At 67.4% G+C, this 48,424-nt stretch carries 54 protein-coding genes and 2 pseudogenes (1 of these 56 only partly in view); 34 read left to right on the plus strand and 22 right to left on the minus strand.

The genetic code is table 11. The annotated features are described in order from the left end of the window. From AAIL68_RS02860 to AAIL68_RS02915, 12 genes are all read left to right on the plus strand, one after another. A protein-coding gene (locus tag AAIL68_RS02860) for a 2-dehydro-3-deoxygalactonokinase (protein ID WP_347137982.1) crosses the window boundary here: on the plus strand, positions 1-850 show its 3' portion. The gene continues 29 nt to the left of window position 1, outside the view; 850 of the gene's 879 nt are visible here — the last part of the coding sequence; its start codon lies beyond the left edge, outside the window; its stop codon occupies positions 848-850. Further along, entirely contained in the window at positions 847-1,473 is a 627-nt protein-coding gene (locus tag AAIL68_RS02865) for a 2-dehydro-3-deoxy-6-phosphogalactonate aldolase (protein ID WP_347137983.1), read from the plus strand. Before AAIL68_RS02860 ends, AAIL68_RS02865 begins: the two co-directional genes overlap by 4 nt. A gap of 325 nt (positions 1,474-1,798) precedes the next feature. After that, positions 1,799-2,041, plus strand: coding sequence for a hypothetical protein (locus AAIL68_RS02870; protein ID WP_347137984.1), 243 nt, complete (start codon positions 1,799-1,801; stop codon positions 2,039-2,041). An 85-nt stretch (positions 2,042-2,126) separates the two neighbouring features. Then, positions 2,127-2,708 carry a hypothetical protein gene (locus AAIL68_RS02875; protein ID WP_347137985.1) on the plus strand — a complete coding sequence of 194 codons (582 nt, stop codon included), beginning with the start codon at positions 2,127-2,129 and terminating at the stop codon, positions 2,706-2,708. Between the two features lie 1,176 nt (positions 2,709-3,884). Then, positions 3,885-4,499 (plus strand): ribonuclease H-like domain-containing protein, encoded by a 615-nt coding sequence (locus AAIL68_RS02880; RefSeq protein WP_347137986.1) that lies wholly within the window; start codon positions 3,885-3,887, stop codon positions 4,497-4,499. A 120-nt stretch (positions 4,500-4,619) separates the two neighbouring features. After that, complete coding sequence (locus tag AAIL68_RS02885) at positions 4,620-5,519, plus strand: KpsF/GutQ family sugar-phosphate isomerase (protein ID WP_347138040.1); 900 nt, start codon at positions 4,620-4,622, stop codon at positions 5,517-5,519. 3 nt (positions 5,520-5,522) lie between these two features. Further along, positions 5,523-6,101, plus strand: coding sequence for a hypothetical protein (locus AAIL68_RS02890; protein ID WP_347137987.1), 579 nt, complete (start codon positions 5,523-5,525; stop codon positions 6,099-6,101). 19 nt (positions 6,102-6,120) lie between these two features. After that, a complete protein-coding gene (gene lptA, locus AAIL68_RS02895; protein WP_347137988.1) occupies positions 6,121-6,597 on the plus strand; it encodes a lipopolysaccharide transport periplasmic protein LptA in 477 nt (158 codons plus the stop codon). Beyond that, positions 6,597-7,346 (plus strand): LPS export ABC transporter ATP-binding protein, encoded by a 750-nt coding sequence (lptB, locus tag AAIL68_RS02900; RefSeq protein ID WP_347137989.1) that lies wholly within the window; start codon positions 6,597-6,599, stop codon positions 7,344-7,346. The genes lptA and lptB overlap by 1 nt, the downstream gene beginning before the upstream one ends. A 169-nt stretch (positions 7,347-7,515) precedes the next feature. Continuing rightward, positions 7,516-8,091 carry a ribosome-associated translation inhibitor RaiA gene (gene raiA / locus AAIL68_RS02905; RefSeq protein ID WP_347137990.1) on the plus strand — a complete coding sequence of 192 codons (576 nt, stop codon included), beginning with the start codon at positions 7,516-7,518 and terminating at the stop codon, positions 8,089-8,091. Positions 8,092-8,179: 88 nt separating this feature from the next. Then, positions 8,180-8,644: a PTS sugar transporter subunit IIA gene (locus tag AAIL68_RS02910; protein ID WP_347137991.1), complete on the plus strand. Its 465-nt coding sequence runs from the start codon at positions 8,180-8,182 to the stop codon at positions 8,642-8,644. Between the two features lie 62 nt (positions 8,645-8,706). Further along, positions 8,707-8,895 (plus strand): hypothetical protein, encoded by a 189-nt coding sequence (locus AAIL68_RS02915; protein ID WP_347137992.1) that lies wholly within the window; start codon positions 8,707-8,709, stop codon positions 8,893-8,895. 96 nt (positions 8,896-8,991) lie between these two features. Here AAIL68_RS02915 and AAIL68_RS02920 read toward each other — a convergent pair whose 3' ends face one another. Next, positions 8,992-9,912, minus strand: coding sequence for an FUSC family protein (locus tag AAIL68_RS02920; RefSeq protein ID WP_347137993.1), 921 nt, complete (start codon positions 9,910-9,912; stop codon positions 8,992-8,994). Positions 9,913-9,961: 49 nt separating this feature from the next. Continuing rightward, a complete protein-coding gene (locus AAIL68_RS02925) occupies positions 9,962-10,831 on the minus strand; it encodes a branched-chain amino acid aminotransferase (protein WP_347137994.1) in 870 nt (289 codons plus the stop codon). Positions 10,832-10,987: 156 nt separating this feature from the next. Between AAIL68_RS02925 and AAIL68_RS02930 the strand changes: the two genes are divergently transcribed. The 3 genes from AAIL68_RS02930 to AAIL68_RS02940 are packed head-to-tail and all read left to right on the plus strand — an operon-like array spanning position 10,988 to position 13,030. Beyond that, positions 10,988-11,500, plus strand: coding sequence for a MarR family transcriptional regulator (locus AAIL68_RS02930; RefSeq protein WP_347137995.1), 513 nt, complete (start codon positions 10,988-10,990; stop codon positions 11,498-11,500). Positions 11,501-11,509: 9 nt separating this feature from the next. Next, on the plus strand, positions 11,510-12,217 hold the full coding sequence (locus AAIL68_RS02935) for a response regulator (RefSeq protein WP_347137996.1): 708 nt from the start codon (positions 11,510-11,512) through the stop codon (positions 12,215-12,217). Positions 12,218-12,244: 27 nt separating this feature from the next. Beyond that, on the plus strand, positions 12,245-13,030 hold the full coding sequence (locus tag AAIL68_RS02940) for a uracil-DNA glycosylase (RefSeq protein WP_347138041.1): 786 nt from the start codon (positions 12,245-12,247) through the stop codon (positions 13,028-13,030). 38 nt (positions 13,031-13,068) lie between these two features. On the opposite strand, the gene AAIL68_RS02945 is transcribed toward AAIL68_RS02940, so the two are convergent. Further along, on the minus strand, positions 13,069-13,851 hold the full coding sequence (locus tag AAIL68_RS02945; RefSeq protein ID WP_347137997.1) for a protein-disulfide reductase DsbD domain-containing protein: 783 nt from the start codon (positions 13,849-13,851) through the stop codon (positions 13,069-13,071). 198 nt (positions 13,852-14,049) lie between these two features. Here AAIL68_RS02945 and AAIL68_RS02950 point away from each other — a divergent pair, with 198 nt between their 5' ends. Next, positions 14,050-14,580, plus strand: coding sequence for a YqgE/AlgH family protein (locus AAIL68_RS02950; RefSeq protein WP_347138042.1), 531 nt, complete (start codon positions 14,050-14,052; stop codon positions 14,578-14,580). A gap of 7 nt (positions 14,581-14,587) precedes the next feature. Here AAIL68_RS02950 and msrA read toward each other — a convergent pair whose 3' ends face one another. From msrA to AAIL68_RS02965, 3 genes are read right to left on the minus strand one after another with little or no spacing between them, the layout of a single operon-like run. Then, positions 14,588-15,094, minus strand: a complete 507-nt coding sequence (msrA, locus tag AAIL68_RS02955) for a peptide-methionine (S)-S-oxide reductase MsrA (RefSeq protein ID WP_347137998.1) — start codon at positions 15,092-15,094, stop codon at positions 14,588-14,590. Further along, the gene (gene msrB, locus AAIL68_RS02960; RefSeq protein ID WP_347137999.1) at positions 15,091-15,561 is read right to left on the minus strand and encodes a peptide-methionine (R)-S-oxide reductase MsrB; all 471 of its coding nucleotides are present in this window, start codon (positions 15,559-15,561) and stop codon (positions 15,091-15,093) included. Before msrB ends, msrA begins: the two co-directional genes overlap by 4 nt. Positions 15,562-15,598: 37 nt before the next feature. Beyond that, the gene (locus AAIL68_RS02965) at positions 15,599-16,564 is read right to left on the minus strand and encodes a nitronate monooxygenase family protein (RefSeq protein ID WP_347138000.1); all 966 of its coding nucleotides are present in this window, start codon (positions 16,562-16,564) and stop codon (positions 15,599-15,601) included. Between the two features lie 145 nt (positions 16,565-16,709). On the opposite strand from AAIL68_RS02965, the gene otsB reads away from it, so the two are divergent. Together otsB and AAIL68_RS02975 are read left to right on the plus strand one after the other, a co-directional pair. Further along, entirely contained in the window at positions 16,710-17,456 is a 747-nt protein-coding gene (gene otsB, locus AAIL68_RS02970) for a trehalose-phosphatase (protein WP_347138001.1), read from the plus strand. Then, positions 17,456-18,811 carry a trehalose-6-phosphate synthase gene (locus tag AAIL68_RS02975; RefSeq protein WP_347138002.1) on the plus strand — a complete coding sequence of 452 codons (1,356 nt, stop codon included), beginning with the start codon at positions 17,456-17,458 and terminating at the stop codon, positions 18,809-18,811. The genes otsB and AAIL68_RS02975 overlap by 1 nt, the downstream gene beginning before the upstream one ends. 39 nt (positions 18,812-18,850) lie before the next feature. Here AAIL68_RS02975 and AAIL68_RS02980 read toward each other — a convergent pair whose 3' ends face one another. The 5 genes from AAIL68_RS02980 to folK form a co-directional block, all read right to left on the minus strand. Next, positions 18,851-20,191, minus strand: coding sequence for an esterase-like activity of phytase family protein (locus AAIL68_RS02980; protein WP_347138003.1), 1,341 nt, complete (start codon positions 20,189-20,191; stop codon positions 18,851-18,853). A gap of 92 nt (positions 20,192-20,283) precedes the next feature. Continuing rightward, a complete protein-coding gene (locus AAIL68_RS02985) occupies positions 20,284-20,919 on the minus strand; it encodes a DUF2062 domain-containing protein (protein ID WP_347138004.1) in 636 nt (211 codons plus the stop codon). Positions 20,920-20,959: 40 nt separating this feature from the next. Further along, positions 20,960-23,074, minus strand: a complete 2,115-nt coding sequence (locus AAIL68_RS02990) for a bifunctional (p)ppGpp synthetase/guanosine-3',5'-bis(diphosphate) 3'-pyrophosphohydrolase (protein ID WP_347138005.1) — start codon at positions 23,072-23,074, stop codon at positions 20,960-20,962. A 31-nt stretch (positions 23,075-23,105) separates the two neighbouring features. Beyond that, entirely contained in the window at positions 23,106-23,459 is a 354-nt protein-coding gene (rpoZ, locus tag AAIL68_RS02995; RefSeq protein ID WP_347138006.1) for a DNA-directed RNA polymerase subunit omega, read from the minus strand. A gap of 70 nt (positions 23,460-23,529) precedes the next feature. After that, positions 23,530-24,129 carry a 2-amino-4-hydroxy-6-hydroxymethyldihydropteridine diphosphokinase gene (gene folK / locus AAIL68_RS03000; RefSeq protein WP_347138007.1) on the minus strand — a complete coding sequence of 200 codons (600 nt, stop codon included), beginning with the start codon at positions 24,127-24,129 and terminating at the stop codon, positions 23,530-23,532. Between the two features lie 105 nt (positions 24,130-24,234). Between folK and AAIL68_RS03005 the strand changes: the two genes are divergently transcribed. After that, positions 24,235-24,786 (plus strand): NYN domain-containing protein, encoded by a 552-nt coding sequence (locus AAIL68_RS03005; protein WP_347138008.1) that lies wholly within the window; start codon positions 24,235-24,237, stop codon positions 24,784-24,786. A 54-nt stretch (positions 24,787-24,840) separates the two neighbouring features. Here the strand turns inward: AAIL68_RS03005 and AAIL68_RS03010 are convergent, their stop codons facing one another. Both AAIL68_RS03010 and secG read right to left on the minus strand, forming a co-directional pair. Then, positions 24,841-26,484, minus strand: coding sequence for a CTP synthase (locus AAIL68_RS03010; protein ID WP_347138009.1), 1,644 nt, complete (start codon positions 26,482-26,484; stop codon positions 24,841-24,843). 167 nt (positions 26,485-26,651) lie between these two features. Then, on the minus strand, positions 26,652-27,128 hold the full coding sequence (secG, locus tag AAIL68_RS03015; protein ID WP_347138010.1) for a preprotein translocase subunit SecG: 477 nt from the start codon (positions 27,126-27,128) through the stop codon (positions 26,652-26,654). A gap of 72 nt (positions 27,129-27,200) precedes the next feature. Between secG and AAIL68_RS03020 the strand changes: the two genes are divergently transcribed. Further along, complete coding sequence (locus AAIL68_RS03020) at positions 27,201-28,640, plus strand: cobyric acid synthase (RefSeq protein ID WP_347138011.1); 1,440 nt, start codon at positions 27,201-27,203, stop codon at positions 28,638-28,640. On the opposite strand, the gene AAIL68_RS03025 is transcribed toward AAIL68_RS03020, so the two are convergent. Further along, positions 28,629-29,240 carry a glutathione S-transferase N-terminal domain-containing protein gene (locus AAIL68_RS03025; protein ID WP_347138012.1) on the minus strand — a complete coding sequence of 204 codons (612 nt, stop codon included), beginning with the start codon at positions 29,238-29,240 and terminating at the stop codon, positions 28,629-28,631. The genes AAIL68_RS03020 and AAIL68_RS03025 overlap by 12 nt on opposite strands. A 120-nt stretch (positions 29,241-29,360) precedes the next feature. On the opposite strand from AAIL68_RS03025, the gene ispH reads away from it, so the two are divergent. The 4 genes from ispH (at position 29,361) to AAIL68_RS03045 (ending at position 32,069) form a co-directional block, all read left to right on the plus strand. Continuing rightward, positions 29,361-30,317: a 4-hydroxy-3-methylbut-2-enyl diphosphate reductase gene (gene ispH / locus AAIL68_RS03030; RefSeq protein WP_347138013.1), complete on the plus strand. Its 957-nt coding sequence runs from the start codon at positions 29,361-29,363 to the stop codon at positions 30,315-30,317. Between the two features lie 63 nt (positions 30,318-30,380). Continuing rightward, on the plus strand, positions 30,381-30,980 hold the full coding sequence (locus AAIL68_RS03035; protein WP_347138014.1) for a glutathione S-transferase family protein: 600 nt from the start codon (positions 30,381-30,383) through the stop codon (positions 30,978-30,980). Beyond that, positions 30,973-31,440 carry a ribonuclease HI gene (gene rnhA, locus AAIL68_RS03040; protein WP_347138015.1) on the plus strand — a complete coding sequence of 156 codons (468 nt, stop codon included), beginning with the start codon at positions 30,973-30,975 and terminating at the stop codon, positions 31,438-31,440. Before AAIL68_RS03035 ends, rnhA begins: the two co-directional genes overlap by 8 nt. After that, a complete protein-coding gene (locus tag AAIL68_RS03045; protein ID WP_347138016.1) occupies positions 31,437-32,069 on the plus strand; it encodes a trimeric intracellular cation channel family protein in 633 nt (210 codons plus the stop codon). The genes rnhA and AAIL68_RS03045 overlap by 4 nt, the downstream gene beginning before the upstream one ends. Here the strand turns inward: AAIL68_RS03045 and AAIL68_RS03050 are convergent. The 3 genes and pseudogenes from AAIL68_RS03050 to AAIL68_RS03060 form a co-directional block, all read right to left on the minus strand. Further along, positions 32,066-32,341 (minus strand): hypothetical protein, encoded by a 276-nt coding sequence (locus AAIL68_RS03050; protein ID WP_347138017.1) that lies wholly within the window; start codon positions 32,339-32,341, stop codon positions 32,066-32,068. The two genes, AAIL68_RS03045 and AAIL68_RS03050, sit on opposite strands and share 4 nt — an antisense overlap. Positions 32,342-32,417: 76 nt before the next feature. Next, positions 32,418-32,759, minus strand: a pseudogene (locus tag AAIL68_RS03055) (class I SAM-dependent methyltransferase); the annotation flags it as partial. After that, complete coding sequence (locus tag AAIL68_RS03060; protein WP_347138043.1) at positions 32,734-33,144, minus strand: group III truncated hemoglobin; 411 nt, start codon at positions 33,142-33,144, stop codon at positions 32,734-32,736. The pseudogene AAIL68_RS03055 and the gene AAIL68_RS03060, both read right to left, overlap by 26 nt. A 108-nt stretch (positions 33,145-33,252) precedes the next feature. Between AAIL68_RS03060 and queF the strand changes: the two are divergent. Beyond that, positions 33,253-33,601, plus strand: a pseudogene (gene queF, locus AAIL68_RS03065) (preQ(1) synthase); the annotation flags it as partial. A 152-nt stretch (positions 33,602-33,753) separates the two neighbouring features. Here queF and AAIL68_RS03070 read toward each other — a convergent pair. Further along, positions 33,754-34,578, minus strand: a complete 825-nt coding sequence (locus AAIL68_RS03070) for a DUF6635 family protein (protein WP_347138018.1) — start codon at positions 34,576-34,578, stop codon at positions 33,754-33,756. A 144-nt stretch (positions 34,579-34,722) separates the two neighbouring features. Here AAIL68_RS03070 and ileS point away from each other — a divergent pair, with 144 nt between their 5' ends. The 3 genes from ileS (at position 34,723) to AAIL68_RS03085 (ending at position 39,237) form a co-directional block, all read left to right on the plus strand. Then, positions 34,723-37,629 (plus strand): isoleucine--tRNA ligase, encoded by a 2,907-nt coding sequence (ileS, locus tag AAIL68_RS03075; RefSeq protein ID WP_347138019.1) that lies wholly within the window; start codon positions 34,723-34,725, stop codon positions 37,627-37,629. Positions 37,630-37,731: 102 nt separating this feature from the next. Continuing rightward, positions 37,732-38,769, plus strand: coding sequence for an L-glyceraldehyde 3-phosphate reductase (gene mgrA, locus AAIL68_RS03080; protein ID WP_347138020.1), 1,038 nt, complete (start codon positions 37,732-37,734; stop codon positions 38,767-38,769). A 54-nt stretch (positions 38,770-38,823) separates the two neighbouring features. After that, entirely contained in the window at positions 38,824-39,237 is a 414-nt protein-coding gene (locus AAIL68_RS03085) for an OsmC family protein (RefSeq protein ID WP_347138021.1), read from the plus strand. On the opposite strand, the gene AAIL68_RS03090 is transcribed toward AAIL68_RS03085, so the two are convergent. Genes AAIL68_RS03090 through AAIL68_RS03100 form a run of 3 tightly spaced genes read right to left on the minus strand, consistent with a single transcriptional unit; the run spans position 39,234 to position 41,124 of the window. Further along, on the minus strand, positions 39,234-40,229 hold the full coding sequence (locus tag AAIL68_RS03090) for a hypothetical protein (RefSeq protein ID WP_347138022.1): 996 nt from the start codon (positions 40,227-40,229) through the stop codon (positions 39,234-39,236). The two genes, AAIL68_RS03085 and AAIL68_RS03090, sit on opposite strands and share 4 nt — an antisense overlap. Beyond that, a complete protein-coding gene (gene arsC / locus AAIL68_RS03095; RefSeq protein ID WP_347138023.1) occupies positions 40,229-40,585 on the minus strand; it encodes an arsenate reductase (glutaredoxin) in 357 nt (118 codons plus the stop codon). The genes AAIL68_RS03090 and arsC overlap by 1 nt, the downstream gene beginning before the upstream one ends. A 23-nt stretch (positions 40,586-40,608) precedes the next feature. Further along, entirely contained in the window at positions 40,609-41,124 is a 516-nt protein-coding gene (locus AAIL68_RS03100) for an Lrp/AsnC family transcriptional regulator (protein ID WP_347138024.1), read from the minus strand. 101 nt (positions 41,125-41,225) lie between these two features. Here AAIL68_RS03100 and AAIL68_RS03105 point away from each other — a divergent pair, with 101 nt between their 5' ends. The 6 genes from AAIL68_RS03105 to AAIL68_RS03130 all read left to right on the plus strand — a co-directional run bounded on the left by AAIL68_RS03105 (position 41,226) and on the right by AAIL68_RS03130 (position 47,562). Further along, on the plus strand, positions 41,226-41,570 hold the full coding sequence (locus AAIL68_RS03105; RefSeq protein ID WP_347138025.1) for a DUF2849 domain-containing protein: 345 nt from the start codon (positions 41,226-41,228) through the stop codon (positions 41,568-41,570). Then, positions 41,563-43,221, plus strand: a complete 1,659-nt coding sequence (locus tag AAIL68_RS03110; protein ID WP_347138026.1) for a nitrite/sulfite reductase — start codon at positions 41,563-41,565, stop codon at positions 43,219-43,221. The genes AAIL68_RS03105 and AAIL68_RS03110 overlap by 8 nt, the downstream gene beginning before the upstream one ends. After that, positions 43,214-43,945, plus strand: a complete 732-nt coding sequence (locus AAIL68_RS03115) for a phosphoadenylyl-sulfate reductase (RefSeq protein ID WP_347138027.1) — start codon at positions 43,214-43,216, stop codon at positions 43,943-43,945. Before AAIL68_RS03110 ends, AAIL68_RS03115 begins: the two co-directional genes overlap by 8 nt. Further along, positions 43,942-44,328, plus strand: a complete 387-nt coding sequence (locus AAIL68_RS03120; protein ID WP_347138028.1) for a DUF934 domain-containing protein — start codon at positions 43,942-43,944, stop codon at positions 44,326-44,328. Before AAIL68_RS03115 ends, AAIL68_RS03120 begins: the two co-directional genes overlap by 4 nt. A 46-nt stretch (positions 44,329-44,374) precedes the next feature. After that, the gene (locus tag AAIL68_RS03125; protein ID WP_347138029.1) at positions 44,375-45,214 is read left to right on the plus strand and encodes a ferredoxin--NADP reductase; all 840 of its coding nucleotides are present in this window, start codon (positions 44,375-44,377) and stop codon (positions 45,212-45,214) included. A 164-nt stretch (positions 45,215-45,378) separates the two neighbouring features. Further along, complete coding sequence (locus AAIL68_RS03130; protein ID WP_347138030.1) at positions 45,379-47,562, plus strand: OmpA family protein; 2,184 nt, start codon at positions 45,379-45,381, stop codon at positions 47,560-47,562. A 53-nt stretch (positions 47,563-47,615) separates the two neighbouring features. Here AAIL68_RS03130 and AAIL68_RS03135 read toward each other — a convergent pair whose 3' ends face one another. Next, positions 47,616-48,047, minus strand: coding sequence for a CoA-binding protein (locus AAIL68_RS03135; protein ID WP_347138031.1), 432 nt, complete (start codon positions 48,045-48,047; stop codon positions 47,616-47,618). Positions 48,048-48,424: the final 377 nt, after the last annotated feature.

Genomic DNA, 48,424 nt, shown 5'->3' on the forward strand with positions numbered 1-48,424 from the left:
TACGACATCGTTCCGGGCCTGGCGCATGGGGCAGGGCGGCAAGGTGCTGGAGACTATCAGCGACGGTCCCGGCATCCTGGCCGCAAGCGCCCTGCCGGGCGGGTTCCGGCAGGCCCTGCAAGACAGCATCGGCCCCTGGCTGGACGGCACGCCAATCATTGCCTCCGGCATGATTACCAGCCGCAACGGCTGGGTGGAGACGCCCTATCTGCCCCTGCCGCTGGACGCGGCCGCCCTGGCCGGCAGCCTGACCCTCCACGACGGCATCCATTTCGTCACCGGCGCGGTCAGCGACCCGGACGGCCCCGCCCCCGACGTGATGCGGGGCGAGGAAACCGAGATCATCGGCCATCTGGCAGGCGGAGGCACAGGCGGTCTGTTCGTCCTGCCCGGCACCCACAGCAAATGGGCGCGGGCCGAGGGCGGCAGTCTGGTGGGCTTCCGCACCGTGATGACGGGCGAGGTTTTCGCCGCCTTGCGCGACCACACCATCCTGGGCCGCCTGATCCAACCGGGGCCGGGCAGCGAGGAGGCCTTCCGGCAGGGTGTCGAAGCCGGGCGGCAGGATGGTGCGCTGTTGGGACGCATCTTCAGCGCCCGGACGCTGGCCTTGATGGACCGGCTGGCTGGGGAGCAGATCGCGGACTATCTGTCCGGCCTTCTGATCGGGGACGAGGTCGCGCAAGGGGCGCGCGACGCAGACGGCCCGGTCACGATCATCGGGCGCGGCGATCTGGCTGCGCGCTATCAGACAGCCTTCGAGGTGCTGGGTGTGAGCGCGCAGATCGCGCCGCCGGGCATGGCGCAGCGGGGGCTTTGGGAAATCGCCCGGATGAGGGGACTGTTATGACCGACTTCGACACCGCCTTCGCCGCGAATCCGCTGATCGCCATTCTGCGCGGCCTGCGCCCCGAGGAGGCTGCCGACACCGCCGCCGCCCTGACCGGCGCGTGCTTCACGATCATCGAGGTGCCGCTGAACTCGCCCGAGCCTCTGGACAGCATCGCCCGGATGGTCGCGGCAGCCCCCGATGCGATCGTCGGGGCGGGCACCGTGCTGACGCCCGATCAGGTGGGCCAGGTGGCCGATGCGGGCGGCCGCATCATCATCGCCCCGAACTTCGATCCCCGCGTCGCGGCCGAGGCGCGGCGCCTGGATCTCTCCTACTGCCCCGGCGTCGGCACCGTCAGCGAGGCCTTTGCCGCGCTGGAGGCAGGGGCCGCCGCCCTGAAGCTGTTCCCGGCCGAGATGATCCCCCCCGCCGCCGTCAAGGCGATGCGTGCCGTCTTGCCGCGCGAAACCCGGCTGCTGCCGGTCGGCGGCATCGACCCGGCCACCATGGCCCCATACCGGCAAGCGGGGGCGGACGGATTCGGTCTGGGATCGGCGCTTTACAAGCCCGGACAGGAGGCGGCGGCCACGGGACAGCGGGCGCGGGATTTCGTGACGGCCTGGCGGGCGCTTGCCGGATAGAGCCGCGGGTTGCCCTTGCCGCAGGGGCTTTCATGTTCGCGGCGGGGGACTTGCCGCCCGCATGACCTTGGGCGGGGGCAAGGGCATAACAAGACGGCCGCTTCCCGGTATCCGGGGCAGCATCCGCGCAGGCCATCATGCCGGTCCTGTCGCCCAAGAAAGCGGGATGATGCAGCAGGTCGCGGCCGGGCGGGCAGGACGCGGCTGGTCCACCGGCGGGCGCCACCCCCAGCCTGCGGCACCGCACAAGAGGCCCGTGGCGCGGTGCTGCCATGCCTGGCGCACCCCTAACCAGCGGTCCCTCTCTCTGGCAGGGCTCTCCGACATGGCTGATCCTGATGACCTCGAAGGCGACGCCGGCACGGTCATCCATCTGGCGCCTGAAGGCATCATCTCCCACCCCCGGACCTTGGGGGCCTTGATGACGGAGGAACTGCTGGCACCTTCCTCCCGCCTGCCGAATTCGTCGCGTCAGGTGCGGGGACGGATGGCGGTGGGCCAGCCGATGGGCGACGCGAGGCTCCGGGCTGGGGCGGCGGCTTCGCATACGACTTTAGTTAACCATTGATCCCCGGCGGGAACATTGCCCAAGGCGGTGCGTTCCGGGCGATGCCTCGCAGAGGACGAGGCGTCATCATCTTCGGGAGGATCAGATGAAACCCATCTATACGGGCCTTGTCGGCGCAGCCTTTCTGGCCCTGACAGGCGTTGCCGCACAAGCCGATTGCGCGGCTGATCTGGCTGCCATGACGGGCGGCGACCATGGCGGAGGGATTTCGAAGGATGGATCCCTGGCGCCGCTGGAAGGCGCCGACAGCACAACCTCCGGCACCGCCGCCAACGATGCCACGGCCAGCACCGGGGCCGCAGCCGACAGCGGAACGGCAGCCGACACTGACAGCGCGGCTGCTGGCGACAGCACGGCGGGCGCCTCGGGTGCCACCAGCGGGGCTGCCTCGACCGATACCGCCGCAGCGGGGGATGGCGGGGGCATCGCCAAGGATGGCACGCACACGCCGCTGGAAGGCGCGGACGGACAGCAGCCGGGCGTCGCCATGTCGGGCGCCGATGCCCAGGCCCAGCAGGAGGGCAAGCCGACGGCGAGCGAACAGGCGGCAGGCTCCGCCGGTGGTTCGGATCGCGACATGCATATCGAACAGGCCCGCGCCGCCCTTGCTGCCGGCGACGAGGCGGCCTGCATGAAGCATCTTGAGGAAGCCAAGGCCGCGTCCTGACGCCTGGCGGGCATAAACCGTGGCGATGCCGATACGCAGCCCGTTGCCGACCCTTCGGGAAGGGGCTGCGAGGAAATCCTCGGCCCCTTCGCCCGCGTGTCGGGCGACGGAGTCGGGGTGGGCGGGCACCGCCACGGGCAGCAGCAGCTGATACATGTCGCGCGGCTGTCCTGTTCGCGCGACCTGATCTGAGGCGCGCCGCAGCCAAGCCGGCCACGAACCGCCGCCCCTTGCCATGTCCTGCGCGTCAAGCTGCGGGGACAAGCCTGGCAGCGGCAGCCCGGGTTGCGCTGTGCGAAGGCCAAGGCGGGCATTGGCGGCGATCCAGAAGGGCCGCCCGTTCGACGATCCCCACCCGGAGGGCCTCCGGTCAGGTCGTGCATCAGATCCGCGATCTGGCGGTCGGAAGCGGCCATGACGGCAAGAGTGATGCGTGGATCGGCAGCGGGATGTCTGCTGCGGGACCGGAAAGGAGGCGGGACGGCGCCCTACGGAACCGGGTTATGGGCAAGGCAATCGACAGCAACAGCCCTTGGACCGTTGACAGCGCGCCGATCACCGTGTGCCCTGTGCATGACCAGCCGCACCTGGCGGTCGGCCCGTTCGGTCGGCGCAACACTGGCAACAGCGGGTCGGAGAGCGCTGCGCCCGATCGGCAGGTGCAGGGGCATTTGCGGCAGGCAGGGCCGCAGCCAGCATGTCGGGCAGGACGGGCGGCCGTTCAAGCGGTATTCGTCCGGTCCCAGACCACAGGACTGGGGGAACCGGCCTGCTGGTGGGTCTGTCGTGCGGCCAAGCCGAGTTTCGCCGCCGCCCGGCCCTTCTGGCCGGAACGGGGAAGAAGATCAGCAGCACCAGGTTCACTCCGTCAGCGCCGGATCGATGGGTGGCGGCGGTGCGGGTGCTTTCGGGCAGGCTCACGACCAAGACGGCGCCGTGCAGGTCCGGGGAGAGGTCAGGCCGGGGACGGAGAGCGCAATCCTTGCTGTTCGTTGTCTCGACCCAAGGCGGTATCTACGGCGGCGCTTGAATCGGATCAGTCCGTGGCGATGCACCGGGTGCCGATGTGCTGGTCCTTGCCGCCCCAGGCGGCCCATGGGCGATTCCCACTGGATTGCGGCGGCGCTTTCTGGTCAGAGGGGCGCCAGGCGCAGCTTGGCCCGGACGGACGACGCGATGAGCATACATCTTTACCAGAGTGACCTTCCCGAAGACCTGGTCCTTGGCCCGGTCGTGGCCATCGACACCGAGACGATGGGCCTTGACCCGCGCCGCGACCGGCTGTGCCTGGTGCAGCTGTCCAGCGGCGACGGCGACGCGCATCTGGTCCAGATCGAGCGCGGCCAGACCGAGGCGCCGAACCTGTGCCGGATGCTGACCGACCCGAAGGTGCTGAAGCTGTTCCATTTCGGCCGCTTCGACATCGCCGCGCTGGAAAACGCCTTTGGCGTGGTCACGGCGCCGGTCTGGTGCACCAAGATCGCGTCCAAGCTGGTGCGCACCTATACTGACCGCCACGGGCTGAAATACCTGCTGAACGAGCTGGTGGGCGTGGATGTCAGCAAGCAGCAGCAGACCAGCGACTGGGGGGCGGCGGATCTGACGGATGCGCAACTGGAATATGCGGCATCCGACGTGCTGCACCTGCACAAGCTGAAGGACGCGCTGGAAGAACGGCTGCGGCGGGAAAACCGCATGGGGCTGGCGCAGGCCTGCTTCGATTTCCTGCCCGCCCGCGCCCATCTGGACCTGCTGGGCTGGGGGGATGAAAACGACATCTTCCGGCATTAAGTGCCGGGCAGCCGGGGGCGCTTCGCCCCCGGACCCTCCGAGGATATTTGCTGCACAGAAGATAAGGCGGACGGCGTGGCGGATTACATCGAGACAGCGCGGCGGGTGATCCGTTGCGAAATGACCGGGCTGGAGGCACTGGCTGCAGGGCTGTCGGACGACTTTCAACGCGCCGTCGATCTGATCCTGGGTGCGCGGGGACGCGTCATCGTGTCGGGCATGGGCAAGTCGGGCCATGTCGGGCGCAAGATCGCGGCCACGCTGGCTTCGACCGGAACGCCCGCGCAGTTCGTCCATCCGGCCGAGGCGAGCCATGGCGACCTGGGCATGGTCACGCAATCGGACGTGGCCCTGGTCCTGTCCAACAGTGGCGAGACGCCGGAACTGGCCGACCTGATCGCCCATACGCGGCGCTTCGAGATCCCGCTGATCGGCGTCGCCTCTCGCCCCGAGTCGACCCTGCTGCGGCAGGCGGACGTGGCCCTGGTGCTGCCCGCAGCGGCCGAGGCCTGCGGCAGCGGCATCGTGCCCACGACCTCCACCACCATGACGCTGGCGCTTGGCGATGCCTTGGCAGTCGCGCTGATGGAGCACCGGCAGTTCACGCCCGAACATTTCCGCACCTTCCATCCCGGCGGCAAGCTGGGCGCGCGGCTGGCCAAGGTGGGCGACCTGATGCACCGCGACATGCCGCTGGTGGCGGAGGGTGCGCCGATGGCGGATGCGCTGCTGGTCATCAGCCAGAAGGGTTTCGGCGTGACCGGCGTGACCGACAAGGCCGGGCACCTGACGGGCATCATCACCGATGGCGACCTGCGCCGCCACATGGACGGCCTGCTGGACCACTGCGCGGCCGAGGTGATGACCCCCGGTCCCCGCGTGATCGCCCCGGATGCCCTGGCCGAATCGGCCCTGGCGCAGATGCAGGACCGCAAGATCACCTGCCTGTTCGTCGTGGCCGACGGCCTGCCGCAGGGGATCCTGCATATCCACGACTGCCTTCGCGCCGGGATCGCCTGAGCCATGAACCGCACTCGCATCGTCCGCTGGCTGCGCGTGCTGCTGCCGCTGGCGGCCCTTGCGATGCTGTCCACGCTGTTCCTGTTCTCGCGCGGGGGGGACAGCGTATCGCAGATCCCCTATGCCGATGTGGAGGCCGAGGCGAGGGCCCGCGACCCGCGCCTGGTGGCGCCCGAATATGCGGGCGTGACGGATGACGGGGCCAGCCTGACCCTGCGCGCGACCGAGGCCGCGCCGGGCGGCGATGCGAAGGGCGGCGGCACGGCCCGCGACCTGCGGCTGGACTGGCAGCGCCCGGACGGGCTGCGCGCCGACCTGACCGCGCCCCAGGCCGGGCTGGCGGATGGCGCGATCCGGCTGGGCGGCGGGGTGCGCATGACGACCTCGACCGGATGGACGCTGGACGCCGCCAGCGTCGAGGCCGCGACCGACCGATCCCGCATCGCCGCCGAGGAGGGAGTGGAGGCCCAAGCGCCGTTTGGCACCCTGTCGGCGCAGCGGATGGAGCTTGTGCCGGACGGGGACAAGAATGCTTCGATCTTGAATTTCTCGGGCGATGTCCGTCTGATATACCAGCCCTGACCCATCGAAGGACAAGCCGATGCTGCGCCCCCTGCTGACAGCCCTGATCCTGGCCGCCGCCCCGGCTGTCGCGCAGAACGTGAGCTTCGGGGGGATGCGCGCCGATACCAAGGCCCCGGTCGAGGTCGCGGCCGACAACCTGTCGGTCAACCAGGCCGATGGCAGCGCGGTCTTTACCGGCAATGTGGTGATCGGCCAGGGCGAGATGCGCCTGTCCGCCGACACGGTGACGGTGATCTATGCCGAGGGCGGGCAAAGCCGCATCCGCTCGCTGGACGCCAAGGGAAACGTGACGCTGGTGTCGGGCCCGGACGCGGCCGAGGCGCAGGCCGCGACCTATGACGTGGAATCGGGCAATGTCACGCTGACCGGCGACGTGGTGCTGACGCAAGGCGGCAACGTGCTGACGGGCGACAAGATGCTGGTGAACCTGGGCTCGGGCACCGCGCAGGTCCAGGGCCGGGTGCGGTCCGTCCTGCAGCCGGGCGGCAACTGATGCGGGGGGCGCAAGCGCGAACGGGCGACGGGCTGAAGGTCCGGGGCTTGCGCAAGTCCTATCGCAACCGCCCGGTGATCCGCGACGTGTCCGTCGATTTGGCGCGCGGAGAGGTCGTGGCCCTGCTGGGTCCGAACGGATCGGGCAAGACCACCTGCTTCTACTGCATCGCGGGCCTTGTGCCGCCCGATGCGGGGCAGGTGCTGATCGACGGGCAGGACGCCACGCGGCTGCCGATGTTCCGGCGTGCGCGGATGGGCATCGGCTATCTGCCGCAGGAAATGTCGATCTTTCGCGGGCTGACGGTCGAACAGAACATCATGGCCGTGCTGGAGGTCGTCCACGAGGATCCCCGCCACCGTCGCGACCGCCTGGAGGAGCTGCTGGGCGATTTCTCCATCGGCCATCTGCGCGGCGCGCCTGCGCTGGCGCTGTCGGGTGGCGAACGCCGCAGGGCGGAAATCGCGCGCTGCCTGGCGTCCGACCCCAGCTTCCTGCTGCTGGACGAACCCTTCGCGGGCGTCGATCCCATCGCCGTGGGCGAGATCCGGGGCCTTGTCCACGACCTGAAGTCGCGCGGCATCGGCGTGCTGATTACCGACCACAACGTGCGCGAGACGCTGGGCATCGTGGACCGCGCCTATATCCTGCATGACGGGCATGTGCTGATGTCGGGCAGCACCGAGCAGATCGTCGCCGATCCCAAGGTGCGCGAGGTTTATCTGGGCGAAGGCTTCCGCCTGGCCTGATTCCGAAATCGGCTCGCGCGAATGTGCGTGCCGGTTGACAGAACCGATCCGCTGTCACCAGATTGATTCATGCGGGTTTGGCAGGAACCCCAACCCGCCGCTTCCGTTTCCGCCCTGTGCCGGCAGACGGGCCGGCGCATGGCAAGACGGGCAACCGAGAGGAAAGACGATGCGCTATACCATCAGCGGAAAACAGATCGACATCGGCGATGCGCTTTCGACGCATGTGAAGACGCAAGTGGGCGAAACGGTCGGCAAGTATTCCCAGCGTCCCACGGATGCCACGATCACCTTCTCGAAGGATGCCCACCAGTTCATGTGCGACGCCGTGGTGCATCTGTCCACCGGCCTGAACGTGACCGCCCGTGGCGCCGCCACCGAGATCTATGCCGCCTTCGAGGCCTGCCGCGAGAAGATGGACAAGCAGCTTCGCCGCTACAAGCGCCGCCTGAAGGATCACCACAAGGACAGGTCCGAGCCGGTTGAATTCGCCCAGGCCGGCATGTATGTGCTGGCCGCTGACGAGGATGAATGGGAAGCGCAGGACAGCGGCCTGCAGCCCATCATCATCGCCGAGATGGAGACCCGCGTGCCGACCCTGTCAGTTGGCGACGCGGTGATGCAGATGGAACTTGCCGGGACGCCGCTGCTTGTGTTTCGGAACGAAAAGCACGGGGGCGTCAATGTCGTCCATCGCCGCGACGACGGCAATGTGGGATGGATCGACCCGCGCGGGAACGGCTGACGCCGCCCGACCGGACGCCTGACCGAAGAACCCAGACCGCCCCCGGCATCCTGCGCGGGGGCGCTTGAACATTGGAAAGACGAAAGCCATGCTGCTGACCGAAATCCTCAAACCGGGCGCCGTGCGTTCCCTGGGTCAGGTGACCTCGAAGAAGCGGCTGTTCCAGGAACTGGCGGAACTGGCCCATGCCGAATACGGGCTGAACGCCAGCGAGGTTCTGGACGCGCTGCAGGAACGCGAAAGCCTGGGCCCGACCGGGGTGGGGCAGGGGGTCGCGCTGCCGCATGCCCGCCTGCACGGCCTGGACCGCGTGGTGGGCCTGTTCGTGCGGCTGGAAAAGCCCCTGGATTTCGACGCGGTGGACCGCCAGCCGGTGGATCTGGTCTTCGGCCTGCTGGCGCCCGAATCCAGCGGCGTCGATCACCTCAAGGCGCTTGCGCTTGTGTCCCGCACCCTGCGCGACACCGACCTGCGCGCCAAGCTGCGCGCCAATGACGACGCGGTCAAGCTGCACGCCGTCCTGTCGGCGGCGCAGGGCATCAAGGCCGCCTAAGGGTTTTGATCGGCGCCGATTCGGGCCTATACAGGGGTCTCCACCTTGTCAGGAGGCCGAAGATGACCAAGCCGATCAGCGACAGGCCCGAGGAAAAGGGCACCATCCGCCTGCGCGAATTCACCCGCCAGGACCGGGAATCGGGCATTCACCCGGCGATCATGGCGCTGCGGGCGCGCCCGCAGACGCGCGGCGAGGTGAACCGCAAGGCCGTGGAATACGCCCGGATCGAACGCGGGCATATGAGCTAGGAAGCGGCAGGCGGGGTTAGGCCGCCCGGGAAGGGCGGCCTTTTCATGACGGGGCGATGCGCCGGAATGCGGCGGTAAAGAAAAAGGCGGCAACGATCATCGCCATGCCGCCAAGGACATGGGCCTGGACGCCCTGCCCGGCGGTCCCGGCCTCTGCCGCAAGCAGAAGCACATGTTGGCGTCCAGTCCGAAGGGCGCCGCGCGGGGATGGCTGCGCAGGAGGGCGCCTGCCGCGATGGAGGGCAGCGCCAGCAGCAGCGCCATTCCGGCGGGATCGGGCAGGGCCGCATCCATCCCGCGATAGATCAGGGCGGCGGCCACGCCGATCGCGGCTCCGATGGGCATATGGTTCAGGATCGGCGCTGGGTTGCGGCTCGAGGCGATCAGCAGGCTGAAGACACAAAGCGACAGGGCGATGCCAAGACCCGCAGGCCCGCCCATCAGGTGCAGCAGGATGCCGCCCAGCAAGGCGGTTGCCGCTGCGATCATGCCCCGATGCAAGACAACCCGGACGGGGGGCGCTGCCAACGGCCGGGGGTCCGACGGGCGCGGCGGCGTGAAGGGGAAGGTAAAGGCGGTCACCGCCACCACGCCGATGATGGTGCAGATCAGCCGCCCCTGCGCCAATGCCAGGGCATCGACGGCATGATCCAGCGCCGGGACCACGATCACCGCCACGGTGATCGCCGCCAGCAGCACGCCATAGCTGTAGACCGTTCCGATGGAATAGGCCGCCGCCGCGCCAAGGCCGCCTGTCAGCGCCAGCGCCGCGATCCTGGCGGAAGGGTCGGGCAGGGCGATGAGAATCCACCAGCCGAGCGCGGCGCCCAGGGCGGTTCCCGCCACCCGCAAGACGGCGCGCAGCACGAGATCCTGGCGAAAGGGCTGTGCCACGACCCAGACAGGCATGGCCGCCCAGAACGGGCTGGGCAGTCCCATCAGAACGGCAACCGTCAGCGCCGCCGAGGCCGCGGCGCCAAGCTGCAAGGCCCGGAAGATCCAGAAGGGCGCTTTCATGGACAGGCCTGCGGTGAAAGGGCCGCCTTGCGGCGACCCGTGGCGGCAATCAGGCCCGCACCAGGCGCTCGTAATCTTCGCTGATCTTCCGCGTGGTCTGGCCCACCTGGAAATGCCAGTCGCCGATCTGCCCGACCGGGGTGACCTCGGCCGCCGTTCCGGTCAGGAAGCATTCCTGGAAATCCTCCAGCTCCTCGGGGCGGATGCGGCGTTCGTGGACCGTGGTGCCGCCATCCTTCAGCATCTGGATGATCGTCTGGCGGGTGATGCCGTTCAGGAAGCGGTCGGCAAGCGGGGTGTGGACCTCTCCGTCCTTGATGAAGAAGATGTTGGCGCCGGTCGCCTCGGCCACATAGCCTTCCCAATCCATGAACAGCGCGTCCGAACAGCCCTTCGCCTCGGCGGCGTGCTTGGACATGGTGCAGATCATGTAAAGGCCCGCGGCCTTCGCGGCGGTCGGGATCGTTTCCGGGGAGGGGCGCTTCCACTTGGCCACGTCCAGTTTCGCGCCCTGCCACTTGGCATCGCCGTAATAGCTGCCCCATTCCCAGGCGGCCACCGCCATGCGGACCTTGTTGCGCGCCGCCGACACGCCCATGTCGGGGCCCGAGCCGCGCCACATCACCGCGCGGACATAGGCGTTGTCAAAGCCGTTGGCCTTCAGCACGGCCTCCTTCGCGGCGTCGATTTCGGCGGCGGAGTAGGGCGATTCCATGTCCAGCAGGCGGGCCGATTCGATCAGCCGCAGCGAATGTTCGTGGCCCTTGAAGATCTTGCCGTCATAGCAGCGCTCACCCTCGAAGACCGAGCTTGCGTAATGCAGGGCGTGGGTCAGGATATGCACATTCGCGTCGCGCCAATCGACCAGTTCGCCATCCATCCAGATCTTGCCGTCGCGATCGTCATATGCCGCCGTCATCGTTCTTCTCCAATCACTATCCCGGATTTTTCGATTCTTGCGCGGGTCGCCGAGGATCGGCCCTTTTGTTGCGCGAAGCCCTTGACGGCTAGCAATCGAATCTTGGAAAGTCAACATCGCTGTCCTATCAGGGGGCAGGGGCGAAAGGGGTGGCAAATGGCCGAAACGCTGCGCGTTCATACCATGGTGGGCGAGGATCTGCTGTTCCTGACCGACGACCAGATTCGTCGCGGGATCGAGGCGATGTTCTTCGCCTATCGCGCCTTCACGGCCGATCCCGACCTGATCCTGGCCGACATGGATTATGGCCGCGCCCATCACCGCGCGCTGCATTTCATCCACCGCGATCCGGGGCTGACCGTCACGTCGCTGCTGGCGGTTCTGGGCGTGACCAAGCAGTCGCTGAACCGGGTGCTGCGTACGCTGATCGAGGACGGGTTGGTCGAAAGCCGCGTGGGCCGCCGCGACCGGCGCGAACGGCTGCTGTTCCTGACCGACAAGGGCACCGCCCTGGAACGCCGGTTGTCCGAGGCGCAGCGGGCGCGGATGCGGCAGGCCTATCGCGCGGCGGGCCCGCAGTCGGTGGCGGGCTTTCGTCAGGTGCTGGAGGCGATGATGGACCCCGAGACGCGGGCACAGTATCAGTCGATGAAGGATCTGCCCGAATAAAGGCCCGCCATGAGCCAGAACGATGCCCATCTGCTGATCGTCGATGACGACGAACGCATCCGCGCGCTGCTGGGCCGGTTCCTGCGCAAGAACGGCTTTCTGGTGACGGGGGCGCGCGATGCGGCCCAAGCCCGCCGTCTGCTGGCCGGGCTGGAATTCGACATGATCGTTCTGGACGTGATGATGCCGGGCGAAGACGGCTTCGCCCTGACCCGCAGCTTGCGCGAAACGCTGACCACGCCGATCCTGCTGCTGACCGCGCGGGGCGAGACAGAGGACCGCATCACGGGGTTGGAGGTCGGCGCGGACGATTACCTGCCCAAGCCCTTCGAGCCGCGCGAATTGCTGCTGCGCATCAACGCGATCCTGCGCCGCATCCCCGCGCCCGAGGTGCATCAGCCCAAGTTCCTGACGCTGGGGGCGCTGCGCTACGACCTCGACAAGGGCGAATTGTGGCAGGGCGAGAATCACCTGCGCCTGACCGGCACCGAACAGGCGCTGCTGCGCCGCCTTGCCGCCAGCAAGGGCGAGCCCGTCAGCCGCGCCGACCTGATCGAGGATCTGGGCCGTGGCGGCGCGGGGGACGAGGCCGAGAATTCCGAACGCGCCATCGACGTGCAGATCACCCGCCTGCGCCGCAAGATCGAGCCCGACCCGCGCGAGCCGCGTTTCCTGCAGACCGTGCGCGGCACGGGCTACATGCTGGTGGTGGACTAGGGCGTGGAGCGGCTGACCTGGCAAGGAATCGACCTTGACGCGGATACCGCGCTTGCGCTGCTGGAATGGCAGGCCGAGATGGGCGTGGACGAACCCGTGGGGGATGCCCCCGTGGACCGCTTCGACCTGGCGGCGCGGCTGGATGCCCCTGCGCCGCCCCCGCCCGCACCCGCCGTCCTGCGGCTGGAGCCCGAGGACGACGGCCTGCCCGCCCGCGTGGCCCAGGCCGAACGACTGGCGGCGGGGGCCGACACGCTGGACGCGCTTGCCGCCGCGCAGGAGGGATTTGACGGGATCGAGCTGAAGAAGGGCGCGCGCAATTTCTGCTTTGCGGACGGCAATCCGGCGGCGCGCGTCCTGATCCTGGGCGAGGCGCCGGGGGACGAGGAGGACCGCCAGGGCCGCCCCTTCGTGGGCCGCGCCGGGCAGTTGCTGGACCGGATGTTCGATGCCATCGGCCTGTCGCGCCGCGCGGTCGATGCGGAAAAGGCGCTGTATATCACCAATGTCCTGACCTGGCGCCCGCCCGGCAACCGCGACCCGCAGCTCGACGAGATTGCGATGAGCCTGCCTTTCGTCCGCCGTCACATCGAACTGGCCGCGCCCGACCTGATCGTGCTGATGGGCAACATCGCCTGCGATGCGGCCATCGGGCGGCGCGGCATCCTGCGGCTGCGCGGGAACTGGACCGAAGCCTTTGGCCGTCCCGCCCTGCCCATGACGCACCCGGCCTATCTGCTGCGCAATCCCCCCGCCAAGCGCGAGGCCTGGGCGGATCTGTTGTCGCTGTCGGCGCGGCTGGACGGGCGCTGACAGGCCGCAGGGGTGGCAAGGTGCGTGTGAACGCGCCCCTATCCCGCGCAGCCCCGCATCTCGATCGCGCCCTGATCGTCGATCAGGGTGAAAACCAGATCCTGCGCGGGCAGGTCAAATGGCGCCGCCTTGGAGGGAACCACATCGGCGGTCAGGATCGTCTTGTCCTGTGCCCTCTGGATGTCCGTGCTGGACACCCAGGCCTCGCTGCCCGCCAGTTCGATGGCGGCCAGCGTGACGGGGCGGGGCAGGGTGGCGGTGACGCGCATCCCGTCCTCGATCGGCTGGACCGCGCAATCGGGACGATCAGGGGCGGGCTCGGGCTCCTGGTCCATCGCGGCCTGGATCACCGGGTCGGGCGCGGCGCCGGGCGCATCGGCCCGCAGCGCGACATGGGCCGGGACGCAGATGTCCTTGCACAGCCCGAAATCCACCGACACCGCCAGATCGACCGGCTGGCCGGGATCGGCGGGCGCGGCGGTGAAGGGCAGCACCAGGCGGTCGTGATAGCCAAGCGCAAGGCCGTCGCCCGATGGAACCGCCTGCGGCGCGGGCCAGTGCAGCGCGACATGGTCCAGATTCGCCGATGCCGTCCAGTCGAAGACCGGCGGCAAGCCGCTGTCGCCGGGGCTGCGCCAATAGGTCTTCCATCCGGGTTCAAGCTGGAACTCGAGGGCGGCAATGCGGCTTCCGTCTGGCTGGAGCCAACCGGGCAGGATGCGCGCGCCTGTCAGGCCGGGCGGGCCTTCGGCCGCCAGCGGCAGCGCCGAAAGGCCAAGGCAGGCCAGAGAACAGGCGAGGGAAAGGGTGATGCGGAACATGGTCCATGGGTAGCGGTTGCCTGACTGGGAATGAAGTCACAAAGCCGCGCGGCACTTGCAACAAGACGCCCGAAGCCCGATCTAACAAGGAAAGGAGACCAGATGAGCAGCACCTCTGATGCCTATGGCCGCAGCCCCGAACGCCGCCTTTCCGGCGATGACGGGCAGACCAATCTGACCGGCAAGGTCTTGATCGCCATGCCGGGCATGGCCGATCCGCGCTTCGAACGCTCGGTCGTGCTGGTCTGCGCGCATACGGATGAAGGCGCCATGGGGCTGGTGCTGAACCGTCCCCTGCCGGAGATCGACTTCGGCGATCTTCTGGAACAGCTTGGCATCGAAAGCGACGCGACCGCCCGGCGGATCGAGGTGCGCTTCGGCGGGCCGGTCGAACCGGGGCGCGGCTTCGTGCTGCACAATGTCCCCGAACATGGCGACGACCCCGAAGGGCGGCTGCGCATCGGCCGGACCCTGGCGATGACCACCACGCGCGACATCCTGGAGGATCTGGCCCATGGCCATGGCCCCGCATCCGCCGTTCTGGTGCTGGGTTATGCGGGCTGGGGGCCGGGCCAACTGGAATCCGAGATGCTGCAGAACGGCTGGCTGACCGGCGACGGGGCCGAAGACCTGATCTTCGGCGCCGATCACCATGACAAATGGCAAAGCGCGCTGCGCGCCCAGGGCATCGACCCGTCCCTGCTCTCCGCCGCGGCGGGCCGCGCCTGAACGCCGCCTATTCGGCGGCGCTGCGTTTCGGCAGCACCCAGTTCGGGCGCGGGAAGTGGCAGGTATAGCCGTTGGGGAAGCGTTCCAGGTAATCCTGATGTTCCGGCTCGGCTTCCCAGAAATCCCCCACGGGTTCCAGTTCCGTCACCACGCGCCCCGGCCACAGGCCCGATGCGTTGACATCGGCAATGGTTTCCTCGGCCACACGCTTCTGGTCGTCGTTCGCATAGTAGATGGCGGAGCGATAGCTGGGGCCGATGTCGTTGCCCTGCCGGTTCGGCGTGGTGGGGTCGTGGATCTGGAAGAACACCTCCAGCAGCTTGCGATAGCTGAGGATGGAGGGGTCGAAGATCACCTCGATCCCCTCGGCATGGTTGCCGTGGTTGCGATAGGTGGCATTCGCGACCTCGCCGCCCGTATAGCCCACGCGCGTGGAAATCACGCCGGGCAGGCGGCGGATCAGATCCTGCATCCCCCAGAAGCAGCCGCCCGCAAGAACCGCCCGTTCGCTCATCGTGCCGCCTCCTCGACCTGGCTCAGATACTGGCCATAGCCCTCGGCCTCCATCCGGTCGCGCGGCACGAAGCGCAGCGAGGCCGAGTTGATGCAATAGCGCAACCCGCCCGCCTCGCGCGGGCCGTCGGGGAAGACATGGCCCAGGTGGCTGTCGCCGTGTTTCGAGCGGACCTCGGTGCGCACCATGCCATAGGACACGTCGCGGTGTTCGGTCACGGTGTCGTCGATGGGCTTGGTGAAGGCCGGCCAGCCGCAGCCGGAATTGTATTTTGCGGATGATGCGAACAGCGGCTCGCCCGAGACCACGTCCACATAGATGCCGGGTTCGAAATGGTGGTCGTATTCGCCGGTAAAGGCGCGTTCGGTGCCGTTTTCCTGGGTGACGCGATACTGCTCGGGCGTCAGCCGCGCCAGGGCGTCGGCGGTCTTTTCATAGGCCATGCTTGTCCTCCGCTGGTCCTTCATGGTCCCCATATGGGGGCGCAGGACCGATCCGCAAAGGTCAGCCGCAGATTGCGGCCTTCGCGGCGGCGTATTCGGCGGCCAGCCGGTCGATGCGGGTGGCGGCGGGCACGATGTCGCGGACCGCACCGATCCCCTGGCCCGACCCCCAGATCTGGCTCCAGGCCTTGGCCTTGGCCGCGCCCCCGCCGAAGTTCATGGAGGACGGATCGGCGCTGTCCAGATGGTCGGGATCCATCCCCGCCGCCCGGATCGAGGGCGCGAGGTAGTTCCCCGAAACCCCCGTGAACAGCGACGAGGTGACGATGTCGCCCGCCGCGCTGTCCACGATCATCTGCTTGTAACCCTCGGGCGCGTTTGCTTCCTCCGTCGCGATGAAGGGGCTGCCGATATAGGCCAGATCCGCCCCCATCGCCTGCGCCGCCAGCACCGCGCGCCCCGTGGCGATGGCGCCGGACAGCAGCAGGGGGCCGTCGAACCAGTCGCGGATTTCCTGGACCAGGGCAAAGGGCGACAAAGGCCCGGCATGGCCCCCCGCGCCCGCCGCGACCGCGATCAGCCCGTCCGCGCCCTTCTCGATGGCCTTTTTCGCAAACACGTTGTTGATGACATCATGCAGCGCGATGCCGCCGCAGTCATGGGCGGCCTGGTTCACCTCGACCCGCGCGCCCAGGGACGTGATCCAGATCGGCACCCTGTGGCGGTGGCAGAGCTCGATGTCGCGTTCCAGCCGGGCATTGCTGCGATGGACGATCTGGTTGACGGCAAAGGGCGCCGCGGGCCGGTCCGGGTTGGCCTGGTTGTGGCGGTCCAGTTCCTCGCTGATGCGCGTCAGCCAGGCGTCCAGCAGGGGCGGCTCGCCTTCCTTTTCGCGCGCGTTCAGCGCCGGGAAGCTGCCGACGATGCCTGCCTTGCATTGCGCGATCACCAGGTCCGGCCCCGAGACGATGAACATGGGCGAGGCCACGACGGGAATGCGCAGGTTGGACAGGATGGGGGGCAGCATGGGATCCTCCGTTTGCGGCACGATGGCGCCGGGGCAAGCCTGTCGCAAGCCATGACGCGGCGGAAAAACCGCCTTGAAGATGGACCCAACATGCTTTCCAGATCGTTAAGACCATTGATTTTGTTGCAAAGGAGAGTGCGCGCCGATGCAGCCGCTTGCCCCGAACCTTCCCCCTCTGCCCGCCAATGCCGCCCTGTTCCTTGATTTTGACGGCTGCCTGGTCGAGATCGCGCCCCGTCCCGATCTGGTGGCGGTCCCGGCGGGCCTGCCGCAGCGGCTGGCGCGGCTGCATGACCGGTTGGGCGGGGCGGTGGCCTTGGTCTCGGGGCGCGACATCGCCGACCTGCGGTCCTGGCTGCCGGATTTTCCGGGCGCGGTGGCGGGCAGCCACGGGGCGGAACTGTCGCTGGATGGGCAGGTGATCCAGAAGACGCACGCTGTCGATCTGGACGTGGCCGCGCTGCACCGCGCCGCCGCTGACGCCGTGGCGGACAGCCCCGCGATCCTGGTCGAACGCAAGCCCCATGGCGTCGCCCTGCATTACCGCGCGGACCCGTCTCTGCGCGTGGTGGTCGAGGAGGTGATGCAGCAACTGGCCGATGCCCATCCCGAGATGGTCCTGCAGCCTGCCAAGATGGCGGTGGAACTGCGCCCCAGTGGCACCGGCAAGGATGGCGCCCTGGACCGGCTGATGGCGCTGCCGCCCTTTGCGGGCCGGGAGCCCGTCTATGCCGGGGACGACCTGACGGACGAGGTGGCGATGGCCCGTGCCCAGGCCTTGGGCGGATGGGGCATCAAGATCGGAGAGGGCGAGACGGTGGCCCGTTACCGCCTGCCCAACCCCGCCGCCCTGGCCCGCTGGCTGGATGGTGCCTTGGCGGAGGCCAACTGATGGCGCGTCTGGTTGCCGTTTCGAACCGCATCCCGTTGGGCGACAACCCTTCCGGCGGTCTGGTCGTCGCGCTGGAGGACGCGTTGCGCACATCCGGCGGGCTGTGGGTCGGCTTTTCGGGCGAGACGGTCGAGGAACCGTCGGACGACCTGGCCTTCCACGAAGGCGCGGGTTTCGGGCGGGCCTCCTTCGATCTGACGGCCGAGGATCACGACAGCTATTACCTGGGCTATTCCAATTCGGTCCTGTGGCCGGTCTGCCATGCCCGCGCGGACCTGATGCGGATCCAGCCGGAATATCTGGAAGGCTATCGCCGGGTGAACGAACGCATCGCCCGGATGCTGGTCCCGCATCTGCGTCCCGACGACCGCATCTGGGTGCAGGATTACCAGCTTTTCCCCCTGGCGCAGGAATTGCGCAGGCTGGGGGTCACGGCGCCCCTTGGGCATTTCCTGCACATCCCCTTTCCCGGCCCGACCGACTGCGCGACCCTGCCCAACCCGGACGAACTGTTCACCTGGCTGTCCCATTACGATCTGGCAGGTTTCCAGGCGCAGCGGGATCTGGAGAATTTCGCCGCAAGCGCACGCAGCCTGTCGGACTTTGCGCAGCTTTCCGACAACCGCTTCCGCATCGACGGGCGCGACATGCAGGCGGGCGTCTTTCCCATCGGCATCGACGCCGAGGCCTTCATCGCCGAGGCAGAGGCCGCGCGCGAGGAAGACCGGATGCGCAGCGTGACCCATGCGCAGATGATGATCGGGGTGGACCGGCTGGATTACTCCAAGGGCATTCCGCAGCGGTTCCGGGCCTTCCAGGCGCTGCTGGACAGTGATCCCGACCTGACCGAGCAGGTGATGCTGCTGCAGATCGCCCCGCCCACGCGGGAATCCGTCGATGCCTATCAACAGATCCGCGAGGAAACCGAACATCTGGCGGGCCGCATCAACGGCCAGTTCGCGACCGTCAACTGGACGCCCATCCGCTTCATCCACCGTCCGATCCCGCGCAATGAATTGGCGGGCCTTTACCGGCAGGCGCGCATCGGTCTGGTGACGCCCTTGGCCGACGGGATGAACCTGGTGGCCAAGGAATATGTCGCGGCCCAGGATCCCGCCGACCCCGGCGTGTTGATCCTGTCGCGCTTTGCCGGCGCCGCCGAACAGATGCAGGATGCGCTGATCGTCAACCCCCATGACCCCAGCGAGATGGCCCAGGCCATGCGCCAGGCCATCGACATGCCCTTGGAGGAACGCCAGGCGCGCCATGCCGCCCTGCTGCGCTGCGTGGTGGAGCGCGATGTCGGCTGGTGGTCGAGGGCCTATCTGGAGGCCTTGGCGCAGGCGCGGGCCTGACGGCAGGGTGCGGGGGGCACGAAGCCCCCGCCCGTCATCTCAACGCGCCGAAAGCAGTTCCGGCACGGACAGCAGGACGAATTCGTTGTCCGCCGCCTTGCCGATCTCTCGCCCGCCCGAGAAGGGCAGGTTGTTGTCGTTGGCGACCAGGATATGCGTGTCGTCCACGCGGGCCACGTCCTCGATGGTGAAGAAGGGGAAGGTGAAGGTGCCGTCGGTGGCCACGCCCGCAGGGGCCTTGCCATCAGGATCGGCGATGTCCAGCAGATCGACATGGCCGATGCGGCGGATGAAGCCGTCGGCGTCCGTGCTGGCGGTATCGACCAGTACCACGTTCTTGACACGCGCGGGCTGCGGATAGCAGGCGGATTGATCCTCCGCGCCCTCGGCGCAGGCGCGCGCGGCATCCCCCTCGCCATTGTCGCGCTCGATCACCAGGGCGCGGGTTTCGTCGATGAAGTTGAAATCACCGATGGCCGTCGCGCCCTCCGACAGCCAGAAGCGGAAGCTGTCGCCGGTCCAGTCGCCCGCCGCCGTGTCAAAGGTCATCACGCGCAGGAAGTCGCCCTCGGGCTGGCCCCCCTTGCCCAGCAGCGGCTTTTCCAGCATGGCCCACAGCAGGTTCGTGCCGGGCTGCAGCGCCATGCCTTCGTAGCCGCCGGACCGCTGGACGCGGAAGTCCACGCCCGGCTGGGCCGGCACGACGACGCCTGGCGTGTCGGGGCCCGCCAAGGCCTCGCCATCCAGCATGGTCTGGTGGACCGACAAGACCCGGCCGTCGCGCGCGACGCGCAGGATGAAGGGGCCGAATTCATCCCCGATCCACAATTCGTCGTTCAGGAACTGGATGCTTTCGGGATCGAAATCGGCGCCGGTCAGATAGCGGCTGTCCGTCCCTTCATTGGCGATGCGGAAGGGCACCTTGCGGTCGGGATCGCGCAGGAACACGGTTTCCTGCCGCGTCACGCGGCCGCTGGTGAAATCCGGCTGCATTCGGTGGAAGAACAGCATCGCGTCGGGGCTGTTGATCTTGCTGCCGAAACCGTTGTCCGTCAGGGCGAACCAACCGCCATCCTCGGCCCGGTTCATGGCAAGCCCCGACATGCCCTGCACCGGCTGGCCGATGAAGGGCAGCGAGATGCCCGTCTTGTGCCCGCCATAGGCCGGGCCCACATCGCCCTCGACCGACATGGGATCTTCGTTCCGCTGCTTGCCGGTGAACTTGCCCGATACCCACAGATCGCGCGGGGCGTCAGCGGGCGGCGTCACCATCGTGAAGGCGGGCAGGGTGGCGTGGCCTGCCAGGGTGGCGGGAAACACCTCCTCGGACAGGGCGGGGGCGGCGGTGGAACAGGCCAGCAGGGCAAGGATAAGGCGCATTGGTCGGAGTCCTTCGTTTCGTCACGAAGCCGACCCGTTAAGGCGCGAAGATGACAGCCACGCGGCGGGGATGTGGCGGTCGGATGACGCCGCTACTTGCGCCGGTCCTGGTCCGGCGCGCCTTGCACCCGCGCGATCCGCTTGGCCATCGCCAGCGACTTGCGCCGGTGATAGCGCCGTACGACCGGGATCGTCAGGTAATAGGACGCCACCGCCGCGACCCCGCCCAGGACCGCGCCGCCCGCGGCATAGGGCAGGAAAATCTCGTGCCAGAACTCGGACAGCCCGCTCCAACTGGTGGGGCCGGGGCCGAAGGCCGAGATGACGTTGTGCCAGGTCTCGGCCGTCGCATGGGCGAATTCGCGAAAGATCACCTGCGGCGACATGTCGCCCGGCAGGCCCAGCAGCGTCCGCCCCAGCCCGACGGATGCCAGCGCGATGAAGGGCGTCGTCAGCGGGTTGCCCGTGAAGGTGCCCACGAAGGCCGCCAGCACATTGCCCCGGATCGCCAGCGACACCAGGGCCGCGACGATGAAGTGGAAGCCGTGCAGGGGCGAGAAGGACAGGAACACCCCCGCCGCCATGCCGCGCGCGATGCGGTGCGGCTGGTCGGGCAGGCGGCGCAGGCGGTGCCACAGATAGGTGGTCGAGCGTCGGAACCCGCCCGGAGGATAGACGAATTCGGTGGCCACTTGCCCATAGCTGCGCGGTTTGCTGCGCTTGAACACGAATGCGATCCCCCCGGCCTACCGAATGCGACAGCCCGCGTCAGGGTTTCATCGCAACGTCGCGGATGCGCGCGACCTGGGCCACGTCGCTTTCCGCTTCCAATGCGGTCAGCAGGTTGTGCAGATGTTCCTGATCGCGCAACTCGACCTCGATCCCGATGCGGTAGAAGTCGGGCTTGCGGTCGATGAATTCAAGGTTCGAGATATTGGCCCCCTGCGCGCCGATCAAGCTGCAGATGCGGCCCAGGACGCCCGCGTCATGGCGGATCGTCAGGCTCAGCAGGGTGGAATAGGCAGCCGGATGGCGGCCCGCGCGCCATTGGACATCGACCCAGCGGTCGGGGCTGTCCTCGAACTCCGCCAGCACGGGGCAGTCGATGGCATGGATGACCACGCCCTTGCCGCGATAGGTGATGCCGACGATGCGTTCGCCCGGCAGGGGGTTGCAGCAGGGGGCGCGCTTGAAATCGGCATCGGCCTCGACCCCGGCGAAGGGGCGGGCGCCGTCGATCTCGTCCTGGTGGGCGGCCAGGTCGGGCCAGAGAACCTGCAGCACCTCCTTGGCGGAGTTTTCCGCGCTGCCGATGCGGGCCAGCAACTCGTCCCCGTCGGCCAGGCCCATCTGCCGGGCGGCGGTGCGCAGCGCCTTGTCCGTGACCTTGCGGCCCACATGTTCGAAGCTGACGCGGACCAGTTCGCGGCCCAGGCGGATGAAGCGGTCGCGGTCCTCCTCGCGCAGGGAGCGGCGGATCGCGGCCTTGGCGCGGCCGGTCACGACGATGTCCAGCCAGGTCGATTGCGGCCGCTGCCCCGAGGCCGAGATGATGTCCACCGACTGGCCGTTCTTCAGCCGCGTCCACAGCGGCACGCGGATCCCGTCCACCTTGGCGCCGACGCAGGAATTGCCCAGGCGGGTGTGGATCGCATAGGCGAAATCGACCGGCGTCGCGCCCTTGGGAAGCTGGATCACGTCGCCCTTGGGCGTGAAGCAGAAGACCTGGTCCTGGTACATCTCCAGCTTGACGGCTTCCAGGAACTCGTCGTGGTTCTCGCCCTCGAAACGGTCGGTCAGGCTGTCGATCCATTCGGCGGGATCGACGGCGAAGGGGTTCTTGGTGCGCACGCCGTCGCGATAGGCCCAGTGGGCGGCGACGCCTGCCTCGGCCACCTCGTGCATCTGGCGGGTGCGGATCTGCACCTCGACCCGCTTGCCGTCACGGCCCGATACGGTGGTGTGGATCGAGCGGTAGCCGTTCGATTTGGGCTGGCTGATGTAATCCTTGAACCGCCCCGGCACCGCGCGCCAGCGGTGATGAATCACGCCAAGCGCGCGATAGCAGTCCATCTCGGACCGGGTGATGATGCGGAAGCCATAGATGTCGGACAGGCGCGAGAAGGCAAGCTGCTTTTCCTGCATCTTGCGCCAGACGGAAAAGGGCTTCTTGGCGCGGCCGAAGACCGTTGCCTCAAGCCCCTCGCGTTCCAGTTCGATGCGGATATCGGCGGTGATCTGGCCGATGATGTCTCCCGAATCGCGTTGCAGGCTGACGAAGCGGCGGATGATGGAATTGCGCGCCTCGGGGTTGATGACCTTGAAGGCCAGATCCTCCAGCTCCTCGCGCATCCATTGCATGCCCATCCGGCCCGCCAGCGGCGCGAAGATGTCCATCGTCTCGCGCGCCTTCTTGACCTGCTTTTCAGGACGCATGGAGCGGATGGTGCGCATATTGTGCAGCCGGTCGGCCAGCTTGACCAGGATCACCCGCAGGTCGCGCGACATGGCCATGAACAGCTTGCGGAAATTCTCGGCCTGCTTGGACTGCGCGCTGGACAGTTCCAGGTTGGTCAGCTTGGTCACGCCATCGACCAGTTCCGCGATCTCGGTCCCGAAGGTCGCGGCCAGTTCCTCCTTGGTGGAACGGGTATCCTCGACCGTGTCGTGCAGAAGGGCGGTGACGATGGTGGCGTCGTCCAGCCGCATTTCCGTCAGGATGGCGGCGACGGCGATCGGGTGGGTAAAGTAAGGCTCGCCCGAATGGCGGAACTGGCCTTCGTGCATCCGCATCCCGTATTCATAGGCATCGCGGATCAGGGTGGCGTTGCAGCGCGGGTTGTAGTTGCGGACAAGCGCCAGAAGGTCTTCGACGTCGATCATGTCCCTGCCGAAGACCTCGTTCCTCAATGCCTCAACGCTGGTTGGCTTCCAGCATCATGCGCAGCATCCGTTCCTCGGATTCCTCGTCGGCGGGCTTGGGGCGGTCGATTTCCGCGCCCAGCAGCAGGGCCATCGCGTCTTCTTCCGGCTCATCGACCTCGATCTGGGTCTGGGTCGATTCGATCATGCGCTCGCGCAGCTCGTCCACGGGCTGCGTTTCCTCGGCGATCTCGCGCAGGGCGACGACCGGGTTCTTGTCGTTGTCGCGGTCCACGGTGGGGGCGCTGCCCGCGGCGATTTCGCGCGCGCGATGCGAGGCCAGCATGACCAGATCAAAGCGGTTCGGGACCTTGTCGACGCAGTCTTCAACCGTTACGCGGGCCATGTCTCACCTGTGCAGTTGCGAATCGGATATCCGGGCGAAACCGAGGATGTGGACGCCGCAAGCAGAAATGTCAAGGCTTGGACAGCCCCTGGCCCAAGGGCAGCGGCACCATTCCCGACAAGGCGTCGGGGCCAAGTTCCGCCAGCATCCGCGACACGGTCTTTCCCGTCAAGGGGTGGCGCCAGCCGGGCGCGATCTCGGCCAGGGGGGCCAGCACGAAGCCGCGGTCCTGCAGGCGGGGATGGGGCAGGATCAGGCGGTCCGGCGTTTCCACCCGCTGGCGGTCGAGGGGCAGGCCGACCCAGCGGCGCAGCATGTCGGGATCGGGCAGGATCAGGTCGTCCAGGGCGATCAGATCCAGATCCAGCGCCCGCGCCGACCAGCGGCCCGTACTGCGGTCGCGGCCAAAGCGCGCCTCGATCCCGTGCAGGCGGTCCAGCAGATCGGGCGCCGTCAGGCCGGTGCGAATCACCGCCGCCGCATTGGCATAGTCCGGTCCCGATCCGGGCGGAAAGGCCGGCGTGCGCCAGATCCGGCTGGCCGAGGCGACGGAAATGCCGTTTCCCTCATGCAGGATCAGCAGCGCATCGCGCAGCGCCTGGACGGGGTCGCCCGCGCCGGACGGCAGATTGGCGCCGAGCGCGATGATACCGAAAGACAAGTTTTCCATGGGCCCCCGTTCGTTCTATGACTAGGTTGCGGCCGGACCGATAGCGCCAACTTCCTCTTGGCGGGTCCGCGTCTTGAACGAGCAGTCCCATTGAAGGCAAGCAGAATGTTTTACAAGGATGATCGCCTGGCGATCTTCATCGACGGAGCCAATCTTTACGCCTCGGCCAAGGCCCTGGGCTTCGACATTGATTACAAGCTGTTGCGGCAGGAATTCGACCGTCGCGGCAAGCTGATGCGCGCCTATTACTACACCGCCCTGATGGAGGGAGAGGATTATTCCCCGATCCGCCCGCTGGTGGACTGGCTGCACTACAACGGCTATTGCGTGGTGACGAAGCCCGCCAAGGAATACACGGACGCGCTGGGCCGCCGGAAGGTCAAGGGCAACATGGACATCGAACTGACCATCGACGCCATGCAGCTTGCCCCCCGGCTGGACCATGCCGTGCTGTTTTCCGGCGACGGGGACTTCAAGCCCCTGATCGAGGCCCTGCAGCGCCAAGGTGTGCGCGTATCCGTGGTGTCCACCATCCGCAGCCAGCCGCCGATGATCGCGGACGACCTGCGCCGCCAGGCCGACAACTTCATCGAACTGGACGCGCTGCGCGACATCGTCGGGCGCCCGCCGCGCGAACAGCAGCCGGCCGAGGGATGAGAAGACCGCGCCCGGCCCTGCGGCCGGGCGTCGTAGAAAGGCAAGGACGCTGGCCTAGACCAGCCGCCCTTCCTCCATCGCCGCGCGCACGAAGCCCGCGAACAGCGGGGCCGGTTCAAACGGCTTGGACTTCAGTTCGGGGTGCGACTGCACGCCGATGAACCAGGGGTGGTCGGCATATTCGATCACCTCGGGCAGCTTGCCGTCGGGCGACATGCCGGAAAAGCACAGGCCCGCCTGTTCCAGTTGGTCGCGATAGGTCGCATCGACCTCATAGCGGTGGCGGTGGCGGTCCTCGATTTCCGTGGCGCCGCCATAGACTTCGCTGATCTTCGAATCCGGCGTCAGGATGGCGGTATAGGCGCCAAGCCGCATGGTGCCGCCCTTGTCGTCCGTCACCTTGCGCTGCACGGTATAGTTGCCCTGCACCCATTCCTTAAGGTGATAGACCACGGGGGTGAAGCGCGTCTTGCCCGCCTCGTGGTCGAATTCCTCGGATCCCGCGTCGGGCATCCCGGCCAGGTTGCGCGCGGCCTCGATCACGGCCATCTGCATCCCCAGGCAGATGCCCAGGTAGGGCACCTTCTTCTCGCGCGCGTATTTCGCCGCCGCCACCATGCCTTCGGTGCCGCGCTCGCCGAAGCCGCCGGGCACGATGATGCCGTGGTATCCGTCCAGCAGATGCGCGCCTTCGCCTTCCAGCTTCTCGCTGTCCACCCAGTCGGCCTTGACGCGGACGCGGTTGGCCATGCCGCCATGGGTCAGCGCCTCGGCGATGGATTTGTAGGCGTCCTCAAGCTGCGTGTACTTGCCGACCACGGCGATGTTCACCTGGCCTTCGGCATTTTCCAGCCGGTCCATCACGTCTTCCCATTTCGACAGGTCGGGACGCGGGGCGGGGCTGATCTGGAAGGCATCCAGCACGGCGCCGTCCAGGCCTGCGCGGTGATAGGCGAGCGGCGCCTCATAGATCGACTTCAGGTCATAGGCGGGGATCACGGCATCCGGGCGGACATTGCAGAACAGCGCGATCTTGGCGCGTTCCTTTTCCGGGATCGGGTGTTCGGACCGGCAGACCAGCACGTCGGGGGCAAGGCCGATGGATTGCAGTTCCTTGACGCTGTGCTGCGTGGGCTTAGTCTTCAGTTCCCCGCTGGCCGACAGATAGGGCAGCAGCGTCAGGTGCATCAGGATGCACTGGCCGCGCGGGCGTTCGTGGATGAACTGGCGGATCGCCTCGAAGAAGGGCAGGCCCTCGATGTCGCCCACGGTGCCGCCGATCTCGCACAGCATGAAATCAACCTCGTCGTCGCCGATGGCGATGAAGTCCTTGATCTCGTTGGTGACGTGCGGGATCACCTGGATGGTCTTGCCCAGGTATTCGCCGCGCCGTTCCTTTTCCAGCACGTTGGAATAGATCCGCCCGGAAGACACGCTGTCGGTCCGGCGCGCCGACACGCCCGTGAAGCGTTCGTAATGGCCCAGATCCAGGTCGGTTTCCGCGCCGTCATCGGTCACGAAGACCTCGCCATGCTCGAAGGGCGACATGGTGCCGGGATCGACGTTCAGATAGGGGTCCAGCTTGCGCAGGCGCACGGTATAGCCCCTGGCCTGCAAAAGCGCGCCCAGAGCCGCCGAGGCCAGGCCCTTGCCAAGCGAGGACACGACGCCGCCGGTGATGAAGATGTAACGCGCCATGAGGCCCCCGTGATTCTTGAAAGCGTGATTTCGCAAATTCTGAATGGTTGCGGGTCGCCCTGCGACCAGCATCACGGGAGCCAAGATATAGTCGATTCGCCCCGTGGTCGCAAGGAACCGCAAGTTGATGTGGGGCGAAAAGACGCCGCCCCCAGTTGTGGTATGACTTAGTTCGCCGGGGCCTCGGCCGGTGCCGCAGGCGTTGCCGCAGGTTCGGCCGCAGGCGGTGCCACAGGTTCGGCCGCCGGTGCCGCTGCTTCGGGCACGGCGGTATCGGCCGCAGGCGCATCCGGCGCGGGCGGGGTCAGCGGATCGCCTGCCGTCCCGGTCGAGGGTGGCGGCACATAGGCCGGAACCTGCGGCAGCGTGGATTCCTGACGGCTGGCCGGGACGCCCAACTGGTCCATGATCGAACTGTTGGACACCTGCCGCGCGGCGATGATGGTCAGCGCGATCGAGGTCACGAACAGCGCGATGCCGAAGATCCAGGTCAGCCGGGTCAGCGCGTTGGCTGCCTGGCGGCCGGTCATCACGCCGCCACCGCCGCCCATGCCAAGCCCGCCACCCTCGGACCGTTGCAGCAGCACCACCCCGGTGAGCAGCACCGCGAGGATCAGATGGATGGTCAGGACGACGTTTTCCACGGCTTTCGGCCTTTCGCTTTCGGACGCGCCTATCTAGTCATCCGGGCGGATGATGGCAAGCAGAGTAAACCCATGCCCGCGTTGATGATCCAAGGCACCGGATCGAATGTCGGAAAGTCGCTGCTGGTGGCGGGCCTGTGCCGGGCCGCGCGGCGCCGGGGGCTGTCGGTCGCGCCCTTCAAGCCGCAGAACATGTCGAACAACGCCGCCGTGACGGTGGACGGAGGAGAGATCGGCAGGGCGCAGGCGTTGCAAGCACGCGCCTGCTGGCTGGACCCCGTGGCGGACATGAACCCGGTGCTGCTGAAGCCAGAGACGGACACGGGCGCGCAGGTGATCCTGCACGGGCGCGCGGTGGCGCGGGCCGAGGCGCGCGATTACGCGGCGCTGCGTCCGCGCCTGCTGGCGGGCGTGCTGGAAAGCTTCGCGCGCCTCTCCGCCGCGCATGACCTGGTGATCGTGGAGGGCGCAGGCAGCCCGGCCGAGGTGAACCTGCGCCCCCGCGACATCGCCAACATGGGCTTCGCGCGGGCCGCTGGCGTGCCGGTGGTCTTGGCAGGCGACATCGACCGGGGCGGTGTGATTGCGCAGATCGTCGGCACGAAGGCGGTTCTGGACCCGAGCGACGCCGCGATGATCCGGGGCTTCCTGGTCAACAAGTTCCGAGGCGACCCGCGGCTGTTCGACGACGGCTACCGGCTGATCGAACAGCACACCGGCTGGCGCGGCTTCGGGGTCGTGCCATGGTTTGCGGGCGCGCATCGTCTGCCTGCCGAGGATGCGGTGGATCTGCGCGCCTCTCAAGGCGAGGGGCTGCATGTGGTCTGCCTGTGCCTGTCGCGGATCGCCAATTTCGACGACCTCGACCCGCTGGCGGCGGAACCGGGGGTGCGGCTGACCATGCTGGGTCCGGGCCGCGCCATCCCCGGCGATGCCGGTCTGGTGGTGATCCCAGGCACGAAATCGACGCTGGGGGATCTGGCCTTCCTGCGCGCGCAGGGCTGGGACGTGGATCTGGCCGCGCATGTGCGGCGTGGCGGGCATGTTCTGGGCATCTGCGGGGGCTTCCAGATGCTGGGCCGGGTGATCCGCGATCCGTCCGGCAGCGACGGCGCGGCGGGCGAGGTCGCGGGGCTTGGCCTGCTGGATGTGGAAACCGTGATGGCGCCGGACAAGCTGCTGGAGCGCGTCACCGGCACCGCCCTGGGCCAGCCCGTGACAGGCTACGAGATCCACATGGGCCGCACCACCGGCCCCGACTGCGCGCGGCCCTTCGCCCATATTCCCGGCCCCGACGGCGCGATCAGCGCCGATGGCCGGATCGCGGGCACCTATCTGCACGGGCTGTTTGCGGACGACGCCTTCCGCGCCGCCTGGCTGGCCCGGCTGGGCGCGGCGTCTCAACCGGGATACGAGGCCGGGGTGGACCGGGCCCTGGATGACCTGGCCGATCACCTGGAGGCGCATCTGGACGTATCGGGTCTGCTGGCGGTGGCCCGGTCAGGCGGTTGACAGGCGCAGCGCCTCCTGCACGTCGGCGTCCCGGTTCATCCAGTCGAACAGGCGCGCGATGTTCGGATAGTCCTTCCAGGTCTTCGCCACCTTGGCCGACCACCGCGCCATGACAAAGGCATAAGCGTCAGCCACCGTCCGGCGGTTGCGATAAACGTGGCCCTCCGCGCCGATCAGGTTGTCCAGATGCTGCATGACCCGGTCGATGCGCCCTTCCGCCGCCTTCCTCACCTGGTCCAGCGCCTCTTGCGAAGGATCGGCGGTGAAGCGCTGCGGACCGAACAGCGGCCAGAAGGCCGGGTGGAAGTCGCCGGTCAGGAAGGCCATGGTTTCGGCGAATTCGAACCGGCCCATCGGATCGTCGTCGGGGCCCAGCCGGGCGTCGGGATAGGTTTCGGCGATATAGCCCAGGATCGCATCGGCTTGCGTCATGGCGCGGGGCCCGCCCAGATCCAGCGCGGGCACCTGCGCCAGCGGATTGATGCGCTTGAATTCGGCCGAGGCGTAATCGACCTTCACCGGCTCGAACCTCGCCCCCGCCCAGCGGAGCGCGATCCAGGGGGCCACCGCGCAGGTTCCCGGCGCGAAAAACAGTCTCATCACCCGATCCTCCATCCAGTTGGCGGATGGTGGCGCGGGGCGGGCGGCAATGCAAGCAATGGCAGCCTTGTGACGGGCCCGGCGCTGGACGAAACGGCGCCTTCGCGCTAGGTCACGGGCATGGAACATGCGAAAGCCCCCCTGACGCTTTATCTGGCCGCGCCGCGCGGGTTCTGCGCGGGCGTGGACCGGGCCATCAAGATCGTCGAGATGGCGCTGCAGAAATGGGGCGCCCCCGTCTATGTCCGCCACGAGATCGTCCACAACAAGTTCGTCGTGGACAGCTTGCGCGACCAGGGCGCCGTCTTTGTCGAGGAACTGGACGATTGCCCGGACGACCGTCCGGTGATCTTTTCCGCCCATGGCGTCCCGAAGGCGGTACCGGCCGAGGCGCGGCGGCGCAACATGATCCATGTGGACGCGACCTGTCCCCTTGTGACCAAGGTCCATAACGAGGCCGCGCGCCACCATGCCGAGGGTCTCCAGATGGTGATGATCGGCCATGAGGGCCACCCCGAGGTTCTGGGCACCATGGGGCAACTGCCCGAGGGCGAGGTGATCCTGGTCGAGACGGTCGAAGATGTGGCGGCCATCGCCCCCCGCGATCCCGGTCGGCTGGCCTTCATCACCCAGACCACCCTGTCGGTCGATGACACCGCCGAGATCGTCGAGGCGCTGAAGGCGCGCTTTCCCGCGATTGCCGGTCCGGCCAAGGAAGACATCTGCTATGCCACCACCAACCGCCAGGCGGCGGTCAAGGCCATCGCGCCCAAGATCGACGCGCTGCTGGTGATCGGGGCGCCGAATTCCTCGAATTCCAAGCGCCTGGTCGAGGTCGGCCGCGCGGCGGGTTGCGCCTATTCGCAACTGGTGATGCGCGCGGACCAGATCGACTGGCGCGCGATCGAGGGCGCGAGGGCCGTGGGCGTCACCGCAGGCGCCAGCGCGCCCGAGGTGTTGGTGAACGAGGTGATCGACGCTTTCCGCGCCCGCTATGACGTGACGGTCGAGATCGTCGAGACGGCGCAGGAGAATGTCGAGTTCAAGGTGCCGCGCGTCTTGCGGGAAACCGCCTGACGGCCAAGCCGGGGGCCAGCCCCCGGACCCCCGGGATATTTGAGCCAAAGTGAAAGAGGCGTGATGCGGCTTTATTCGATGCCCTCGTCAGGCAACAGCTACAAGGTGCGTCTGCTGCTGTCCCTTCTGGGGCAGGGGGCCGAGGTCGTGGATTGCGAATACGGATCGGCCAGCCTGGCCGAAGCCAAGCCGGTGCTGCCCTATGGCAAGGTGCCCGTGCTGGTCCTAGACGACGGACAGGTTCTGGCGGAATCCGACGCGATCCTGTGGTATCTGGGCGAGGGGTCGCGCTTCGTTCCCGCCGATCCGGTGGCGCGCGCGCAGATGCTGGGCTGGATGTTCTGGGAACAATACAACCACGAACCCGTCATCGCCGTCCGGGCTGCCCTGCTGACCTATCCTGACCGCGCGGCGCAGGCGACGCCCGAACGGCTGGCGGAGTTGCTGGTCCGCGGCCATGCCGTCCTGCAGGTGATGGAGGATCAGCTGGCGGGCCGCGACTGGCTGGCCGGCGATCACGCGACGCTCGCCGATATCTGTCTTTACGGCTATACCCATACGGCGGGCGAACGCGGAGGCTTCGACATGGCGCGCTTTCCGGCCATCAGGCGCTGGCTTGACGAGGTTGCGGCGCTTCCGGGATATGTGGGGCTTGATGACTGATCTGTTCGCCTGGACCGACGGCGCCTGCAGCGGCAATCCCGGCCCCGGCGGCTGGGGCGTGCTGATGCGCGCCATGGATGGCGACAGGATCGTCAAGGAACGCGAACTTGCAGGCGGCGAGGCGCTGACCACCAACAACCGGATGGAACTGATGGCGGCGATCTCGGCGCTGGAGGTTCTGGTCCGGCCAAGCGCGATCACCATCACCACCGACAGCGCCTATGTGAAGAACGGCGTGACCCAGTGGATCCACGGCTGGAAGCGCAACGGCTGGAAGACGGCCGACAAGAAGCCCGTCAAGAACGTGGAACTGTGGCAGCGTCTGGACGAGGCGCAGCGGCGCCACACCGTCACATGGGCCTGGATCAAGGGCCATGCGGGGCATCCGGAAAACGAGCGCGCCGACGAACTGGCGCGCGGCGGCATGGCGCCCTTCAAGCCGGCGAAGGCCGCGGGGTGACACTGGCGGCGCTGGTCCCCTGGCTGGACTATGCAAGCGTGCTGGTCTTTGCGCTGACCGGCGCCCTGGTCGCCAGCCGGGCGCAGCTGGATCTGGTGGGCTTCATCTTCTTCGCCACGCTGACCGGCATCGGCGGCGGCACGGTGCGCGACCTGATCCTGAACCGCGATGCGGTCTTCTGGGTCGATCAGCCGGAACTGATCCTGGTGACGACGGGTGCGGCGGTGCTGGTCTTCTTCACCGCGCATCTGTTCGAAAGCCGTTATCGTCTGATCGTCTGGCTGGACGCCTTTGCCCTGGCCGTGGCGGTTCCGGCAGGCGTGGGCCTGGCGCTGGAGGCGGGTGTCAGCCCGATCGTCGTGGTGGCGATGGGCGTCGTCACTGGCACCTTCGGCGGACTGATCCGCGACGTGGTGGGCAACGAACTGCCCCTGGTGCTGAAGCAGGGAGAGCTTTACGTCACCGCCACCTTTGGCGGCGCGGTGGTCGCCGTGGCGCTGATCGGCGTGGGAATGCCCCGGCCCGTGGCGCTGATCTTCTGCGGGCTGGTGGTGATCGCCCTGCGCGCGGGAAGCCTGCTGATGGGGTGGCGCCTGCCGACCTATCGCGCCCGGCCGCCCCGGCGCTAGGCCGTCGCAACCCACCCCCGGAAGGTGAAGGCCGCATAGAACAGGGCGACATTCGAAAAGCCTGCCTGCCGCAGCAATCCCTCGTCCTGTTCCGGCGCCAGCGTCGGCAGGTGCGCGGCGATGGCGGATGCCGCATGGCGCGTCTGCTCCGTGGGCACGCCGGAGGACGCGGCAAAACCCGCATGGCGGTTCAGCCACAAGGCTTTCTCGGCCTCGGGGATGCTGTGATGCGCGACAACCAGCGGCGCACCCGGCTTCAGGCGGCGGCGCAACTGGATCAGGGTCTGCAGCCGCGCGGCGCGGTATGAAATGCAGGGTCAGCAGGCAGGCGGCGCCATCGAACGGGCCAGGGGGCGCATCGTCGATATAGCCTTGATGCAACTCCACCCGCACGGAACGATCCCCAAGGGTGCGGGACGCAAGAGCCAGCATCTCGGCCGAAGGGTCCACGCCGGTAAGGCGCCAGCCGGGCTGCCAGTCGGCGAATGCCTTCAGTTCCAGCCCGCCTCCGGCGCCGAGCACCAGGACATGACCATCCGGCGGCGCGCTTTCGGCCAGCAGCAGGCACGCCATCCGCTGCATGTCGTGAAAACCGGGAACCAGGCGCGGCGGGTTTTCGGCATAGCGGGCCACGGCATCGGGATCGCCAAAGGACATGGGCACCTCAGCGCAGGATCGGCGGGCCGTCATGGGTGGGGCGGATGTCCTCGACCCCCATGCGCAACCCCTGGCCGATGCGATGCGCCAGGGCCGACCAGGCGCGGGCGGCGTCCGGGGGCAGGGTGCGGCGCAGGGTTTCATCGAACAGCGCCAGCCAGATCGGAAAGTGATCGGCGCGTACGTCGCCCGCCTTCATATGGGCGCGCATCGGGCTGCCGTCATAGCTGCGTTCGTAAAGGATCGCGTTGCGCCAGAAGGCGGCGATCCTGGCCTCGTGCGCGGGCCAGTCGGTGACGTGGTTGCCGAAGACCGGGCCCAGCACCTCGTGCCGCCGCACGGCGCCATAGAAGACGGCAACGACCTGGTCGATCTGGTCCGGGGTGACATCGAAGCGGGGCGGGATCATGGCAGGCATCATGTGGCCTGCGGGCCGGGGTTCTGCAAGGCGCCTTTTGACGCAGGCGCCGCCCGCTGGTCTCGCCACCCGCCGTCAAGGAGGCCCCCTGTCCATTACACCGACGCGCTGACCCGGCTTGGCGCGAAAACCGGTCTGCCCGGCAGCCCCGGACAGGCCGTGCTGGAGTGTTCCGAACTCGCAGGCGGGCGAGGGTTATGTCGTCCGTTTCACCCAGCCCGAATTCGCCAGCCTCTGCCCGATCACCGGCCAGCCGGATTTCGCGCATCTGGTCATCGACTATGTTCCCGGCGACTGGCTGGTCGAATCGAAATCGCTGAAGCTTTATCTTGGCAGCTTCAGCGACCACAGTGCTTTCCACGAGGACTGCACGGTCGGCATCGGCAAGCGGCTGGCCGAGGCCATCGCGCCACAATGGCTGCGGATCGGCGGATACTGGTATCGGCGTGGCGGGCTATCGCGGCAGAGGCTGACCGGGCGGGACAAGGAAACGCAAGGCGTTTCCCCGCCCGCCGATGGCGGGGCGGGCGCTGGCCGGGCCTTTGAGGCCCGGAGGTTTTGGGGGCGAAGACATCGCGCGGCAAAGGCGATGGCCTTCGCCAATCGCCCTTAGCGCAGGTTGCGCCACAGCATCAGCGCCGCGTCCGACAGGTCGCCCGCGCGGGCCAGCAGATGCTCGCGCTCGATCCCCCCAGCAGGTTCGGCACGGTCCAGCCGGTCCAGCAGGCGCAGGATGCGGCGGCGATGCGTGCCGGTCCAAAGCTGGACCGGATCGGCGATCAGCCCGGCGAAGGTCGTGACCAGCGATCCCGCCACCGCCAGGGCCACGCCGGTCAGGATCACCTGCCAGGGCGACAGTTCGACCGGGAAGGCCCAGTACCAGGCCCGGCCCAGGGTGTTGCCCAGGAGAAAATCGTTCACCGCCGTCGCATGGGCACGCAGTTCCGCCAAGGGACCGGCCAGCGAGATGACGCCCGGTGTCGCGCGGTTGAACAGCAGCCAGCCGGACACAAGCACGATCAGCGAGGTGGTGATCTCGGCCACGGCATTGCGGGTCTCGGCCAGGGTCGCGGCCTGATGGCGGACGGCCTCGGTCGGGGCGTTCGGGCCGATCCCTTGGGTGTCCAGGTCCGCGATCAGCGCCAGTAGGTCGCGTTCGATTACCCGGCCCATGTCGGAAGGCAGGAAGACCCGCCGGGCAGCCAGCCAGCCGCCCGCGCGTTCCGCGCCAAACCGCGACAGCAGCCAGCCCCCTAGCCGGGTCAGCAGGAAGACCGGCGACAGCATCACGTTGATGGGCGCGCGCAGCAGATCCAGCCCAAGCGCCGCGCGGTGCAGCCGCAATGTCCCACGCAGCCCGTATCGGTCGCGGACAAAGCGCGTGACCGCGGCTCGGCGGCGGATCAGGGCATCGTCGGTCAGGGTTGCGGGCACGCAAGCGGCTTTCTATAGAGGGCGGCATGGAATTTCTGGCGTTCGGACCCCGAATTAGCAACCCGGTGGCGTGAGGTTTCGCGCCGCCGGGTCGCCGCATGTCCGAACCCCCGACCGACTCTCATGCCTTCGAAGGATGCCCCGATGGCCGCCGATACCACCGTCACCACTGACGCCCCCGACTACCGCGACACCGTTTTCCTGCCGCAGACCGAGTTTCCCATGCGCGCGGGCCTGCCGCAGCGCGAACCCGAATGGCTGGCCCGGTGGGAGCGTATCGGCATCTATGACCGCCTGCGCGAACGGGCAGAAGGCCGCGCGCCCTTCATCCTGCATGACGGCCCCCCCTATGCGAACGGGCACCTGCATATCGGCCACGCCCTGAACAAGACCATCAAGGACATCATCGTGCGCAGCCACCAGATGATGGGCCGCGATGCGCGCTATGTTCCCGGCTGGGATTGCCACGGCCTGCCGATCGAATGGAAGATCGAGGAGAAATACCGCGCCGAGGGCCGCGACAAGGACGCCGTGGACGTGGTCGAGTTCCGCCAGGAATGCCGCCGCTTTGCCGACGAATGGATCGACATCCAGCGGGCCGAGTTCAAGCGCCTCGGCATCACCGGCAAGTGGGACGATCCCTACCTGACGATGGATTTCCACGCCGAGGCGGTGATCGCGGCCGAGTTCATGAAGCTGGTGATGAACGGTGCGCTGTATCAGGGGTCGAAGCCCGTGATGTGGTCGCCGGTTGAAAAGACGGCGCTTGCCGAGGCCGAGGTGGAATACAAGGACCACACCAGCCACACGATCTGGGTGCGGTTCAAGCCGGTGGCCGGTCTGGATGGCGCATCGGTGGTGATCTGGACCACGACGCCCTGGACCATCCCACAGAACCGTGCCGTGGCTTATAACCCGGCGATCGCCTATGGCCTCTACAAGGTCGGGTCCGTGGCCGAGAATGCGACGGCGCAGGCGGGCGAGACCCTGGTTCTGGCCGATGCCTTGGCGGAAAGCGTGATGAAGGCCGCGAAGGTCGAGGATTTCGCCCGCCTGCGCGACGTTCCGGCCGATGAGCTTGCCAGCCTGACCCTTGCGCACCCGTTCCGCGGCATCGACGGTGCCAATGGCGAATGGGATTATGACGTTCCCCTGCTGCCCGGCGACCATGTCACCGACGACGCGGGCACGGGCTTTGTCCACACGGCGCCCAGCCATGGCGACGACGACTATCAGCTTGGGCTGAAATACAAGCTGCCGATGACCTACAACGTCGAACCCGACGGCAGCTACCGCAAGAACCTGCCGCTGTTCGGCGGCCAGGCGATCATTGACGCGGATGGCAAGGACGGCCCGGCCAATGTCAGCGTCATCAAGCAACTGGCCTATGCGGGCGCGCTGCTGGCCAAGGGCAAGGTCAAGCACAGCTATCCCCACAGCTGGCGGTCCAAGGCGCCGCTGATCTATCGCAATACGCCGCAATGGTTCGCGGCCATCGACAAGCCGCTGACCGACGGCATGAACGAATACGGCCAGACGATCCGCACCCGCGCGCTGACCAGTATCGACAAGCTGGTGAAGTGGTGGCCGCAGACCGGGCGGAACCGGATTCATTCCATGGTGGAAAACCGCCCCGACTGGGTGCTGTCGCGCCAGCGGGCCTGGGGCGTGCCGCTGACCTGCTTCGTGCGTCGCGGCGCCAAGCCCACCGACGACGACTTCCTGCTGCGCGACCAACGGGTGAACGACCGCATCATCGCCGCCTTCGAATCCGAGGGTGCCGATGTCTGGTATCGCGACGGCTTCAAGGCGCAGGTTCTGGACGACATCGTGAACCCCGACGACTATGACCAGGTCATGGACGTGCTGGACGTGTGGTTCGACTCGGGCTCGACCCATGCCTTCGTGCTGCGCGACCGGGCGGACGGGGCGCCGGACGGGATCGCGGACGTGTACCTTGAGGGCACCGACCAGCATCGCGGCTGGTTCCAGTCGTCCCTGCTGCAGGGCTGCGCGACCAAGGGACGCGCGCCTTATCGCAACGTGGTCACGCATGGCTTCACGCTCGACGAGAAGGGCATGAAGATGTCCAAGTCGCTGGGCAACACGGTCGTGCCCGCGAAGGTGATCGAGCAATACGGCGCCGATATCCTGCGCCTCTGGGTGGCGCAGGCGGATTATACCGCCGACCAGCGGATCGGACCGGAAATCCTGAAGGGCACCGCCGACAGCTATCGCCGCTTGCGCAACACGCTGCGCTTCCTGCTGGGGGCGCTGGATGGCTTCACGGATGCCGAGAAGATCGCGCCCGACCAGATGCCCGAGCTTGAGCAGTGGGTGCTGCACCGGCTGGCGCAGCTGGATCACGCGGTCCGCAAGGGCTACGACCAGTTCGACTTCCAGGGCGTGTTCCAGACGCTGTTCCAGTTCTGCACCGTGGATCTGTCGGCCTTCTATTTCGACATCCGCAAGGATTCGCTTTACTGCGACGCCGCCACCGACCCGCGCCGCCGGGCCGCGCGGACGGTGCTGGACATCCTGTTCCACCGCCTTGTCACTTGGCTGGCCCCGATCCTGCCCTTCACGACCGAGGATGTGTGGCTGTCGCGCTTCCCGTCATACGACGACAGTGTGCATCTGCACGACTTCCCCGAAACGCCCGCCGACTGGCTGAACGAGCCGCTGGCCGTGAAATGGGACCACATCCGCCGTGCCCGCCGCGTCGTCACTGCCGCGCTGGAGGTCAAGCGCGCCGACAAGACCATCGGCGCCAGCCTGGAGGCCGCGCCGGTCGTCCATGTCGAGGATGCGGACATGCTGGCCGCGCTGAAATCGGTGGATTTCGCGGATGTCTGCATCACGTCCGACCTGTCGCTGACCGCCGACCCGGCCCCGGCCGAGGCCTTCAGCATGGCCGAGACCCCCGGCATCGGCGTGGTCTTCGAACTGGCCGAGGGCGAGAAATGCCAGCGCTGCTGGAAGATCCTGCCTGATGTCGGCACCCACCGGCATCCCGGCGTCTGCGCCCGCTGCGACGAGGTGTTGGCCTGAACGACCGACCCGCGCGGGGGGTATCCCTCCGCGGGTCGCCCGCTTGACGCGGGCGAGGCCCCGTCCCATCCTGCCGCTGCGTGACCAACCGGCAGGATCCCGATGCACAGCCCCAATCCCGACCGTTACGACCGGATGCAATACCGCCGCTGCGGGCAATCCGGGCTGATGCTGCCCGCGATCAGCCTGGGGCTATGGCACAATTTCGGCCATGACACGCCGCATCAGACCAAGCGCGACATCTGCCGCACGGCCTTCGATCTGGGCATCACCCATTTCGACCTGGCCAACAACTATGGTCCGCCGCCCGGCAGCGCCGAGGAAGCCTTCGGAGAGATCCTGCGGACCGATTTCGCGGGCCATCGGGACGAACTGGTCATCAGCACCAAGGCGGGCTGGCGCATGTGGCCCGGCCCTTACGGCGAATACGGCAGCCGCAAATACCTGATCCAGTCCTGCGACCAGTCGCTGAAGCGGATGGGCCTCAATCATGTGGACATCTTCTATTCCCACCGTTTCGACCCCGACACGCCGCTCGAGGAAACCATGGGCGCGCTGGACCACATCGTGCGGTCGGGCCGGGCGCTGTATGTGGGCATCAGCAGCTATAACAGCGCGCGCACGCGGGAAGCCGCGGCGATCCTGCGCGACCTGGGCACGCCCTGCCTGATCCACCAGCCCAGCTACAACATGCTGAACCGCTGGATCGAACGCGACGGGCTGCTGGATACGCTGGAGGGCGAGGGGGTCGGCAGCATCGTCTTCACGCCGCTGGCCCAGGGGATGCTGACGGGCAAATACCTCAAGGGCATTCCGGCGGACAGCCGCGCGGCGCAGGGCAAGTCGCTGGCCCAAGGCTGGCTGACCGACGACATGATCGCCCGCCTGAACGGGCTGAACGATCTGGCCGCCGCGCGGGGGCAGACCCTGGCGCAGATGGCCGTGGCCTGGACCCTGCGCGACACTCGCGTGACCAGTGCGCTGATCGGGGCCTCGCGCGCCTCTCAGGTCGTGGATTGCGTGGGCGCGCTGGACCGGCTGGATTTCACGGCGGAGGAACTGGCGCGCATCGACGACCTGTCGGCGGGCGGCGACGTGAACATCTGGCGCGGATCCACCGAAGGCGCGGGCGAGGGGTGACAGACAGCGCCCCCTGATCGTGCTAGGCTGGCAACAGTCAGCGGGGGGATCGCCATGCCTGTGGTCAGCGTCAGCCTGATGAACCTGCCGGGCACCGAGGCCGCCGTGGGCTGGGCCGGTAGCCATTGCATCATCGCCGACCGACCCGAAGGCAAGGCGGGCGGCATGGGCCTTGGCTTCAACGGCGCGCAACTGCTGGCGCTCGCCATCGGCGGCTGTTTCTGCAACGACCTGCGCTATATCGCGCACCGGCGCGGGGTGGCGATCGCCTCGGTCGCGGTGAAGGTGCATCTGGCGATGGAGGGCGAGCCGCTGATCGCCACGGGCGCCGAGATGGTGGTGCAATGCGTGATGGAGGATGGGTCCGACCCGGCACCGCTGATCGATAAGGCGAGGGAAAGCTCGATGGTCGGCTGTTCCCTGCCGCGGGGGATCCCCGTGTCGGTTTCAGCGGGGCAGAGGGGTTAGTCCCACCACCAGCCGTTCTTCTTCAGCGCCTGCCGGATCGGCTTTTCCTTCGGCGGCAGCCCGCCTGCGAACAGCGGGCGCACCTTGTCGCGGCCCTTGCCCTGGTAGATCAGCTTCTTCGCCGGTTCCCATTCCTTGAGCCGCCGCTTGATGCGGTTGGGGGCGGTCGCGGCCTCCAGCACCGCCAGCACCGCGTCGGATTCGCGGGCGTAAAGCAGCGGCAGGCTGCGGTAATGGCAAGTCACGTCGCCATCGAGGCCCGACAGTTCTGGCCCGGGCCGCCCGCCGCCCAGGCTGTGGATGACCAGCGGCAGGATTGCCTGGTCCAGCCAGGGATCGAGGCTCTGGCAAGCCAGTTCGTCGGGCGGGTCGCGGCGGACCGACAGCGCCCAGTCGAGGAAGCGTTGGCCGAAGACCGCCGGGTCCGGCCCGAAGAACCAGCCCGCGTTGAAATACAGGTATCGTTCCCAATGCTCGTCCGGCTGGGTCAGGTCCAGCGACGACGGGAAATCCAGACCGGAGCGGTCGTAGAGCGATTTCCAGATCGCTGCGTAGCCGGGGCCGTAGAGCGGCGGTTCGGGCCATGTCCCTTCGCGCCGCATGGACGCCGCCGGGGGGCTGTCAAAGGACACCTGATCCAGCGGTCCCACGATCAGCGTATCGGTGTCGAAGAAGGCGAAGGGCTGGCCTGCGGGCAGGACCGACAGCGCCTCGATCTTGTTGCCATAGGGATAAGCCGCGCCGAAATGGCGGGCGGTGAAGGGGGTGATCTCGGCGCCCAGGCTTTCCAGCAGCGCACGGGTGTCATCGCCGATCCGCGTGTCATGCCCGGCCCATGCGCCCTCGGGCTGCGGCTCGGCCACGATCAGGCGGCCGGTGAAATCCGGCGCGGCATGGCGCAGACTGGCGGCGAAGATGATCGCCTGGAATTCCAGCCGCCCGGCCTGGGCCACGATCAGCAGATTCGGGGGCAGCAGGTTCGGCGCAGCCATCAGGAAGCCAGCAGGTCGAAGACGGTTTCCTTCGGGCGACACAACCGCGCGCCCTTCGGACCGAAGACCACCGGGCGTTCGATCAGGCCTGGGTGCTCCGCCATGGCCGCGATCAGCGCATCGTCCGACAGCGCCGGATCGCCCAGGCCAAGATCATCGTAAGGCGTGTTCCTGCGCCGCAGCAGGCCGCGCGGGGCGATGCCCAGCCGGTCCAGGGCGGCGCGCAGTTCGGCAACCGTGGGGGGCTGCGCCTGATAATCGCGCACCGCCACATCCGCGCCCGCATCCTGCAAGGCTTGCAGGACAAAGCGCGAGGTCGAGCATTTCGGATTGTGCCAGATCGTATAGTCGGACATGCGGCCCCCAAGGTCGCACAACCCTAGCGCGCACTGTCGGGAATGGGAAGCGCACTGGTCGCCTTGATCTCCTCCATCGACAGAAGGGCGGTGACGTTGTGGATCTTCACCTCGCCGATCAGCGACTGGTAGAAGCGGTCATAGGCGCGCGCGTTCCGAACCTGCACCTTCAGGATATAGTCGATGTCGCCCGCCAGCCGGTGCGCCTCAATCACCTCGGGGCGTTCGCGCAGCGCCTTGAGGAAGCGCGCGGCCCAGGCCTTGTCATGTTCGCTGGTGCGGATCAGGACGAAGAAACAGGCCTCCAGCCCCAGGGCCTCTGGGTCCAGAATCGCTACCTGGCGGCGGATCACGCCTGCCTCTCGCAGCTTGCGGATGCGGTTCCAGACGGGGGTCTTCGATGCCCCCACGCGGTCGGCGATCTGGTCCAGCGACAGGCTCGCATCCTCTTGCAGCAGGGACAGGATTTTGCGATCCACCTCGTCCAGCCGGAAATTTGTTTTGGCGTGCCCCGCGTTCTGTGAAAGCTGTTCCGACATGTCCGTCCATCTGGGCTGAATGTCCTTATTTTCCAGACCCTATCGCAAAATTCCAGAACAAAATTCTATATTGTCAGCATCAATCCGAAAGGGTCCGTACCATGAGCAAAGCCTTCGTCCCGACGGCCGCGAAGCCCGGCGTCATCACCGCGAACGATCTGCGCGAAGGCCATAACGTCTGGATGTGCGAGGATGGCTGGACCGCCGATCCCGCGCGCGCCACCCTGTTCGAGGACGAGGCCATCGCGGATCTGGCGCTGCTGAAGGCGGTGGGCCAGTCGAACATCGTCGTCGGCCCCTATCTGGTCGAGGCGCGGCGCGGTCCCCACGGCCCGGAACCCACCCATTTCCGCGAAGCCTTCCGGCAGCGCGGGCCGTCCAATTACTTCCACGGCATCCAGGCCGTGAAGCAAGCCGCAAAACTGACCGAGGCCAGCAATGTTTGATGTTCGTCCCGTCGATACCGACTATGTGCGCCACCGTGCGGCGCAGTTCCGCGCCCAGGTCGAACGCCGCCTGGACGGCAGCCTGACGGAAGACGAATTCCGCCCCCTGCGGCTGATGAACGGCGTTTACCTGCAACTGCACGCCTACATGCTGCGGATCGCCATTCCCTATGGCACGATCAGCCCCGACCAGATGCGGATGCTGGCGCATCTGGCCGAAACCTATGACAAGGGCTATGGCCACTGGACCACGCGTCAGAACATCCAGTTCAACTGGCCCCGGCTGGTGGACATCCCCGACATGCTGGACAAGCTGGCATCCGTCGGGATGCACGCGATCCAGACATCCGGCAACACGATCCGCAACGTGACGACCGATGCCTTCGCGGGCGCGGCCGCCGACGAATACCTGGATCCGCGCCCCTATGCGGAACTGCTGCGGAGCTGGTCCACGGATCACGCCGAATTCCAGTTCCTGCCGCGCAAGTTCAAGATCGCCATCACCGGCGCGGCCCGCGACCGCGCCCTGGTGGCCGCCCATGACATCGGGCTGCGCCTGATCCAGCGTGACGGCCAGACCGGCTTCGAGGTCTGGGTCGGCGGCGGCCTGGGCCGCACCCCCATGCTGGGCAAGGTGATCCGCGACTTCCTGCCGGAGGCCGATCTGCTGGCCTATATCGAGGCGATCATCTCGACCTACAACCTGTCGGGCCGCCGCGACAACAAGTACAAGGCCCGCATCAAGATCACCGTGTCCGAGCGCGGCCTGGATGTCTTCAAGGCCGAGGTCGAGGAGGAGTTCCTGAACCGTCGCCGCGACTTCCACGGCGCCGACCGCGAGGCGCTGGCGATCTTCCGCGACCGTTTCGCCGCCCCGGCCTTCCGCAATGGCCCGACCGACGGCTATGAGGCAGAGCGTGCCAAGAACGGCGCCTTCCGCAGCTGGACCGACACCAACCTGCACACCCACAAGGTGGACGGCTATGCCAGCGTCATCGTGACCTTCAAGACGCATTGGGAAACGCCGGGGGATGCCTCGGCCTCCCAGATGCGCCTGTTGGCCGATCTGGCCGAGCAATACGGCCATGACGACCTTCGCATCAGCCACGACCAGAACGTCGTGCTGCCCCATGTCCACAAGTCGGACCTGCCTGCCGTCTATGCGGCGCTGCAAAAGGCGGGGCTGGCGGTTGCCAATGCCGGGCTGACCAGCGACATCATCGCCTGCCCCGGCATGGATTACTGCACGCTGGCGACCGCCCGGTCGATCCCTATCGCGCAGGAGATCGCCGCGCACTTCAAGGACGCGGGGCTGGAAGGCGAGATCGGCAAGCTGAACATCCGCATCTCGGGCTGCATCAATGCCTGCGGGCATCATCACCTGGGCCATATCGGCATCCTGGGCCTGGACCGGGCAGGGGTCGAGAACTATCAGATCACGCTGGGCGGCGACGGATACGATATCCCGGCCATCGGTGAACGTGCCGGGGCGGGCTTCCCCTATGACCAGGTCGTGCCCGCCATCGACCGTCTGCTGCGCGCCTATCTGGAGGTTCGCGCGGACACCTCGGAACGCTTCATCGACGCCTATCGCCGTCTTGGTCCCGCCCCCTTCAAGGCCGCGCTCTATCCCGAGCCTGCCCATGCTTGATGGAAACCTGGACACGCGGGCAGGGCGGCTGAACGACCGCTATCGCCACCATGCCGCGACCGAGGTGCTGCGCCGCGCCGTGACCGATCCCGACCTGGGGCGGGTGGCGCTGGTGTCGTCCTTCGGGGCGGAATCGGTGGTGCTGCTGCACATGGTCAGCAGGGCTGCGCCGGGCCTGCCGGTGCTGTTCATCGACACGCAGATGCTGTTTCCCGAAACGCTGGACTATCAGCGGGACGTGTCGGCCAGGCTGGGCCTGACCAATGTGCAGGTGATCCGGGCTGCTGAAACGGACGTGGCCCGCCGGGATCCCGACGGGACGCTGCACCGGTTCGATGCCAATGCCTGCTGCGACCTGCGAAAGACGGTGCCGCTGGAACGCGCGCTGTCCGGCTTTGACGCCTGGATCACGGGCCGCAAGCGGTTCCAGAACAGCGACCGCGCCGCGCTGGAGTTCTTTGAGCCTGAACCCCCCGCGCGCCTGCGCATCAACCCGCTGGCCCATTGGCGGGCCGAGGACGTGCAGGAATACATGATCGAAAACAACCTGCCGCGACACCCGCTGGTCGCGCGCGGCTATCCCTCCATCGGCTGCGCGCCCTGCACCTCGCCGGTGAAACCGGGCGAGGATCCGCGCGCCGGGCGCTGGCGCGGGCAGGACAAGACCGAATGCGGCATCCACTTCATTGGCGGCAAGATGGTCCGCGGAAAGGTTCCGGCATGACCGAACGACTGAACAGCGAACGCGTCCTGGCCCGCGACGACGGCTTCCATCCCCTGACCCAGGAGGCCGAGGAGGTGCTGGCCCCCGACACGCCGCTGGCCGATCTGGCCCAGCATTTGGACCGCGATCTGATCGCCATCGACTTTCCGTCCTTTACCGACGGACGCGGCTTTTCGCTGGCCCGCCGCCTGCGGGAACTGGGCTTCAAGGGCCGCCTGCGCGCGTCCGGCCGACTGATCGCCGACCAATACGCCATGGCCCGCCGCGTGGGCTTCGACGAGGTCGAGGTCGCCCCCGACATTGCCGCCCGCCAGCCGCAGGACCAATGGATCGCGCGGGCCGATTGGCAGGCATACGACCACCGCGCGCATCTGGCGGGCTAGGGGTTTAACCCCGCCGCCCCATCGACTAGAACATGCAGGACTTCCCATGACCCTGGACATTCCCGTGGCCGAAGCTGCCAAGACCGCCCCCAAGACCCTTCCCGATGCCCAGACCGTGACGGCGGTCAGGCACTGGACGGACAGCCTGTTTTCCTTCCGCGTGACGCGCCCCGCCTCCCTGCGCTTCCGGTCGGGCGAATTCGTGATGATCGGACTCTTGGGCGACAACGGCAAGCCCTTGCTGCGCGCCTATTCCATCGCCTCGCCCAACTGGGACGAGGAGCTGGAGTTCTATTCCATCAAGGTGCCGGACGGGCCGCTGACCTCGAAACTGCAGCACATCCAGCCGGGGGACGAGATCATCCTGCGCCCCAAACCGGTGGGCACGCTGGTCCTGGACGCGCTGCTGCCGGGCAAGCGGCTGTGGTTCCTGGCCACCGGCACCGGCATCGCCCCCTTCGCGTCGCTGATGCGCGACCCGGAAACGTATGAGCGTTATGAGCAGGTCATCATGATGCACACCTGCCGCACGGCGGATGAGTTGACCTATGGCCGCGAACTGGTGGAAAACCTGCGCCACGATCCCCTGCTGGGCGAGCTTTACGGCGAGGATTTCGCCAACCGCCTGGTCTATTACCCGACCACCACGCGCGAGGAATCGCCGCGCATGGGCCGGATCACGGACAACATGACCTCAGGCAAGGTCTTCGCCGATCTGGGCCTGCCGCCGATCAGCCCGGAAACCGACCGCGCGATGGTCTGCGGCAGCCTGGCCTTCAACGTGGATGTGAAGGCAGTTCTGGAAGGCTTCGGCCTGCGCGAAGGGGCCAATTCCGAGCCCCGCGAATTCGTCGTGGAAAAGGCTTTCGTCGGCGACGGCGTCTGATCTTTCGATATTTCGGCCTGGCAGGGGCGCGGTTCGGACCGCGCCCTTTGTCGTTTCCGGCGCTTTCCGCCGATCACGCCCAGGTCACGCAGGTGTTTGGAACTGCGGCCTTCGTCTGCCTGTTAGATCGGCAACGAACAATCCGTTCGGCGGAGAGGAGTCCCATGCGTCGAATTATCCACAACACAACCGCCATCGCCGCCTGCCTGTCGCTGCTGGTGCCGCATCTTGCGCAGGCGCAGGCCCTGGATGCCGCAGGTAATGCGGCAAGCGAGGGCGGCCAGCAGGGCGGGGCGCCGTTGGCCCTGGCCCAGGCCGAGGAGCAGGTGCCGCCCCCTGCGGAACAGCCCGAGGCGGAAGCTGAAGCTGAAGCGTCCCAGCCCGCCGAGGCTGCCGAAGCGCCTGCTGAGGAGACAGCCGAACCCGCAGCTGCTGACGAACCTGCCCCCGCCGAAGAGCCGGCGGCGGCTGAGGAACCTGCGGCGGCTGAGGAGTCCGTCCCGGCGGAGGCAGCATCCGAACCTGCCGCAGCGGAGCCTGCCGCAGAGGCACCGGCGGCCGAGGCACCGGCGGCCGAGGCTGAACCCCAGCCCGAGGCAGAACCCGAGGCAGCCGAGGCCCCGGCGGCGGAACCTGAACCGGCCCCCGCGCCTGAAGCCGCCACAGCCGAGTCCCAGCCTGCGCCCGAGGCATCCGCCGCCGCTGCCGAAGAAGCCAAGGCCGACGAAGCCCCTACTGATGTCGCCCGCCCCAAGGAGGCTGCGCGAGACAAGCGGCAGGAGCGTCCCGAGAAGCAGGGCGAAAAGGCCGAGAAGCAAAGCGAAAAGAGCGACGCCGCAGAACGGAAGGCCAAGCGCGCGGACGATCGTGCCGAACGCCAGGCGGAAGAGGAACAGGCGACCGAACAGGGCATGGCCGAACGCCCGGCTGAAGCCGCACGGGAACAGCAGGCCGAACGCCCGCAGGAAGCCGCCAGGGAGCAGCAGGCCGAGCGTCCCGCCCCGCGTGACGAGGAAAAGGCTCAGGACGAGGACTCCTTGCGCAAGGCTTTGGAGGCCGAGCAGGCAGCCGAAGAAGACGCTGGCGATGACCGTCCGGCAGATGCGAAGGACACGACCGCTGCCCCGTCCACGGACGAGAAAGCCTTGCGCGATGCCCTTGCCGAGGAGCAGGAAAAGGGCGAATCCTCCGCCGAACAGCCCAAGGCGGCAGAGGCTGGCGCCGCCACCCCGGCCGAGGCTGATGCCCCCGTGACCGAAGGCGCCCAGCAGGCCGCGCAGGAAACCCGCGCCGCCCCCGCCGCCGCCCTGGACGAGGACACCAAGGGCGAGGTCGTCGAGGAGCAGATCACCAAGGAAAACAGCCGGTCCTCGGACGAGGATTTCGCCACCAGCCTGCGGCAAGCGCTGCAGCCCGAGCAGGCCGAAACCAGGCAGAGCGCCAAGGAGGATGACGATGACGACAAGAAGGATCTGGCCAAGGCGCTGCTGCTGGGTCTGGGCGCCGTCGCGGTCGGCACCTATCTGAACAACAACCGCCAGGTGGCGCTGTCCGCCCCGGACCGTGTGGTCGTCACCCGCCCCGATGGTAGCCAGGAGGTCATCAAGGACGAGGTCGCGCTGCTGCGCCAGCCCGGCTCGACCGTCACGACCGAGAATTTCGACGACGGCTCGTCCCGCACGATCGTGACCCGTGGCGACGGCAGCCGCGTGGTGACGATCCGCGACGCCAACCTGCGCGTGCTGCGCCGCACGCTGGTATCCGCCGATGGCACGCAGACCCGGCTGATCGACGACACGGCCGAGGTCGAACCCGTGGACATCGCCACCTTGCCCGCCCCCGCGCCGGTCGCGACCGGCGGCACCTATCGCGACGAAGCCGCCCTGCGCGAAGCCCTGCGCCGCGAGGTGGATATCGACCGCCGCTTTACCCTGGGCCAAGTCCGCAGCATCCCCGAGGTCCGGGCCCTGGTCGCGCCGGTCAATATCGACGCGATCACCTTCGACACGGGGTCGGCGGCGATCAGCCCCGACCAGGCCCGGCAACTGTCCACCTTGGGCAAGGTCATCCAGGACGCCGTCGCCGAGAACCCGCGCGAGGTGTTCCTGATCGAAGGCCACACCGATTCGGTCGGCTCGGACGCGGCGAACCTTGCGCTGTCCGACCGGCGTGCCGAATCGGTCGCCCTGGCGCTTTCGGAATATTTCGACGTGCCGCCGGAAAACCTGGTCGTGCAGGGATATGGCGAACAGTTCCTGCAGGTCCGGCAGGAAGGGGATATCCGCGAAAACCGCCGCGCCGCGGTCAGGCGGATCACCGATCTTCTGCAAACCGCCGACGCGCGGTAACGAAAAAGGCCCCGGCACTGTCCGGGGCCTTTTTTCATGCGCTTTCCGATGCGTTAAAGATGGCGCGGGAATTCGATCTTGGGGCAGCGGTCCTGGATGACGGTCATGCCCCTTGCACGGGCCCTTTGGGCCGCCGCGTCGTTGCGGACGCCCAGTTGCAGCCAGATCGACTGCAGGTGCGGCAGATGCGCCAGGGCTTCGTCCACGATGGGGCCGACAGCCTCGGACCGGCGGAAGATGTCAACCATCTGCACGCCAAGGGATGCAGGAATTTCCGACAGGCTGGCATAAACGGTCTCGCCCAGGATCCGTCCTCCGGCATGGCCGGGATTGACGGGGATGATCCGGTATCCGTTCGCTTGCAGATAGCGCGCCACGCCCCAGCTTGGCCTTGTCTCGTTGGGGGAAAGGCCGACGATGGCGATCACCCTGCTGTTGCGTGCGATGCGGGCAATATCTTCATCATCTTCGAAATCGATGTCCATGAGAGGCCTCCCCTCCTCCTCCAAAAGTTGTAGGCACCCTTGCACAGAAAAGGCGCCCGGTCCAGATTTCTGGCCGGGCGCAAGTCGCGGAACGAGGGACAGTGATCTGAACATGACGGTTCCGAGGTCATGTTCCAAATGGTAAATGGGCAACAGGCAGAAAAGTTCCAGATTTATCGCGAATTCGTGATTGAAACCCTGAAAGCCCTTCAGCGATTCCAGATCTTGCTGGCCCGTGCCAGGATCTCCTGCGGAATCCGGCGCAACTCGCGCGCCGAGCGGTCCGAGCTTACAAGATAAAGCTGGTTTCCGATCACGACGAAATGGCGTGGGTCGCCCGGAACGCGCCGCCCTTCGGCCAGGGCCACGGGGCAAAA

The organism is Paracoccus sp. SSK6 (assembly GCF_039770665.1).
In the GTDB taxonomy this organism is placed as follows: domain Bacteria; phylum Pseudomonadota; class Alphaproteobacteria; order Rhodobacterales; family Rhodobacteraceae; genus Paracoccus.

Bases quoted from the DNA above. Each gene is read 5' to 3' on its own strand.
- AAIL68_RS02865 (WP_347137983.1), top strand. From the start codon at position 847: ATGACCGACTTCGACACCGCCTTCGCCGCGAATCCGCTGATCGCCATT.
- AAIL68_RS02870 (WP_347137984.1), top strand. From the start codon at position 1,799: ATGGCTGATCCTGATGACCTCGAAGGCGACGCCGGCACGGTCATCCAT.
- AAIL68_RS02875 (WP_347137985.1), top strand. From the start codon at position 2,127: ATGAAACCCATCTATACGGGCCTTGTCGGCGCAGCCTTTCTGGCCCTG.
- AAIL68_RS02880 (WP_347137986.1), top strand. From the start codon at position 3,885: ATGAGCATACATCTTTACCAGAGTGACCTTCCCGAAGACCTGGTCCTT.
- AAIL68_RS02885 (WP_347138040.1), top strand. From the start codon at position 4,620: ATGACCGGGCTGGAGGCACTGGCTGCAGGGCTGTCGGACGACTTTCAA.
- AAIL68_RS02890 (WP_347137987.1), top strand. From the start codon at position 5,523: ATGAACCGCACTCGCATCGTCCGCTGGCTGCGCGTGCTGCTGCCGCTG.
- lptA (WP_347137988.1), top strand. From the start codon at position 6,121: ATGCTGCGCCCCCTGCTGACAGCCCTGATCCTGGCCGCCGCCCCGGCT.
- lptB (WP_347137989.1), top strand. From the start codon at position 6,597: ATGCGGGGGGCGCAAGCGCGAACGGGCGACGGGCTGAAGGTCCGGGGC.
- raiA (WP_347137990.1), top strand. From the start codon at position 7,516: ATGCGCTATACCATCAGCGGAAAACAGATCGACATCGGCGATGCGCTT.
- AAIL68_RS02910 (WP_347137991.1), top strand. From the start codon at position 8,180: ATGCTGCTGACCGAAATCCTCAAACCGGGCGCCGTGCGTTCCCTGGGT.
- AAIL68_RS02915 (WP_347137992.1), top strand. From the start codon at position 8,707: ATGACCAAGCCGATCAGCGACAGGCCCGAGGAAAAGGGCACCATCCGC.
- AAIL68_RS02920 (WP_347137993.1), bottom strand. From the start codon at position 9,912: ATGAAAGCGCCCTTCTGGATCTTCCGGGCCTTGCAGCTTGGCGCCGCG.
- AAIL68_RS02925 (WP_347137994.1), bottom strand. From the start codon at position 10,831: ATGACGGCGGCATATGACGATCGCGACGGCAAGATCTGGATGGATGGC.
- AAIL68_RS02930 (WP_347137995.1), top strand. From the start codon at position 10,988: ATGGCCGAAACGCTGCGCGTTCATACCATGGTGGGCGAGGATCTGCTG.
- AAIL68_RS02935 (WP_347137996.1), top strand. From the start codon at position 11,510: ATGAGCCAGAACGATGCCCATCTGCTGATCGTCGATGACGACGAACGC.
- AAIL68_RS02945 (WP_347137997.1), bottom strand. From the start codon at position 13,851: ATGTTCCGCATCACCCTTTCCCTCGCCTGTTCTCTGGCCTGCCTTGGC.
- AAIL68_RS02950 (WP_347138042.1), top strand. From the start codon at position 14,050: ATGCCGGGCATGGCCGATCCGCGCTTCGAACGCTCGGTCGTGCTGGTC.
- msrA (WP_347137998.1), bottom strand. From the start codon at position 15,094: ATGAGCGAACGGGCGGTTCTTGCGGGCGGCTGCTTCTGGGGGATGCAG.
- msrB (WP_347137999.1), bottom strand. From the start codon at position 15,561: ATGAAGGACCAGCGGAGGACAAGCATGGCCTATGAAAAGACCGCCGAC.
- AAIL68_RS02965 (WP_347138000.1), bottom strand. From the start codon at position 16,564: ATGCTGCCCCCCATCCTGTCCAACCTGCGCATTCCCGTCGTGGCCTCG.
- otsB (WP_347138001.1), top strand. From the start codon at position 16,710: ATGCAGCCGCTTGCCCCGAACCTTCCCCCTCTGCCCGCCAATGCCGCC.
- AAIL68_RS02975 (WP_347138002.1), top strand. From the start codon at position 17,456: ATGGCGCGTCTGGTTGCCGTTTCGAACCGCATCCCGTTGGGCGACAAC.
- AAIL68_RS02980 (WP_347138003.1), bottom strand. From the start codon at position 20,191: ATGCGCCTTATCCTTGCCCTGCTGGCCTGTTCCACCGCCGCCCCCGCC.
- AAIL68_RS02990 (WP_347138005.1), bottom strand. From the start codon at position 23,074: ATGATCGACGTCGAAGACCTTCTGGCGCTTGTCCGCAACTACAACCCG.
- rpoZ (WP_347138006.1), bottom strand. From the start codon at position 23,459: ATGGCCCGCGTAACGGTTGAAGACTGCGTCGACAAGGTCCCGAACCGC.
- folK (WP_347138007.1), bottom strand. From the start codon at position 24,129: ATGGAAAACTTGTCTTTCGGTATCATCGCGCTCGGCGCCAATCTGCCG.
- AAIL68_RS03005 (WP_347138008.1), top strand. From the start codon at position 24,235: ATGTTTTACAAGGATGATCGCCTGGCGATCTTCATCGACGGAGCCAAT.
- AAIL68_RS03010 (WP_347138009.1), bottom strand. From the start codon at position 26,484: ATGGCGCGTTACATCTTCATCACCGGCGGCGTCGTGTCCTCGCTTGGC.
- AAIL68_RS03020 (WP_347138011.1), top strand. From the start codon at position 27,201: ATGCCCGCGTTGATGATCCAAGGCACCGGATCGAATGTCGGAAAGTCG.
- AAIL68_RS03025 (WP_347138012.1), bottom strand. From the start codon at position 29,240: ATGAGACTGTTTTTCGCGCCGGGAACCTGCGCGGTGGCCCCCTGGATC.
- ispH (WP_347138013.1), top strand. From the start codon at position 29,361: ATGGAACATGCGAAAGCCCCCCTGACGCTTTATCTGGCCGCGCCGCGC.
- AAIL68_RS03035 (WP_347138014.1), top strand. From the start codon at position 30,381: ATGCGGCTTTATTCGATGCCCTCGTCAGGCAACAGCTACAAGGTGCGT.
- rnhA (WP_347138015.1), top strand. From the start codon at position 30,973: ATGACTGATCTGTTCGCCTGGACCGACGGCGCCTGCAGCGGCAATCCC.
- AAIL68_RS03060 (WP_347138043.1), bottom strand. From the start codon at position 33,144: ATGCCTGCCATGATCCCGCCCCGCTTCGATGTCACCCCGGACCAGATC.
- ileS (WP_347138019.1), top strand. From the start codon at position 34,723: ATGGCCGCCGATACCACCGTCACCACTGACGCCCCCGACTACCGCGAC.
- mgrA (WP_347138020.1), top strand. From the start codon at position 37,732: ATGCACAGCCCCAATCCCGACCGTTACGACCGGATGCAATACCGCCGC.
- AAIL68_RS03085 (WP_347138021.1), top strand. From the start codon at position 38,824: ATGCCTGTGGTCAGCGTCAGCCTGATGAACCTGCCGGGCACCGAGGCC.
- AAIL68_RS03090 (WP_347138022.1), bottom strand. From the start codon at position 40,229: ATGGCTGCGCCGAACCTGCTGCCCCCGAATCTGCTGATCGTGGCCCAG.
- arsC (WP_347138023.1), bottom strand. From the start codon at position 40,585: ATGTCCGACTATACGATCTGGCACAATCCGAAATGCTCGACCTCGCGC.
- AAIL68_RS03100 (WP_347138024.1), bottom strand. From the start codon at position 41,124: ATGTCGGAACAGCTTTCACAGAACGCGGGGCACGCCAAAACAAATTTC.
- AAIL68_RS03105 (WP_347138025.1), top strand. From the start codon at position 41,226: ATGAGCAAAGCCTTCGTCCCGACGGCCGCGAAGCCCGGCGTCATCACC.
- AAIL68_RS03110 (WP_347138026.1), top strand. From the start codon at position 41,563: ATGTTTGATGTTCGTCCCGTCGATACCGACTATGTGCGCCACCGTGCG.
- AAIL68_RS03115 (WP_347138027.1), top strand. From the start codon at position 43,214: ATGCTTGATGGAAACCTGGACACGCGGGCAGGGCGGCTGAACGACCGC.
- AAIL68_RS03120 (WP_347138028.1), top strand. From the start codon at position 43,942: ATGACCGAACGACTGAACAGCGAACGCGTCCTGGCCCGCGACGACGGC.
- AAIL68_RS03125 (WP_347138029.1), top strand. From the start codon at position 44,375: ATGACCCTGGACATTCCCGTGGCCGAAGCTGCCAAGACCGCCCCCAAG.
- AAIL68_RS03130 (WP_347138030.1), top strand. From the start codon at position 45,379: ATGCGTCGAATTATCCACAACACAACCGCCATCGCCGCCTGCCTGTCG.
- AAIL68_RS03135 (WP_347138031.1), bottom strand. From the start codon at position 48,047: ATGGACATCGATTTCGAAGATGATGAAGATATTGCCCGCATCGCACGC.